The organism is Enterobacter sp. 296B2 (assembly GCF_034106185.1).
Lineage (GTDB): Bacteria > Pseudomonadota > Gammaproteobacteria > Enterobacterales > Enterobacteriaceae > Enterobacter > Enterobacter cloacae_N.
On sequence record NZ_JAWNCA010000029.1, the window covers coordinates 1 to 57671 of the forward strand.

Genomic DNA, 57671 nt, shown 5'->3' on the forward strand with positions numbered 1-57671 from the left:
CTAATACAATCTCAGAAAATATCATCAGTCAATATAATAATAAAAATTAAAATACATTTAAGGAAACCTAATCATTTAGATAATGTTTCGCTATTTTTATCATGCTTTTCCCATTTGCTTGATTTTAAAATTATAATCCTCTCCAGTTTGCTGAAGATGTATAAAAACCAATCAATTCATTTGCTAAATTCATTCGTTATGTGAATGTGTATTTTGATTTTTTTAAACCCCGCTAGACACGCATGTCATCTGTTGTATTTTGTAATAACTTTACATCTTATTTTACAGGATGTATTTTTGCCTTAGCTCATCAATTAAAAAAACATATCCCTTATATTTCTGTAAGCGGGTATCTCATGGAGAAACAATGATGAAAACTAAATTAATTGCGGCTTTTATTTTAACCGTCGGTATGAGTGGCGTTGCGTCTGCTGATAATACCGTTCGTTTTATTGGTGAAGTGAGCGATCAGACGTGTACGATCAAAATTAATGGCGCAGATTCCTATCCTGTGGTGCTGTTGCCAACCGTCAATAAAGGTTCGCTGTCCGCCGCTGGCTCCAGCGCCGGAGATACACCCTTTACTGTGACCCTCAGCGGTTGTGATGTCAGCGCAACGTCAGTGCAGAAAGACGCGGCGGCTCGCTTCGTCAGTGGCAATATTGACGGGACTAACCTGTCGAATATCGCGGCCTCCAGTCCGGCGACGAATGTTGCGATTCAGCTTCTGGAAGGCACCACCGCGCTGGACTTCACCAGCGGCGAAGCGAAAACCTCGAAGCAGTCTGTCGGGGGAGATGCGGGTTCGGATACGGTCACTTTCGATATGATTGCGCGTTATTATTCCGCAGCCGGTAATGCGACATCAGGGGCAGTAGAATCCAGCGCACAGTTTGCGGTGACCTATTTGTAAATAGCATTAAAGCGCCGTCCCGTGCGGCGCTTATTTTCATTTAATTCATGGTTAATAATATGACGTACATCAGCAGGACGCTTGTGTGGGTTGTCATTTACTTATTTTTCGCGGTTACTCCTTCAACAGCCAGTGTCATATTAAAGGGAAACAGAATTATTTATTCCGCTGCTGCGAAAGAAAAGGTTGTGGAATTTATGAATAATGGCGATACGCCCATGCTGGTCCAGGTCTGGATGGATACTAATAATCCCCAATCAACGCCAGAGACCGCCGATGCGCCGTTTATTGCCACGCCGCAAATTTTCCGCATGAATACCAATGCGGGACAGGCGCTGCGCCTTAAGTATACAGGCCAGCCGCTTCCTGACGATCGCGAGTCTCTGTTCTGGTTTAACTACCTGCAATTTCCCGCCGTCAAAGCGGTGGATACAGAACGTAACCGCCTGTCGCTGGTGGTGAAAAGCCGACTGAAAATTTTTTATCGCCCGGCAGGATTGAAAGGGGAGGCCAACCAGGCGCCTTCAGCGTTAAAGCTGATCCGACAAGGCCGTTCCCTGAGCCTGACAAACCCGACGCCCTGGCACATTAACGTACGTAACGCTGTGCTGAAGCAGGGAGAAAAAACGATCGGCATCGGGAAGCCGGTCACGCTTCCGCCCTTTGGTTCGACCCAATGGCCGCTGCCTGAGACGCAGGCGACATCCATGACGCTTTATGCCATTAACGACTACGGTACGGCCGTGGGTCATACCTTTACGCTGCCCCGTTGACGTGATGAGGTTTCTAACCGGGAGAGTGTTATGTTTCGATGTTCCCACCTCGCACCGTTGGTGGCGGTGGCGTTTCTCCGCACTGCCGACGCCTTCGCCAGTGAGGATTACTATTTTGACGCTGCGCTACTGCGCGATACTGGATTAAGTAATAGCGACATACGTCAGCTTAATCAGGACACGCTGGTTAAACCCGGCGCTTATTTGCTGGATCTCTATGTTAACGGTGTGGCTGTTGCGCGGGATGAAATCCTCTTTAGTGACGACGGGAACCGCGTCTCGCCCTGTTTTACCTGGCAGACGCTGAAGAAAACGGGGCTAAAAGCGCTGCCAAAAACAGCGGGAGCATCGTCTTGCTATCGCCCGGACGACGCTGTATTTGATGGGGTAGCGGTGAACCTCGCGATGCCGCAAATGCGCATTGATTTATCTGTGCCGCGGGCGTTGTTGAATATGCCTCCGCGCGGTAGCGTACCGGAGGAGAGTCTGGAGGCAGGTGAATCCATGCTGTTTCTGAACTATATGGCTAACCAATACCATGTAAGTCAGAAGCAGGCGGGCAACGGCGACTCGGACTCCTCTTTTCTTAACCTTAACGGCGGCATTAACCTTGGGCTGTGGCGCTACCGCGAACAGTCCTCCCTGAACTATGACACCGATGCAGGCAGCCGCTGGACAACCTCCCGTCGTTATCTTCAGCGTGCGCTTCTCCCTTTGAAGAGCGAAATCATGCTGGGTGAAGGTTATACCGATGGCCGCTTTTTCTCAGGCATGGGCTTCAGCGGCGTCCAGCTCACCTCTGATAACCGCATGCGCCCTGACTCGCAGCGCGGCTATGCGCCGGTGGTGCGCGGTATTGCCCGCACTAACGCTAAGGTAACCATCCAGCAGGGCAATACCACGCTTTATGAAACGACCGTTGCGCCAGGGGCGTTTGTTATTGATGACCTTTATCCAACCCACTATGCAGGCGATCTCAACGTTACCGTGCGCGAAGCGGACGGCAGCGAGAGTACATTTACGGTTCCGTTCTCGGCGCTGGCAGAATCATTGCGCGCCGGGCTTTTTGACTATGCCGCCACGGTGGGCCGTGCGCGGGATGTGGGAGATGATGATCTGTTCAGCGAGCTGGTCTGGCGGCAAGGCATCAGCAATGCGCTGACCTTAAACCTGGGCAATCAGCTGGCGGACGGGTATCAATCATTTATGCTGGGTGGCGTCTACAGTTCGTCGCTGGGTGCCTGGGGTATGGACGGAACGTTCTCCCGCGCTCGCCTGCTTGACGACGATTACCAGACCGGATGGATGTTCCGCCTGAACTACAGCAAATATTTCTCGCAGACTTCCACGTCGGTTGCGCTGGCGGGCTACCGCTACTCCACCCGCGGATTTGCCGAGATGTACGATGTGTTCGGTGCACGGGCGGCACGCCAGAGCAGCGAGGAGTGGCAGTCGTCCACATATCAGCAGCGTACGCGGCTGGAATTGTCGGCTAACCAATCCCTCAACGCGCTGGGGAATCTGGCCATATCGCTTTCGTCACAGGATTATCGTGATGGCAAAAGCCGCGACAAGCAGATGCAGGCGAGCTGGAACAAGACCTTCGACGGGGGAATTTCGGTGAACTTTACCGCCGCCCGCACGCGACGTGTCTCTCCTGCCAGCGGCAGCCTTTTTGCCGACACCAGCTGGCAGGCTGACACTCAAACCCTCTGGTCACTCTCCTTTTCCATACCTCTGGGCCATAACCGCTATTCTCCAACGCTGTCGCTGAGCGCCAACCGCGCTGATGATGAAAGCGGCGGTTACCAGTCGACCCTGAGTGGAATGTACGGTGAGCGTGATCCGCTGAGCTACAGCCTGAACTATGCCGCTGATGAGCACGGCGATCGCGCCGTCTGGGGGGCAAACGTACGCAAAAACTTCCCGTGGGCCAACGGCGGTGCCTCGTGGTCAACCTCCAGCACGTACTGGCAGGCATCGGCCTCAGTTCAGGGGGCGCTGGTGGCGCACCGCGGCGGTATCACGCCCGGTCCTTACCTCGGGGATACGTTTGCGTTGGTTGAGGCGCCAGGTGCCACGGGTGCACAGGTTATGGGCGGTCAGGGAGCAAGGGTGAATGCGTTTGGCTATGCGCTGGCACCGGCGCTGGTACCTTACCAGTTCAATACGGTTGGGTTAGACCCCCAGGAGATGAGTGACGATGCTGAACTGCAAACGTCCACGCAGCGTGTTGCGCCCTATGCCGGGGCGATGGTACGGCTACGCTTCGCGACGTTGCAGGGGCAGGCGATGCTGATTGCCGCTCAACGTCCGAACGGTAGCGCAATTCCAATGGGCGCGGCGGTATATGACGAATATGACAACAGCGTGGGGATGGTCGGACAGGCTAACCAAATCTATTTTCGTGCGGCCGATGAAAAAGGGCGACTGCAGGTCAGATGGGGCGACAGCGTACAGGATCGCTGTCAGATCCAGTGGCAACGTCCCACCAATTCGGAGCCGTTATCTGTCTTAAGTCTGCCCTGCCGTTAACGTCTGGAGGAATTGATGGAAAAGATTCGTATTTTACTGGCCGCGGGGTTGTGTTTGCTGAGCGCCGGGGCCAGTGCGGTCTGTCAAAAAGGCCCCGACTTCGTGAAAACAACAAACGACTCCCTGGGCGTTGGGATTGGTCTTGGCAATATCAACCTCACGTCTGTTGATATTCAGCCGGTGGGCACGGTGCTGGCGAGCACGGTGTTTAATTTCTCAGATAACGCGCTCTATAAAGGCCCCGACAGCGTCTTGTATGTGTGTGATATCTCCGATGCAAACAACATCTATGAAGTTATCGCAACCAATGGTGACGATCGCAGCGGGGGATACTGGGATATGGGCATGGCTGACGGTAATCCCAATGTGTACGGCACATGGTTTAACTACGTTGGCCTGCGTTTAACTCACGTCAATTCCGGGACGGTGTTTACCCGCAACTATCAGCGGATCCCAATGACCCGTTATGCCGTATCGGCAGACGGTAAAAAGATAAATATTCGGGTTAAAGATTTTAGCCCGATCCGTGCTGATGCCATTCGCGTCAGCGCCATTACCCCTGCTTCAGGCGCACCGAGCAGCTACTGCGGGACGCCGAAAAGCAGCGGCAGCTATTCCGCCTGTAATCAGCCCAATGGTTATGTCGCATTTTGTTCGCCTGGCAGTGGGAACATTGCTTATTGCGATACCGGCGACTCGGCGTTTATCTATACCGGCTGGTGGTACGATAACTGGATGGCGATGAACATGGGCACGGCGCCTGCTTCCACGCTTACCACCACTGCGACCTGCGTGGCGAAAAACGTTACGCCGGTGGTGGTTTTCCCGACGATCTCACGGGCGGAACTGGAAAACGGTCAGCAGGCCCGCTCGCCGTTTACCGTGAGCGTGCGGTGTGAAAACACGGCGGTGAGCGGTGTCGCCACCTCGCAAACGGCGCTTGGGCTACAAGTTTCTTATGCCAGCTATCAGGCCGCGCAAACGCTCGGGCTGGTGAACAGCAGCGGCGGAGTGAGCCATCTGCTGTCCGAGAATTACGGGCAGAGCGATATCGCCAGCGGGGTCGGCATTCAGATTGCCAATGCAAGCGACGGCGTACTCCGCCAGTTTCTCGGCTGGGATCGCTGTTCAACGGCCGGCGGATGCGCCACGGGTAACAGCGGCGGCTGGTATCCGGTACGCGCCGGCGCCACTCTGGTATCGAACCGTAATGGCGTGAGTGAATATCTGATTAACTTCAATGCTTTTCTGACGCGCTTACCGGGAAGGCAGGTTACACCTGGCCGGGTGGATGCGCGTGCCTACGTCTGGGTAAAAGTGCAATGATGCGGATTCTCCTCCTGATGTTTTGCCTTTGCCTGTCCGCCTCTTCTTCTGCGGGGCTGGTGGCCGCTGCTACGCGGGTCATTTTCCATGAAGGGGAAACGCAAAAGAGCCTGATGCTGGTGAACGCCAATGCCTGGCCTGTGGTGGTGCAAAGCTGGGTAGATCACGGCGATGTAAACGCCGCGCCGGGCAGCGTAAAAACCCCCTTTGTTGCTATTCCGGCGGTATTTCGCCTGTCTCCACAAGGTGGGCAGGGGCTGCGGCTGGTCTACAATAACATGCCGTTACCTGCTGACAGGGAGTCCGTCTTTTGGCTCAATCTGTATGAAATCCCTCCGGTTACGCAGCAGGAGCAAAGCATGGTGCTAACCATGAACACACAAATGAAAATTTTCTGGCGCCCGCGCGGGTTAGGGAAGCCGGACACGGCGCTAAAACAGCTAACGTTTCGTCTGGAGGGTGGCGCTCTTCTCTGTCATAACGCCTCGCCCTATTTTGTCTCGTTTGCTGAACTCGCGCTGGAATCATCAGGCTCGCTGCTTCGCGCGCGGCAACAGCCCGATATGATGGTTGCCCCGTTTAGCGAGAAACGTTATCCGCTGGAGCCGGGGGCGCACCATCGGGCTGAAACGGTGCAGGCGGACATCATCGACGACAGCGGGAATCGCGAAATACATCGCTATCCCGTGCAGTAAACATTGGTGAAACTATCACGCCAGATAAAACACCTCTTCCAGACTGGCACTCACCGGGCTGTTGTCCGGGTTCGACGGCATTACATCATGCATGTGTTTCCACCAGCGCTGGCAGACGTCGGTATTCGCGACCGCGTTCCAGCGCTCCTCTGATTCAATCTCTACGGTGGCAAACAGCAGGCTACGTTCTCTGTCGAGATAAATGGCATAGTGGTGCGCGCCGTGGTCCTTCAGTGCCGCTTCCAGCTCGGGCCAGATGGGGTTGTGGCGACGCGCGTACTCCTCGTGCGCGTCCGGGTTTACCTGCATGACAAAGGCTTTACGGATCATAATGCCTCCAGATATAGCTCGCGAACCTCGTCGCGGCTGGCTGTGCGCGGGTTGCATGGCGCGCACGGGTCGGCGAGGGCTTTATCCAGCCAGCCTTCGATATCGGCTTCTGTGACGCCAAGCTGGCTGAAGCCGGACGGAATACCGACGCGGGCGCTCAGGTCGCGAATCGCCTGAATCGCTGACAGGCTGGCCGCTTCGTCGCTCATGCCGCGCGTGTCGACGCCCATCGCCTGCGCCACGCGAGCAAACCGTGCCACGGCGTTCGGGCGATTAAAGCTTTCGACGATCGGCAGCAGGATGGCGTTGCACACGCCGTGCGGCAGATTGTGCGTCGCGCCCGGCTGATGCGCCAGGGCATGCACGAGGCCGAGACCAGCGCTGTTAAACGCCATGCCCGCCAGATACTGACCAAATGCCATCTGCTCGCGCGCGTCCAGGTTATGACCGTCGTCGACCGCTTTGGGCAGCCAGAGGCTTATCAGGCGAATCGCTTCCAGCGCGTTGGCATCGGTTAGCGGGTGCGCGCCAACGGACACATAGGCTTCAATGGCGTGCGTTAACGCATCCATCCCCGTTGCGGCGGTGACAGATGCAGGAATATCCAGCATGACGCTGGCATCATTCACGGCGATATCCGGGATGATGTTCGGGTCGATGATCACTTCTTTCACCTGACGTGCGGAGTCAATAATCACCGCGTTGCTGGTCATCTCCGCCGCCGTGCCTGCGGTGGTGTTGATCGCCACCAGCGGCACGCCCGGGTTTTTCACCTTGCCGACGCCGGAATAATCGGTGGACGAACCCGGATTGGCGGTGAGGATTTTAATGGCCTTGGCGGTATCAATCGGGCTGCCGCCACCGAAGGCGATGAGATAATCACACGCGGCTTCCCGGTAGGCCGCGAATCCCTTCTGTACCAGCGCTTCCGTTGGGTTGGGGAAGACCGCGTCAAACAGCTGATATGACATCTGGTGCGCATCCAGCGCGGTAAACAGACTGTCCAGCAGACCCAGCTTCACCAGCTGGCCATCGGTGACAATCAGCGCTTTGCCCCACTCTTTGTTCGCCATCAGCTTGACCATGTCGCCAATAGCGCCCGCGCCGTGCAGGCTGATTTTTGGAAGTGCCAACATAAAGCTCATGATAATTCTCCTTAACTATCGCCCGTACCGTCCGGCCAGCGAGGGTTTATGCGTATATTTCCAGCGCTGACCGAAGCGGGGTCACGCCGAAGCGCTTGCCTAGCGCAATAAGCTCTTCGCGGGTAATGGTTTGCTTCATACCGCCCATGGAATAAACCTTCACCAGCACTTCCGCTGATTTCTCGGCGGTGTCGATCAGACCGAAGGTTTCATCCAGCGTTGGACCGCTGCCAAAGACACCGTGGAACGGCCACAGCACCAGCGAATGTTTTTGCATATCTCTGGCGGTCGCCTGGCCGATCTCGTCGGTACCCGGCACCATCCACGGCAGAATGCCGACCCCGTCCGGGAAGACCACCAGACACTCGGTACTGCCTTCCCATAGCTTGCGGGTGATGAAATCAGCGCTGTTTTCCAGCACGTAGGTCAGAGCGATCAGGTTGGTGGCGTGGCAGTGCATGATCACGCGGTCTTTGCCGTTAGTCGCCTTGATGCGCTCGCAGTGGGAGAGGAAGTGCGCCGGCAGTTCGGAGGTGGGCACCGCCTCGTCGGTCAGGCCCCACAGAATGTGGTAGCCCGCGCCGTCGCTGTCCACTTTCACCACGCCGAGGTTTGCCTGCGGGTCAAGCTGAACGTTGCGGAAGAACTTGCCGGAGCCGGTGACGATAAACGGTGTATTCGCGAGCAGCGGCATCGGCTGACTCAGCGCAATATAGCGCGGCTTCTGGTGGAAATCGGCGGCGAACGGTTCGATATCCGCGTCGTCCAGGCGCAGCGTCAGGTTGCCACCGTTGCGCTCGTCCCAGCCCTTCAGCCAGGCGTCGGAGGTGGCTTTGATCATGCCCTGGACGAACCAGGAGTGGGTGATAGTCTGCATAGTCTTTATTTTCCAGTTATCGCGGTGAGAGTTTCCCCTCACCCTAACCCTCTCCCGAAAGGGGCGAGGGGATGGTTTGCTCCCTCTCCCCTTTGGGGAGAGGGCAGGGGTGAGGGGCCAGCTACCCGCGCTGACTCAACACGTCTTTCTCATACGCCCGCACGTTTTCCAGCCACTGGCTGCCTGCCGGCACGTCGTTACGCTGGCAGTACATCTCCCAAACGGCCTGCCACGGCAGGGATTTTTGCTCTTCCAGCAGCGCCAGGCGCGCGGTGTAGTCGCCGTTTGCTTCCAGCTGTTTCAGCGCCGCGGTTGGCTCCAGCAGCGCGCGCAAAAGGGCTTTTTTCATATTCCGGGTGCCGATCACCCATGCCGCGATGCGGTTGATGGAGGCATCAAAGAAGTCGAGGCCAATGTGCACGCGGTCGAAGAGGTCATGACGGATGATTTCGCTGGCAATCGCCTGGGTTTCGTCATCCAGCAGCACCACGTGGTCGCTGTCCCAGCGCACCGGACGGCTGACGTGCAGCAGCAGGCGCGGCACGAAGAGCATGGCGGCGGAGATTTTGTCGGAGATCACCTCGGTCGGGTGGAAGTGACCGGCATCCAGGCACAGCGCGGTCTGGCGGCTGGTGGCGTAACCCATGTAGAACTCATTCGAGCCGACGGTATAGCTCTCCGCGCCAATGCCGAACAGCTTGCTCTCCACCGCATCGATGTGGTGTGCCGGATCCAGTTTTTCGCTGATGGCCTCATCCAGCGCGGCCAGCAGACGCTGACGCGGGGCCAGGCGGTCGACGGTGATGTCTTTCATGCCGTCCGGGATCCAGATGTTCATCACTGACGGCGTGCCAAGCTGTTCACCAAAATAAGCCGAGACGCGGCGGCTGGCCTTCACGTGGTCGATCCAGAACTGACGGATTTCATCGTTGGCATGGGATAGGGTAAAGCCGTCCGCGCTGAGCGGGTGCGAGAAGCAGGAGGGGTTGAAGTCCAGGCCCAGCCGGTTGGCTTTTGCCCATTCCACCCAGTTTTTAAAGTGTTCCGGTTTAATCGCGTTACGCGCCACTGGCGCGTCGGACTCCAGATAGATCGCGTGCAGGTTCAGGCGTTTTGGCCCCGGGATCAGGCTCAGTGCCAGCTCCAGGTCTGCACGCAGTTCGGTGGCGTTGCGCGCTTTACCCGGGTAGTTACCCGTCGCCTGGATGCCACCCGTCAGGGAACCGCCCGGGTTCTCGAAGCCAGCGACGTCATCGCCCTGCCAGCAGTGCATGGAGACAGGCAGGCGGTCGAGCTGGTGCAGCGCTGCTTCGACATCCACGCCAACGGCGGCGAAACGCTGTTTAGCCAGATCCCAGGCTTGTTCAAGTTGAGTGGTCATGCGCAAAGCTCCTTAGTCAGTCGTTTTTGCTGAAACTGCGCCCGGTAGCGGGCAATTTCATGGCAGGGGTTAGGGATGAAAGTAGTCAGGCGGGTATTCGCGGTGACCACCGAACGGAATTCATCGACGTCTGAAAGTTCGTCCAGGGCCATCAGCTGAATACCGATGTTGCCGAGCGTCGAGGCCTCCACCGGACCCGCCACCACGGTGATGCCGCAGGCATCGGCGCAGAGCTGGTTCAGCAACTGGTTCTGGCTGCCGCCGCCCACGATATGCAACTGGCTGAACGGTTTGCCGCGCAGGCTTGCCAGCTCGTTCAGAACATCCGCGTAGAGCAGGGCGAGGCTGTCAAAAATACAGCGCGCCAGCTCGGCAGGACGGGACGGGACCGGCTGTCCGGTCTCGAAACAGGCGGCCTGGATTTCGGCGCTCATATGCACCGGGTTAATAAAGCGGTCGTCATTCGGGTTGATCAGGAACGTACAGGCCTGCAGCTTTTCGGTTTCGGCGATAAGCGCCGGCAGGTCGGAAATATGCTGTTCTTTCAGCATTCGCTGGAGCAGCCAGAGTCCCATGATGTTCTTCAGCACGCGGTAGCGCCCTTCGGCACCGCCTTCATTAGTGATGTTCGCCGTCATTGCGGCGTCGCTGGTGTATGGCGTTTTGCTCTCAAAGCCCATCAGCGACCAGGTGCCGGAAGAGAGGTAGGCCGCGTCTTTGCTGGCCAGCGGGGATGCAATCACCGCGCTGGCGGTATCGTGACTGGCGACGGCGACAACAGGGATGGCGTTCCCCTGCGGGCAGAGCCACTGCCCGATCGCATTACCCGGATGGGTCGGCGTGCCGAACCAGGAAGGTGAGGCACCCGTCCAGGCCAGCAGGTGTTCATCCCAGCTATCGGTGTTGATGTTGACCAGCTGCGTGGTGGTGGCGTTGGTGTATTCCCAGTTCATGTTGCCGGTCAGCCGGTAGCTTAAGTAGTCCGGGACGAGCAGTGCATGCGCCACCTTTTTGACCAGCTCCGGCTGCTGCTCAACCAGCGCGCGCAGCTGATACAGCGTGTTAAACGGCAGAAACTGAATGCCGCTGCGGCCATAGATGTTGTGTTTGCCAAGCTGGGCTATGGCCTGTGCCATCAGCCCATCGGTGCGGCTGTCTCGATACGAGACGGGCAGGCCGATGCGTTCGCCTTGGCTGTCGAGCAGAACGTAGTCCACGCCCCAGGTATCAATGCCGATGCTGTCGATGCGTATGCCGTCATTGCAGACGTTGTTCAGCCCGGTGCGGATCTCCGCTTCCAGGGCATCAATATCCCAGGTATCAAAACCGTCCTGTTTTTGCAGGCAGTTGGCGAAACGGTGCATTTCGCGAAGCGTGAGTGTGCGCTTGCCGCAGTCCCAGGTGGCGAGCATTACGCGGCCGCTGGATGCGCCTAAATCGACAGCTACACAATGGCGAAAAGTCATGATCAGGTCCCTCTTTAAGTCATTGGTGCTGAGTGTAAAAAAGGGAAGAAAAGGCCACCTTCTCGTCACTGACAGCACGAATCTCGCGCTGGCAAGGAAGCAAAGATGAACGTGAGGGAGTTCACAATTTCCAGGGAGGGCGGGGTTTTAGGGCAATGTGACGCTGACCGCATTTCCCGATTTTTCCGTCTGTTTCTTGAAAAACGGACAGTCTTTGCGACGTTTGCTGTCAAAAATTTAAGGTGAGTGTGGAAGGCCTTAATTACTATTTTGAGAACTTTTCTCATTGGTGGGGGCCGCTATGACCGTACTGCACAGCGTCGATTTTTTCCCGTCGGGAACATCTCCGATCGCGATTGAGCCACGGCTCCCGCAGGCCGCGTTTCCTGAACATCATCATGATTTTCATGAAATTGTGATTGTCGAGCATGGGACAGGCATTCATGTCTTCAACGGCCAGCCATACACCATCAGCGGCGGTATGGTGTGCTTCGTGCGCGATCGCGACAGGCATTTGTATGAACATACCGACAACCTGTGTCTGACCAACGTGCTCTATCGTTCGCCGGACGCGTTCCAGTTTCTGTCGGGATTGAACAAGCTACTGCCCCAGGAGCAGGATGGACACTACCCGTCTCACTGGCGAGTGAATCAGTCCACGTTGCAGCAGGTGCGCCAGCTGGTGAATCAAATGGAGCAGAGCGAGGACGGGCAGGAGACCCATGCCATTGCCACCCGCGAGCTGCTGTTTATGCAGCTGCTGGTGCTGTTGCGTCGCAGCAGCCTGGTGGAAGGGCTGGCAAATAACGACGCGCGGCTGAACCAACTGATGGCCTGGCTGGAGGACCATTTCGCCGAGGACGTGTGCTGGGAAACGCTGGCGGATAATTTTTCGCTGTCGTTGCGTACGCTCCATCGTCAGCTCAAGCAGCACACCGGGCTCACGCCGCAGCGCTACCTCAACCGCCTGCGCCTGATTAAAGCGCGTCACCTTTTACGTCACACCGACGAAAGCGTCACGGATATCGCGTATCGCTGCGGTTTCGGCGACAGTAATCACTTTTCGACCCTTTTTCGTCGCGAGTTTAGCTGGTCGCCGCGCGATATCCGTCAGGGGAAGGATGCTTCAATCCAGTAACGCGAAGGCAATCACCGTTTTATTGCCGCAAAATGGCTAATAATGTCCGGTTATTCACCGTAGAGGTTGTGGTGTGGCCGCTCAGTTAATTCTTCGCAAAGATGATTTTTTTGCCTCCGCGAGTCAGGCCGTCGCGGTGGCCGACCGCTACCCGCAAAATGTCTTTGCCGAGCATACCCACGAGTTTTGCGAACTGGTGCTCGTTTGGCGCGGCAACGGCTTACACATCCTCAACGACCGGCCCTACCGCATCACGCGTGGCGATCTGTTTTACATCCGCGGCGAAGACAAACACGCTTACGCCTCGGTTAACGATCTGGTTTTGCAGAACGTTATCTACTGCCCGGACAGGCTCAAACTGAATGTTGACTGGGCGGCTCATATCCCCGGTTTTCTCAATGCCAGAGGCGAACCCCACTGGCGCTTAAGCAGCAACGGCATGGCTCAGGTGCGCCAGACGATCTCCCAGCTGGAGCAGGAGAGCCAAAAGCACGATTCTGTGGCAAACCCGATGGCGGAGCTGCTTTTCGCCCAGTTGGTCATGACCCTTAAACGCCATCGTTATGCCACCGACAACCCCTCCGCGACCGCCCAGGAAGCGCTGCTGGACAAGCTGATCGCCCGGCTTGCGGGTAGCCTGAACAAAAGTTTCATGCTGGAAAAGTTCTGCGAGCAGGAGCAGTGCAGCGAGCGCGCACTGCGCCAGCAGTTCCGCACCCAGACGGGGATGACGGTGAACCACTACCTGCGCCAGCTGCGCATCTGCCACGCCCAGTATTTGTTGCAGCATACGGAGCTGATGGTCAGTGAAGTGGCGATGCGCTGCGGATTTGAGGACAGTAATTACTTTTCGGTGGTGTTTAATCGCGAGGTGGGGATGACGCCGGTTCAGTGGCGTCATCGCAGTCGAAAGGCAGCGTAATCAGTTCGCCATGCCGAGGCCGACAATGTTAGCGGCGATGATGATCACCACGCAGCCCAGGCTCAGAACGCCCACCGGACGACGCCCGGCGTTATTCCACTCTTTCAGCACCAGCCCAACCAGCCCGCCGCACAGCACGTAGAAGCTCATGTGCAGCATCCAGCTTATGTAGTCGTACTGTGGCGGAATGCTGGCGTGACCCCAGGCGTAGAAAAAGAACTGCAGATACCACATGAGGCCGCCCAGCATCGAAAGCAGCACGTTGGTGATAATTAAGGATTTTGCCAGCGAGAAATCCGCTTTTACTGACAGATCCTTCACTTTTGCCAGACGAATGAAGCAGAAGCCAAGGTTTACCAACGCGCCGCCGCCCATGATGACCACGTAGCTTGGCAGCGCCACGTACAGCGGGTCGACGCCCAGCGCGGCGGCCGCTTCGTGCATGGGTTTTGCGGCGTTCATGGCGAACGACATGCCCGCCGAGAAGATGCCGCACATCACTGCCAGCAGCAGCCCTTTCTTCAGGTTAAAGTCTTCGGCTTTGATGCCCATCTTGCGCTCTTTCAGCTGACCCGCTCGGGTGACGATACCCACGCCGATTACCGCGACAAGCACGCCCAGCAACGTCATCTGCCCACCTTTGGTGTTGATCAACACGTCGACATTACCGTTAAGAATGGGCGTCATCAGCGTGCCGACGATCAGCGTAATGCCAATCGCGATGCCGATACCCATCGACATTCCGAGGTAGCGCATGGTCAGGCCGTAGTTAATGTTGCCGATGCCCCACATCGCGCCGAACAGAAACACCGGCAGCAGGGTGGAAGCACTGAAGGAGGTGAAGTAGCCCCAGAAATCCGGGAGCAGCATGGCGCTAATGGTCCATGGCAAAATCAGCCAGGACACGGTACCGCCAACCGACCACATGGTTTCCCACGACCACCCTTTCACCTTTTTGAACGGGGCATAGAAACAGGCTGCACTGGCTGCGCCTATCAAATGCCAGAAGATACCCATCGTAATCGCATGATTCATTTTACGTCCTCATCGTTTTTATAGCCGGTGGCCTCCCCCCGACTTGATGAGTGTAAAAATTAGGCGGTTCAGGAACCTTCAGAAGGTTGCCGCACTTTGGTTTTGGATGGCAATCAGCGCGTTAACCTGGTGAGCAGACTCACAATTTTGCGTTTAGGCAAAACCTAAATAACCTTATAAAAACTACGGCATTGATAATCATTTTCAATATCATTTAATTAACTATAATGAACCAACTGCTTACGCGGCATTAACAGCTGTGCCGCCCGACAATAATGGAGAGGATTATGAGTTATACACTGCCATCCCTGCCGTATGCCTACGACGCACTGGAACCGCATTTCGACAAGCAGACGATGGAAATCCATCACACTAAACACCACCAGACCTATGTGAACAACGCGAACGCCGCGCTGGAAAGCCTGCCAGAGTTCGCTAACCTGCCTGTTGAAGAGCTGATTACCAAACTGGACCAGCTGCCAGCAGACAAGAAAACCGTGCTGCGTAACAACGCTGGCGGTCACGCTAACCACAGCCTGTTCTGGAAAGGCCTGAAAACCGGCACCACCCTGCAGGGCGACCTGAAAGCGGCTATCGAGCGCGACTTCGGTTCCGTTGACAACTTCAAAGCGGAATTCGAAAAAGCCGCTGCGACCCGTTTCGGCTCTGGCTGGGCGTGGCTGGTTCTGAAAGGCGACAAGCTGGCGGTAGTGTCTACTGCTAACCAGGACTCCCCGCTGATGGGTGAAGCGATCTCTGGCGCATCCGGCTTCCCAATCCTGGGTCTGGACGTATGGGAACACGCTTACTACCTGAAGTTCCAGAACCGTCGCCCTGACTACATCAAAGCGTTCTGGGATGTGGTGAACTGGGACGAAGCAGCAGCGCGTTTCGCCGCTAAAAAATAAGGTTGCATTGACGCCTGTGAGAAGCGAGTCTTATGACTCGCTTTTTTTGTATCTGCGTAATGGAGGCAGCAATGCATTACCCGGTGAACGTGTTTACAGGCAAGGTCAGGGAGTACGACGGCAGCCGCCCGAGCGCCATCGCCAAAGTGCAGGTCGACGGTGAACTGACGTTAACCGATCTCGGTCTGGCGGGTGACGAACAGGCCGAAAAGAAAATCCATGGCGGGCCCGAGCGCGCGCTGTGCCACTATCCGCGCGAGCACTATCAGCACTGGAAAACCGAGTTCCCCGAGCAGGCGGACCTCTTCGTTGCGCCCGCGTTTGGCGAAAATCTCTCGACCGAAGGGCTGACGGAGAAGAACGTCTTTATCGGCGATATCTACCGCTGGGGCGATGCCTTGATTCAGGTGACGCAGCCACGCTCGCCGTGCTTCAAGCTCAACTACCATTTCAGGATTCAGGATATGTCGGCCCAGCTGCAAAACGCGGGTAAAACCGGCTGGCTGTACCGCGTGGTGCTGGCTGGGCAGGTTTCTGCGGACGCGCCGCTTGAGCTGGCGTCGCGCCTGAGCGATGTGTCTGTTTATGACGCCTGCGCTATTGCCTGGCATATGCCGTTTGACGACGAGCAGTATCACCGCCTGCTGTCGGCTGCGGGGTTATCAACCAGCTGGACCAGAACGATGCAGAAGCGGCGCTTAAGCGGCAAGATCGAGGATAATTCGCGGAGATTGTGGGGAAAGTAGGCCGGGTAAGGCGAAGCCGCCACCCGGCACTAACAGCTACGAACGCTTATACAATGGTAGCCACAGCGTTAACCGTAGCCCACCCAGGGGGCTGTCGTCGGCTTTCACCCAGCCACGGTGCTGCTGCATGGCGGTTTCAACAATCGCCAGACCCAGCCCCGTGCCGCCAGACTCGCGGTCACGCGCTTCGTCGGTGCGGTAGAATGGACGGAAAATCTGCTCGCGATCTTCCGGGCTGACGCCAGGGCCGTCGTCATCGACAATGACGGTAATCCCGTCTTTATCCACCGAAAACGCCACTTCAATCTTCGTATGCGAGTAGCGCAGGGCGTTACGCACGATATTCTCCAGCGCGCTTTCCAGCGTGTTGGGGTTACCGTACAGCGGCCACGGGCCCGGCGGGAAGTTGACGGTGAACGATTTACCCATCTGTTCAGCTTCGAACGCCGCGTTGTCCAGCACCTCATGCCACAGGTGATTGGCTTTCACCGTTTCGCTCACCAGTGCGTTTTTCTGCTGGTTGCGCGACATCACTAGCAGATCGTTGATCATGCTGTCCAGACGATGGGCTTCCGTCTCAATACGCTCCAGCTCTTTGCTTTCCCCGCTGCGGCGGCGCAGCAGCGCGGTGCCCAGCTGCAAGCGCGTAAGCGGGGTGCGCAGCTCGTGCGAGATATCCGACAGCAGCCGCTGCTGGGCGGTCATCATGCGATCCAGCGCGCTCACCATCTGGTTGAAACTGGTTCCTGCGGCCAGGAACTCCTGCGGCCCGGATTCCAGCTCAGGATGCTGCCGCAGGTTACCCTGCGCCACTTCATCGGCGGCGTTTTTCAGCTTACGCGCCGGTTTTGCCAGGCTCCACGCCAGCCATAGCAGCAGCGGGGAACTGACCAGCATCGTGACAATCAGCAGCAGAAGCGGACGGTCAAACAGCAGGTTGATGAAGTCGGACTGGGAACTGCTCGCGGGGCGAATCAGATAGAGCTGGTAGTTGTCTTCCCCATCCCGTACCGAGAAAGGACCGACCATCTCTACCCGACCATATTTCTTCTTCTGTGGGTGATCGGCGTTATCCGCCTGGCCAATAAAGTTGCGGATGATCTGCATTTCATTGCGATCGGCTCCAATCACGCGGCCTTCGCTGGTGACCAGCAAAAGACGTTGTCCGGGAGGCGCCCACTTATCGATAGCGCGAAAAAGCCTGCGCCACCACATCAAATCGTTCGGCGGATCGTTTGCCAGCTCCGCTTCCACGTGCTGTTCGATCATCACGCCCTGACGTTGCTCGCTGTCGAGAAGCTCCGTCATCTGGCGTGAGTCGAGTTTTGGCAACATCAAAACGAGCATTAAAACCAGTGCCAGCGTCAGCCAGAAGATGGCGAAGATGCGGGCGGTTAAGCTGCCTATCATGAAGCGGAAACCATCAGATAACCGCGACCACGCAGGGTTTTAAACCATGGGTGACCGTCTTTACGCTCCGGCAGCTTGCGGCGCAGGTTAGAGATGTGCATGTCGATGGCGCGGTCAAACGGGGTAAGGCGTTTGCCCAGCACTTCCTGACTTAAATGTTCACGCGATACCACCTGGCCGAGATGCTGTGCCAGCAGATACAGCAGGGTGAACTCGGTGCCGGTCAGCTCCAGCGTCTGGCCGTCGAAGCTCGCTTCCTGGCGGCCCGGGTTCAGGCTCAGGGAGTCCACTTCCAGCGTTGGCGAGCTGTTGTCGGTATTTTGCTGCTGCTCGCTCCAGTGGGAACGGCGCAGGATAGCGCGAATACGGGCCACCAGTTCACGGTCGTTGAACGGCTTCGGTAAATAGTCATCCGCACCCAGCTCAAGGCCGAGAACGCGGTCAAGTTCGCTGCCGCGCGCGGTCAGCATGATTACAGGCGTCTGGTGTGTCTGGCGAAGCTCTTTCAGCGTATCAATACCGTTTTTCTTCGGCATCATTACGTCGAGCAAAAGTAGATCGATGCTGTCGTCAAGGAGACTCAGCGCCTGCTCGCCATCATGGGCAACCAGGACGTTGAAACCTTCCATGTCGAGCAACTCCTTTAAAAGGGATGTGAGCTCTCGGTCATCATCAACTAACAGGATTTTATTCATTGTTTAAATACCTCCGAGGCAGAAATTACGACATCAAGGCTATCTAATCCATGACTTTACGTTGTTTTACACCCCCTGACGCATGTTTGCAGCCTGAATCGTAGACTGTCTCTCGTTGAATCGCGACACGAAAGATTTTGGGAGCAAGTGATGCGCAAAGTTACCGCTGCCGTCATGGCCTCAACGCTGGCGTTCAGTGCGTTTAGCCAGGCTGCTGTAGCTATCATCGGCGATAACGGTTCCTCGCAAGAGGGCGCAACGCACAGCAGCCAAAGCCATATGTTTGACGGCATAAGTTTAACCGAACATCAGCGTCAACAGATGCGAGATCTGATGCAGAGGGCACGACACGATCAGCCCCCTGTTAATGTTAGCGAAATGGAGACAATGCATCGCCTTGTCACCGCAGAAAATTTTGACGAAAGCGCTGTCCGTGCTCAGGCCGAAAAAATGGCACAGGAACAGGTTGCCCGCCAGGTAGAGATGGCGAAGGTCCGCAACCAGATGTTCCACCTGCTAACGCCCGAGCAGCAAGCGGTTTTGAATACCAAACATCAGCAGCGAATGGACCAGCTGCGTGAGGTTGCACGGATGCAGCGAAGCTCAGAAACAACGTTTTTCAGTAGCAATAGCAGTACCCGTAGTAACCAGTAAACCCTGTTTTCCTTGCCATAGACACCATCCCTGTCTTCCCCCACATGATGTGGGGGTTTTTTTTGTCATTATTTTATACTTTATATAATAATAACAATAAGCTATGGTGCTTACTTACGTTGCGGGATTTTTGGGATTTTAGTGAGAAAAGATAGAATTGCCTGATTAGATGCAATGTATGGTTTCATATTAACTGTAAGATCCCGCGAATTTCCTCAACATAACGCCTGCGTTCGGCACGCTAAAAAATCTACCCCTATCATCAATCATAATGTTTTCACGTTGTGCTTAATTTTCGAGGTAAGACGCCTAAGCGTAGGGTTTCAAACTGCTAAGATTTTTTGTCCTTTTATGCCACGATACTCAACGTGCTTGTACCCGGTATGACATGACAGCATATCTCAAGGCACGTTATCATTAATGCCAGAATCTAAACCGTATCGAGACTTCTGTGATTCTGGAGCTCGTACAGGGCATATCAATAAGCCAGGAGAACTTAAACTACTCCAATTACATTCTGGGTTGCAAGAACAGCATATTTTGTGGAATAAAAACGCAATTTTGAAGATTGTTTATGTTACGAGACGCATTTTTGTATAAAAATTAATTAAAGGGGTTGGCAGGAATGAGGTTTAAGTTTAAATGTTTTTATGCGGGAAAAATAAATATTAATATGTTGCGGAATGTGTTTATTGAATTATTGTGTGTTTTAATTATTGTTGTTTTTTTGAAAGTAAGTTTGGGTATTATTGGTGATACTCCTGACTATATTAATGTTCATGAATTCATTAGAATTTACTGGAAGTCAGCGCCAGTTATTCTTTTGTATCTGATTTTGCGCCTTTTTAATGTAAGAGTTCTTTTTTCATTGTATCTCGTTATATTGATTGCTACGGTCCTTACATTTATAAATTCAACAAAGTTGTCGCTAACTGGCCAGCCACTATCCTACAATGATATTGTTGCTGGTTCAAATATCTCCTTGGCTTCTAAATATCTTTCTTATAATAATTTTTTTCTTTTTTTAGGGGTTGTTTTTATTGGAGGGTTAGTATTAATTTTAGATAATAAGTTGAAAATTCATAAGACAAGTAAGTCCGTCTTGGTGGTATTTTTGATACCTACAATGTTTATGGCATTTTCATCTTATTCTAATACCATTCGAGTGTTACCTGGTTGGATTGTTGAAAGAGTCAATCTTCTAAATAACAAATACGATGTTAATTATTTTTCATGGGATTGGCCGGGCAATGTAAGTCAACACGGTTTGCCTCTTCATCTGATTCAGACTAGTATTCGTACCTCAATACCTGAGTTAGCTAAAAACGATGTGGGTAAGTATGTTGCGTTGCGTGCTCAATATATTTCTAGTGAGCCTAAAAATAAGACGGTAATATTTATTTTATGTGAGTCGTGTTGGTATGATAATAACAACTTTAAAGATCTATACCAACCATTAATGGATACTGGTTTTGTTGCTTTAAGGGCTACATCTCCACATTATGGGGCTGGTACAGCTAACATAGAGTTTGAAATGTTGACCGGCTTACCAAGTACGAGTAAGTACCTTTCAGGTATCATCTATCAGGAATATGTTGATGCATTTAAGGTTAATGCTGAATCTTTTCCTCAAGCTTTAAAAAATAAAGGATACGCTACATTTGCTGCTCATAACAATAATAGAACATTTTGGCGCAGAGGTGATGTTTACCGTAAGTTTGGTTTTGATCAGTTTGTCGATATAACCCAAATGGGGGATGTGCCAGTTGATATATTAAAAAATAAGAAGCCTTGGCAGTGGCAAACAGATGATATCGTTCTTTATCGCTCAGCATTAAAGGAGCTACGTGAGAAAAAGGGACAGCCAATTTTTATGAACCTTATAACCATGGGTACTCACGGGCCTTACCCACATCTGAATGATTCTGGCGAAACAGCCTATAAATATGAAGTTGCGGAGTCAATTTCTCGTTTAGTGAGTTTTGCTCAAGAGGTTCAAAAGCTCGACAAAGATGCGGTTATTATTGTATATGGTGATCATAAGCCTGCACTAAATAAATATTTTTATGAAAACAATGTTATCTCGCGAAATTTGTTCTCAACTGTTGGTGATAAAGATGAGGATTTTAACTTTAAAGTTATTGCTACGCCTTTAGATTTGGGGGATGTCCCTGTTTTTATAAAGTCTAACGATATGGCTGCTGTTACGGGTTTTGTAAAAGATGCGAACAAGAAACCCTATTTTTGTTTAGCTTCGTTTGCGGATAAATATTTTATAAATTCTGATGTCTTTGCTGTAAAATACACTCAGAATAACGGTTGTCAAAACCCAATGTATACTGATTATGACGGTTACAAATCTTTAATAAACAGTATTCCATCATGGGTTTACGCAATATCATTGTTCGAAAATATACCGTAATAAATTTAGGGGGATATGATACGTTTGGCCATCACCATTTCCCCAAATTTATGCTGCTTTCGCCTTAACTTGTCAACATCATCACTTCGTTACGATGATGAGAAGGAGCTTCACAATTGGAGGTCATGTTAAAGACCGATGTGGTACAAAATGTGAACATTACAAGAAATTAAAACTTTGGTTTCAAAGACATAAATTAATAGTAAGACACCATCCCTGTCTTCCCCCACATGATGTGGGGGTTTTTTTTGCCCCGCATTCTGATTTGTTAACCGTTTATTCATCCTTTGCCTCCCCATGCTTCCGTTATACTAGCGGCATGACATGACAGGAGCGTTTATGAATCAATCCTATGGAAGGCTGGTAAGCCGGGCCGCCATTGCGGCCACCGTCATGGCCTCTGGCCTGCTGCTGATTAAAATCTTTGCCTGGTGGTACACCGGCTCGGTCAGTATTCTTGCGGCGCTGGTGGATTCACTGGTGGATATTGCTGCCTCGCTGACCAACCTGCTGGTGGTGCGATACTCGCTGCAGCCGGCGGATGAAGAGCACACGTTTGGACACGGCAAAGCGGAGTCGCTGGCCGCGCTGGCGCAAAGTATGTTCATTTCTGGCTCGGCACTGTTCCTGTTTTTGACCGGTATTCAACATCTGGTTTCGCCTTCACCGATGAATAATCCCGGTGTCGGCGTGGTCGTCACGGTAATTGCACTTATAAGCACACTTGTTCTGGTAACGTTCCAGCGCTGGGTCGTTCGCAAAACGCAAAGTCAGGCTGTACGGGCGGATATGCTTCATTATCAATCTGATGTTATGATGAATGGGGCTATTCTTATTGCGCTCGGTCTGGCCTGGTATGGCTGGCATCGGGCCGATGCGTTGTTTGCGTTAGGGATTGGTATCTATATTTTATATAGCGCCCTGCGGATGGGGTATGACGCGGTGCAATCACTGCTCGATCGCGCTCTTCCGGACTCGGAACGTAATGAAATTTTTTCCATCGTGACCTCCTGGCCCGGCGTCAGCGGTGCACACGATCTTCGAACGCGGCAGTCAGGGCCGACCCGCTTTATTCAGATTCATATTGAAATGGAAGACAACCTGCCGCTGGTTCAGGCTCACATGATTGCTGAACAGGTCGAGCAGGCGATTTTGCAGCGTTTTCCTGGTTCAGACGTCATCATTCACCAGGATCCCTGCTCGGTTGTACCCGGACATGTTGGGCTTTCGTAATTCGTTGTAAAAAAGTGAGCCAGGCCAGCATTTTGTGTATAAATTACCGCCATTTGGTCTGACCTGAATCAATTCAGCCAGAAGGGATTGATATACTATTTGCAGTATTCGTTGGTCGATAAGTTTCTTCCGGCAACAGATTTCAATTTTGCATTCCTAAGTTCAGAGGTAGTCATGATTAAGAAAATCGGTGTGTTGACAAGCGGCGGTGATGCGCCGGGCATGAACGCGGCAATTCGTGGGGTTGTCCGTGCAGCGCTGACGGAAGGTCTGGAAGTTTTTGGTATCTATGATGGTTACCTGGGTCTGTATGAAGACCGTATGGTTCAGCTCGACCGCTACAGCGTGTCTGACATGATCAACCGTGGCGGTACCTTCCTTGGGTCTGCGCGCTTCCCGGAATTCCGTGACGAACACATCCGTGAAGTGGCTATAGAGAACATGAAAAAGCGTGGCCTGGACGCGCTGGTGGTCATCGGCGGTGACGGCTCGTACATGGGTGCAAAACGTCTGACCGAAATGGGCTTCCCGTGCATCGGCCTGCCGGGCACCATCGACAACGACATCAAAGGCACTGACTACACCATCGGTTACTTCACCGCGCTGGGCACCGTTGTGGAAGCCATTGACCGTCTGCGTGACACCTCCTCTTCTCACCAGCGTATCTCTATCGTTGAAGTGATGGGCCGTTACTGCGGCGACCTGACCCTGGCGGCGGCTATCGCCGGTGGCTGTGAGTTCGTCGTGGTTCCTGAAGTGGAGTTCAGCCGCGAAGATCTGGTCGCTGAAATCAAAGCGGGCATCGCGAAGGGTAAGAAACACGCGATTGTGGCTATCACCGAGCACATCTGTGACGTTGACGAGCTGGCGAAGTACATCGAAACCGAAACCAAACGCGAAACCCGCGCAACCGTTCTGGGTCACATCCAGCGCGGCGGTTCCCCGGGCCCGTACGACCGTATCCTGGCATCCCGTATGGGTGCGTACGCTATCGAGCTGCTGCTGCAAGGCCACGGCGGCCGCTGCGTCGGTATTCAGAACGAACAGCTGGTTCACCATGACATCATCGACGCGATTGAAAACATGAAGCGTCCGTTCAAAGGTGACTGGCTGGACTGCGCCAAAAAACTGTACTGATCCTTCAAGCCCTCTTCTTTCAGAAGAGGGCTTTTATTCCTCTTCGTTATAGCCAATCTTTTTTTATTCTTTAATCCTCGATTCGCTTTCTGGCACGCTGCATTCATCAAAACACTACACAAGAGAGCTGGGCGATGAATAAATGGGGCGTGGGTTTAACGTTATTGCTGGCATCGACCAGCGTTCTGGCAAAGGACATCCAGTTACTGAATGTGTCGTATGACCCGACGCGTGAGCTGTACGATCAATACAACAAAGCCTTTGCGGCGCACTACAAACAGGAAACCGGCGATAACGTGGTAATTCGTCAGTCTCACGGTGGCTCCGGTAAGCAGGCGACGTCTGTGATTAACGGTATTGAAGCCGACGTGGTGACCCTGGCGCTGGCCTATGATGTCGACGCCATCGCCGAGCGTGGTCGTATCGACAAAAACTGGATCAAACGTTTGCCGGATAACTCCGCGCCATACACCTCGACCATCGTCTTCCTGGTGCGTAAAGGAAACCCGAAACAGATTAAGGACTGGAACGACCTGATCAAACCGGGCGTTTCTGTGATTACCCCGAACCCGAAAAGCTCCGGCGGTGCACGCTGGAACTACCTCGCGGCCTGGGGCTACGCGCTGCACCACAACAACGGTGACCAGGCTAAAGCGCAGGAATTCGTCAAATCCCTGTACAAAAACGTCGAAGTGCTGGACTCCGGCGCACGCGGTGCCACTAACACCTTCGTCGAACGCGGCATTGGCGACGTGCTGATTGCGTGGGAAAACGAAGCCCTGCTGGCGACCCACGAGCTGGGTAAAGACAAGTTTGAGATCGTGACCCCGAGCGAATCCATCCTCGCTGAGCCGACCGTTTCCGTGGTCGATAAGGTCGTTGATAAGAAAGGCACCAAAGCGGTGGCGGAAGCCTACCTGAAGTATCTTTACTCGCCGGAAGGCCAGGAAATCGCGGCGAAGAACTTCTATCGTCCACGCGATGCGGCTGTCGCGAAGAAATACGATAGCGAATTCCCGAAACTGAAGCTCTTCACCATTGATGATGTGTTCGGCGGCTGGACGAAAGCGCAGAAAGAGCATTTCTCTAATGGCGGCACCTTCGACCAGATTAGCCAGCGCTAAACCACAACAAACGACACGGCGACCCGGTGTGAGAAATCCACCGGGTTTTTTATTTGGTCATCATTTTGCGTTACTCTTTTGCCTCTATTGAAAACAGGGAACGCGTTGTGAAAAAAATTATCTTACTGATCCTGATTGTCATCGCTCTTGCCGCAGGCGGCGTGTACTGGATAAAAGCGGGTAATCCGAATGCGTTGCGCCATATCGTTCTCGACCAGTGCCTGCCTAATCAACTGCAACACCGTAACCCGGCGCCCTGCGCGCAGGTGAAGCCTGACGCGGGCTATGTGGTATTTAAAGACCGCAACGGGCCGCTGCAGTATCTGCTGATGCCAACGTACCGCATCAATGGCACCGAAAGCCCGCTCCTGACCGAGCCTCACACGCCGAACTTCTTCTGGCTGGCGTGGCAGTCGCGCAGCTTTATGACCATGAAGCGTGGCTCCGAGGTGCCGGACAGCGCCATTTCGCTGACGATTAACTCTCCGACAGGCCGTACGCAGAACCATTTCCATATCCATATCTCCTGCCTGCGCCCGGACGTGCGCGAGAAGCTTAACGCGGCGCAGGGAGAAATCAGCACCCAGTGGCTACCATTCCCGGGCGGGCTGGAAGGGCATGAGTATCTTGCTCGCCGGGTGACGGAGAATGAACTGGTCCAGCGCAGCCCGTTTATGATGCTGGCGGAAGAGCTGCCGGAAGCGCGCGACCATATGGGGCGTTTCGCGCTGGCAATGGCGCAGCAGTCGGATGGATCTTTTATTCTGCTGGCTACGGAGCGTAACCTGCTCACGCTCAACCGCGCCTCGGCAGAGGAATTGCAGGATCATCAATGCGCTATCCTGAAGTAACCCCACCATAAATCGCGTTTACTCGGGCTGCCTGTCACCGTAGACTTGCTGAAAAAATCTACAGGAGACAGGTATGTCGCTCTGGTTAACGCATCCTCTGCTGCTGCCCTCGCTGATCGTCGGCGTCACCATCGTGCTGTGGGCGACGTCGCTATTGCCAGAATTTATCACCGCGCTGCTGTTCTTTACGGCGGCGATGGCCGCCAGAATCGCCCCGCCGGAAGCGATCTTCGGCGGTTTTGCCTCGTCGGCTTTTTGGCTGGTATTCAGCGGGTTTGTACTGGGCGTGGCGATCCGTAAAACCGGGCTGGCGGACAGGGCCGCCCGGGCGCTGTCGGCAAAGCTCACTGACTCCTGGGTGCTGATGGTGGCGAGCGTGGTATTGCTCAGCTACGCGCTGGCGTTTGTGATGCCGTCAAACATGGGGCGTATTGCGCTGCTGATGCCCATTGTCGCGGCGATGGCGAAACGCGCCGGTATCGCCGACGGCTCCCGCGCCTGGTTTGGTCTGGCGCTGGCCGTCGGGTTCGGCACCTTCCAGCTTTCGGCAACTATCCTGCCTGCAAACGTCCCTAACCTGGTGATGAGCGGTGCCGCGGAAGGCTCGTACGGCATTCACCTGAACTATGTTCCGTATCTGCTGCTGCATACGCCGGTGCTGGGTATTCTCAAAGGCCTGATTCTGATTGGCCTCATCTGCTGGCTGTTCCCCGGCAGCCCAAAACCCCCGAAGGATCTGGCGCTGTCTGAACCCATGGGGCGGGACGAAAAGCGTCTCGCCTGGCTGCTGGCGCTGGTGCTGGGAATGTGGGTCACGGAGAGCTGGCACGGCGTAGGGCCCGCGTGGACGGGGCTGGCGGCGTCGATCATCGTCATGCTGCCGCGCGTTGGCTTTATCACCGGGGAGGAGTTTTCTGCGGGCGTGAACATGCGTACCTGCATTTACGTCGCGGGTATTCTTGGGCTGGCGATCGTCGTGACGCAAACCGGTATCGGAACGGCCGTGGGCGAAGCGCTGCTGCGCATTATGCCGCTGGATGCGGACAAACCGTTCACCAGCTTTCTGGCGCTGACCGGTATTACCACAGCGCTCAACTTCATTATGACTGCTAACGGCGTTCCGGCGTTGTACACTACCCTGGCTCAGAGCTTCTCGGACGCGACCGGTTTCCCGCTGCTGTCGGTGATCATGATTCAGGTGCTGGGCTATTCCACGCCGCTGCTGCCGTATCAGGCGTCGCCGATTGTGGTGGCAATGGGGCTCGGGAAGGTGCCTGCAAGGGCGGGGATGGTGCTTTGTCTGGCGCTGGCTATCGCAACGTATCTGGTGCTGCTGCCGCTGGATTATTTGTGGTTTAGCGTATTAGATAAAGTGTAGTTCGGTGCGAGGGGTTTCCCCTCACCCCAACCCTCTCCCAAAGGAGAGGGAGGAGAAGAGCGGTGGGTAAGCGCAAGCGCCACCCGCCACAAAGGCCATTACGCCTGTTTAGCCGCTTCTGCCGCTTTAACGATCACCGCGAAAGCGTCAGCTTTCAGGGATGCACCGCCAACCAGCGCGCCATCGATGTCTGGCTGGGTGAACAGCTCAGCAGCGTTGGAGGCGTTTACGGAGCCGCCGTACTGGATGATCACTTGCTCAGCGACTTTCGCGTCGGCTTTAGCAATGTGGTCACGAATGAATTTGTGCACTGCCTGAGCCTGCGCAGGGGTTGCAGATTTGCCGGTACCGATCGCCCAGACTGGCTCGTAAGCGATAACCGCGCCTTCGAACGCTGCCGCGCCCTGAGTTTTCAGCACGGCGTCGATCTGACGCGCGCACACTTCTTCGGTTTTGCCCGCTTCGTTTTCCGCTTCGGTTTCACCGATGCACAGAACTGGGATCAGACCCTGCTCTTTCAGCACGGCGAATTTCTTCGCGATGAACTCGTCAGATTCTTTGTGGTAAGTGCGACGCTCGGAGTGGCCGATGATGATGTATTTCGCGCCGATATCTTTCAGCATTTCAGCGGAAGTTTCACCGGTGAACGCGCCAGACAGGTTAACGTCAACGTTCTGCGCGCCCAGCACGATGTGGCTGCCGTCAGCGGCACGTTTAGCCAGATCCAGGTACATATCCGGCGGAGCGATAGCAACCGCGCAGCCGGTCACGCCAGCCAGCTCTTTACGCAGGTTCGCAACCAGTTCGTTTACCATGTGGCGGCTGCCGTTCAGTTTCCAGTTACCCATCACTAAAGGATGTCGCATTTCAATTCTCCACGCTAAATAAGCGAATTAAGGAATATGGCCGCCCTCTCGGGCAGCATGGTCTGTGAATCAGTATAGAGATTTTCCCTCGAAAGGCTTTGCTTTTTGTCATTAATTCGCCCCGCCAAGGGTGTCAGATAGCGCCAGCTTAATCGGTTCAACGGCGAAGGTCAGTCCTTTTTCGCCGTTATCTGCCACCACATAGCGGATCGCGCCTTCGGTTGTGGCGTAGTACCGCTTGTTTTTACCGGCGGCCAGCAGTTTTTGCAGCTTTTGCTGGCTTTGCTTTTTCGTCAGCGCAGGCGTAAACGCCTGCAGCACCGCGCTCATGTAATCAAGCGCCTTCGATTTAGCGGCTTTCTGCTCTGGCCCCTGAATCGGCAGCCAGGTGATTTGCATGCTTTTGATTTTTAACGTACCGCGCTCCAGCGCCGTGGAAGCATACAAATTCTCGTTAATCTTGCTCGCTGCACGGGTCAGGGTTGGGGTATCGCGGGAGCTATCAATGGCGCGAAATTCATCCAGCGGCAGCGCTGGGTTGGCCTGATTGAAGGCTTCGCGAAACTGGCTGATGGATTGATCGAAAGACGGCGCGCCTGCCAGCAAATACGGCGCAGTGGTGGGGGCCGCGGTGTCGGCGGCGTGCAGCGGAAAACCCGCGCTGAGCATCGCGAAACACAGGAAAAGAGAATGTGCCGAATTTTTCATCAACATTGCACCTGGCCGTAAGTGCTCATGATTAAAACGATATCTGGTCGGCTTGTCAAAAGGTCACAACTCCAGGGTAAAATGCGGGCTAAACGATAATAAGGAACCTTACATGACCATACAGCAGTGGCTGTTTTCATTCAAAGGGCGTATTGGACGCCGTGATTTCTGGGTCTGGATGGTGACGTGGGTTGTCGCCATGCTGCTTCTGTTTTTCGTCGCTTACAACGCCTGGCTGAGCACGCAAACGGCGGCATTTGCGCTGGTCTGCCTGCTATGGCCAACGGCGGCCGTCGTGGTGAAACGCCTGCACGATCGCGGCCGCTCCGGCGCATGGGCGTTTCTGATTATTCTGGCGTGGATGCTGGTGGCAGGAAACTGGGCGATGCTCCCATCCATCCTTCCGTGGGTCGTGGGCAGGCTGCTGCCGTCGGTCATCTTCGTGATGATGATTGTCGATCTGGGCGCGTTTATCGGCACCCAGAGCGAAAACAAATACGGTAAAGACACCGTCGAGGTGAAATACCGCTGATCACCAGTAGTGTTCAGCGGTCATATGGCCCGGTCGGCGGCGAAGATGTTTCGTCATCTGCCGGGTATCCTTCAGAAGCTGCTGCGTGTCCCGCACCATCTGCGGGTTACCGCACAGCATGACGTGGCTGGTTTCGGCCGTCATTGGTAAACCCACTGCGTCTTCCAGGGCTCCACTCTCAATTAGGGCCGGCACGCGACCGGTAAGCGTTCCTGCTACGGTTTCACGGCTGACCACGGTCTGAATCTTTAACTTCCCACCGTACTGCTGTTCCAGCGCCTGCATTTGCGGCAGATAGCTCAGGTCTGCAGCGTAGCGCGCAGCGTGCACCAGCACGATGTTTTTGAAGCGCTCCAGATCTTTGCCGTATTGCAGAATGGAAAGATAGGGACCGATAGCCGTGCCGGTTGCCAGCATCCAGAGCGTGTCACAGTCAGGGATCTCTTCGAGCACAAAGAAGCCCGCCGCTTCGCTCACGATTTGCACATCGTCGCCGGGCTTAAGGGCGGCGAGGCGGGGGCTGAGCTTGCCGTCCGGAACGGTGACCAGATAGAACTCGAGATCCGGGTTATCCGGCGCGTTAACGTAAGAGTAGGCGCGCTGCACGCGCTCGCCGTCGACATCCAGCCCCAGCTTCGCAAATTGCCCGGCCTTAAACGGGTGAACGGGAGCATGCAGGGTGAGACTAAATAGCGCATCGGTCCAGAATTCTATCTTTGTGACTTTACCTGTTACCCAGTCCGCCATGATCTTCTCCTGTGCTGTTTCTCTGTTCCATCTTCCGTACTTGTGGGAAACATTTCCAGCCCCTTCGGGCCGGAAAGCTCTATCGATCAAACGGTTTCACAGAATGTGCGTCTGCACGTCCGGGTCTTTGCGGTCGAGATAGTGAATTGACTGAATGCGTCGGATGGTGCGTGATTTACCGCGGATCAGCAGCGTTTCAGTGGTCGCCATGTTGCCCTTGCGGGTAATGCCATCCAGCAGGTCGCCTTTGGTGATGCCGGTTGCTGAGAAGACCACGTTATCGCTGCGGGCCATGTCGTTCAGCGCCAGCACTTTATTGGCTTCGATACCCATCGCTGCGCAGCGCGCAAGCTCGTTCTCACCGATACGACGGTTCTCGTCGCTGTCGCCTTTCACCTCATGACGCGGCAGCAGGCGTGCCTGCATATCGCCGTCCAGCGCACGGATCACCGCTGCAGAGACCACGCCTTCCGGCGCGCCGCCGATGCCATAAAGCACGTCGACTTCGCTGTCCGGCATGCAGGTCAGGATCGAGGCGGCAACGTCACCGTCAGGAATGGCAAACACGCGCACGCCGAGTGCTTGCAGATAAGAGATGGTGGCGTCGTGACGCGGTTTCGCCAGAATTGTGACGGTGAGTTCGTTGAGCGGTTTACCCAGCGCCGCTGCGATATTGCGCAGGTTAGCATCCAGCGGCAGGCTCAGGTCGATTGCGCCTTTCGCGCCAGGACCGACAATCAGCTTTTCCATGTACATATCCGGCGCGTTGAGGAAGCAGCCTTTATCGCCCACGGCCAGCACAGCGAGCGCATTGGCCTGACCCATCGCCGTCATGCGGGTGCCTTCGATCGGGTCAACCGCGATATCCACCGCATCTCCTTTGCCGGTACCGACTTTTTCACCGATGTAGAGCATTGGCGCTTCGTCGATCTCGCCTTCACCAATCACGATGGTGCCGTCGATGTTGACCTGGTTAAGCACAATGCGCATGGCGTGGACGGCTGCGCCGTCTGCGGTATTTTTATCGCCACGGCCAAGCCATTTATAGCCTGCAAGGGCGGCCGCTTCGGTGACGCGGGAAAACTCGATAGCAAGTTCACGTTTCATTAGGGACTCGTACAATCAAAAGGAATTGCACGAAGTTTATCACAGAGTGAGGAGGGGGGAGGGACCGGTGCGGTTGGAACCCCCCTCACCCTAACCCTCTCCCCAAAGGGGCGAGGGGACTTAATCCCCTTTGGGGAGAGGGTTAGGGGTGAGGGGGGATAAGTTGGTCTTACTCTTCGTGCTCTTCCCACGCCAGGGCGCGTTTCACCGCTTTCTTCCAGCCGCTGTAGCGGAAGTTACGCTCGGTGGTTTCGATGCCAGGGCGGAATTCGCGTTCGATGACCGCTTTCTCCTGCAGCTCGTCCAGGTTCTGCCAGAAGCCTACCGCCAGACCGGCAAGGTACGCCGCACCCAGCGCCGTCACCTCACGCACTTCAGGGCGCTCAACGCGGGTGCCCAGAATGTCGGACTGGAACTGCATCAGGAAGTTATTCGCGACCGCACCACCGTCCACGCGCAGGGCGTGCAGACGAATGCCGGAGTCTGCCTGCATCGCTTCCAGCACGTCGCGCGTCTGGTAGGCGATGGATTCCAGGGTGGCACGGATGATGTGGTTAGAGTTCACACCGCGCGTCAGGCCGAAAATTGCGCCGCGGGCATACGGGTCCCAGTACGGTGCGCCCAGACCGGTGAACGCTGGTACCACGTACACGCCGTTGGTGTCTTTCACTTTGGTCGCGAAGTACTCGGAGTCAAACGCGTCGCTGATCAGCTTCATCTCGTCGCGCAGCCACTGAATGGATGCGCCCGCCATAAACACCGCACCTTCCAGCGCATAGTTCACTTCGCCGCGCGGGCCGCAGGCAATGGTGGTCAGCAGACCGTTTTCTGATTTCACCGCTTTTTCGCCGGTGTTCATCAGCATAAAGCAGCCGGTGCCGTAGGTGTTCTTCGCCATCCCTTCCTTGACGCACAGCTGGCCGAACAGCGCCGCCTGCTGGTCACCGGCGATCCCGGCGATAGGAATACGGGTGCCGCCTTTACCGCCGATATTGGTCTGGCCGTACACTTCAGACGACTTACGCACTTCAGGCAGCATCGCGCGCGGGATGTCCAGCGCGTCCAGCATCTTGTCATCCCACTCCAGGGTGTTGATGTTGAACAGCATGGTACGCGAGGCGTTGGTGTAGTCGGTGACGTGGACGCGTCCCTGGGTCATCTTCCAGATAAGCCAGGTATCGACGGTCCCGAACAGCAGCTCGCCGCGTTTTGCACGCTCGCGTGAACCTTCCACGTGATCGAGGATCCACTTCACTTTGGTACCGGAGAAATACGGGTCAACCACCAGACCGGTGGCGCTGCGCACGTACTCTTCCATCCCGTCGCGCTTCAGCTGTTCGCAGATCTCTGACGTACGGCGGCACTGCCAGACGATGGCGTTGTAAATAGGCTTACCGGTTTCACGTTCCCAGACCACGGTGGTTTCACGCTGGTTGGTAATGCCGATAGCGGCAATCTCGTCGGAACTGATATCGGCTTTCGCCAGCACTTCCACCAGCGTGGAGCTTTGTGATGCCCAGATCTCCATCGGGTCGTGCTCTACCCAGCCTGGACGAGGATAAATTTGCTCAAATTCACGTTGAGACACGCTGACAATGTTCGCGTCATGATCCATTACGACAGCGCGGGAGCTGGTAGTGCCCTGGTCGAGCGCAACGATATATTTTTTTTCGGTCATGGTATGTGTCCCGTAGTCAGATTACAGCGAAGCTTTTTGTTGTGCGGTAGAAGTCGTTTCCTTCTCCTCGTCCACACAGGTGTCGCACGGTAAATGGCGACCAATTAATTTGCGGTAGCTAAATGCGCCCAGCGCAGCCCCAACAACCGGCGCAAACAGCGGCACCAGGAAGTAAGGGATATCTTTACCACCCGTGAATGCCACGTCACCCCAGCCTGCGATAAAGGCGAACGCTTTTGGTCCGATATCACGCGCCGGATTCATCGCGAAGCCGGTCAGCGGGCCCATGGATGCGCCAATCACCGCAATCAGAAGACCAATCAGCAGGGGGGCCAGCGGGCCGCGCGGAATGCCGTTTCCATCGTCGGTCAGCGCCAGGATAACGCCCATCAGAATAGCGGTAATCACCATTTCTACTGCGAACGCCTGCACAAAATTGATGTGCGGGTTAGGGTAGGTTGAGAAGATGCCTGCCAGATCCAGACTTTCGACGCTGCCGCGTACCATATGATGCGTCTGTTCGAAGTCGATGAAAAGATTGTAATAAAGCCCGTAAACTAACGCCGCTGCGCAAAACGCGCCGGCAAATTGAGAAATAATGAAAGGAACAACTTTGCGTCCGTCGAAGCACGCGAAAAGCCACAGTGCGATAGTCACCGCCGGGTTAAGATGTGCACCAGAAACCCCTGCAGTCAGGTAGATGGCCATCGCCACGCCCAGACCCCAGATGATACTGATTTCCCACTGACCAAAACTGGCACCCGCCACTTTCAGTGCAGCGACACAGCCCACTCCGAAGAATATCAACAACCCGGTACCAAGGAACTCGGCAATGCACTGGCCTTTTAAGGTTGATGTCTGACTCATAATCGGAATCCTGAAGAAATTGATGTTTATTGTTAGCGTGGCCGCCCGTGACAGCCACGATGCCCTGTAGACATAGTGTTAATTTATCGTTAACGAGCAAAAACGAGAAATATCGAAATTAAAATGTGTGGTCTGCGTCAATAAAATGAGCGTTTTCGCGCCATAAAGCGCGTTTTTGCATCAGTCGCGCACGGTGGGCTGAATCATTTCTTTAACGAATGGGTTAACAACTTAGAGGTATATGCCGCGAACGCACCAGGACGAGGCCGAAAAGTGTTGCAAACCGCGATCTGCGTGGTATGCCGCTGGACAGGGGCGACTGCGCTCCATACAATCGGAACATATGTTGTGCGCGTTTACGTTAAAGCGTCGCCTTGCAATTCAGGAGAGGTAGGATCATGTCTTTAGAAGTGTTTGAGAAACTGGAATCGAAAGTACAGCAGGCGATTGACACCATCACGCTGCTGCAGATGGAAATTGAAGAGCTGAAAGAGAAGAACAACAGCCTGGCGCAGGAAGTTCAGAACGCTCAGCACGGCCGCGAAGAACTGGAGCGCGAAAACAACCAGCTGCGCGAACAGCAGAACGGCTGGCAGGATCGCCTGCAGGCGCTGCTGGGACGTATGGAAGAGGTTTAATACTCGTTTCTTCATGAGTTCAAGTTAACAAGCCATCATGCTCTATGATGGCTTTTTTTTGTTAAGCGTCAGGGATTATTCCTTTTTTAGAGACGCGATCATATTGGATGCTGCATCAGGGTATAATTTTAGATATTGTGGCGTCATTCTTAATTGTAATAAATAGGTTTTCTCTTTGTCTTTCAGAAAGACAAAATAAATCTTGTCTGGACTGTCTTTGATCCGGTTTGAAATGTAGTAGATACACTCCAGATGTTCAATATAGCAGCCTTGACTTTCATGATGAGGAATATCTTCTTCCGTCGTCGTGAGGCCCAATGCAAGCGAAATAAATTCTTCATGGGAAAAGTTATCAAGAATATCGACAGGCAGTGTCATCATTTTGCTCAAGGCTAACGCATCACCATTTCTTGAAATAAGCATTTTATCCTCGACCTTCCACGTTTTGTCCGGCAAGTTTATAGAAACGTGTTGCTCGGGAAAGACGTAGGTCCACGGGGTCGCTATTTTATAAACGCCACGAATAGTAGAAAGGATTAAAAAGGCGACTACGCCGCAGATAAGATAACGCAACCTGATGCTGGTTGTATTATGGGCGAAGTAAATAATCCCTGCGATAATTATCAGAAAAACAAATAAAATAATGCTGGCTAATATAATTGCATAAGTCGAGAGGGATATAAACCACAATCCGACACCGAGGAAAGCGAACAGCAGTGTGGTCCCATAAATAATGAGGGTTGCCGATGAGTCACGCATAAACATCCTTGTTGAAATAAAGGGGAAAATCCCCCCTTTATCTTACAGGGATTATTTATTCGATATCCAGTGCATCTTCGGAAAGAATAATCCCGGTGTTATCGGCATAAAGATGGTCCCCGGAGAAGAAGGTCACGCCGCCAAAGTTAACGCGCACGTCGCTTTCGCCGATGCCGTCACCCGCAGCGCCTACCGGAATGGCCGCGATGGCCTGAACTCCAATATCCAGGTCTTCGAGATCGTCCACCTGACGCACGGAGCCGTACACCACAATGCCTTCCCACTCGTTCTGGACGGCAATTCCGGCCAGTTCGGCATCAATCAGTGCGCGACGCACGGATCCGCCGCCGTCGACCACCAGAACGCGACCACGGCCGTTCTGTTCGAGCAGATCGTACAGCAACCCGTTGTCCTCGAAACATTTCACCGTGACGATTTGACCGCCAAACGACGACCGCCCACCAAAGTTGGAGAACAGCGGTTCAACGACGTTGACATCTTCCTGGTAGATGTCACAAAGCTCGGAGGTATCGTATTTCATAGGTTTAACGCTCAGTTGCTGCGAATGTGTTCAGTATATCGTGCGAAATGCGTTGTTGGCAAAATCATCAATTGTTAATTGATATTTGTCAGCTAACTGAGCGTCTGGCTTAACACAATCCCAATGACGAACAACAGGTTAGTCAGCAGCGCGCCTTTTACCGTACGTTCCAGCATCGGCGGCATAGCGGACGGGCTGAGTTCACGCATCACAAAGCGGGCCTGCTTAACCAGCAGCGGCGCGGCAAGCACAAACAGCCAGCCCCACAGACTGTGCAGGGAAATCAGGTTAAACAGCGCCAGGCAAACCAAAGCGCCGATGAGCAGGCAGGCATGATAGCGGCGCGCATTCATCGGCCCCAGACGCACCGCCAGCGTGTTCTTGCCGTTCTCACGGTCGCTGTCGATATCGCGCAGGTTATTGATGTTCAGCACCGCCGTCGCCAGCAGGCCGCAGGCGGTCGCGGGAAGGAACAGGGCAGGGATCACCGTATGCGCCTGTAAGTACCAGCTCCCCATCACGCTCAGCCAGCCGAAGAACACCAGCACGGAGATATCCCCGAGGCCAATATAGCCGTAAGGGCGCGTGCCGACGGTGTAGGTGATGGCCGCGATAATGGCGAGCAGACCCAGCACCAGGAAGCCAATGAAATCGCTGGTGGTTTTCGAGGCGACCGTCACCAGCGCCAGGCCGGATAGGCAAATCAGTACCACGGTGATAATCAGCGCGCGCTTCATCTGTGCCTGGGTAATGACCCCTTTCTGCATCCCGCGCAGCGGCCCGATACGGTCCGGCTTATCGCTGCCCTTCACCGCATCACCATAGTCGTTAGCGAGGTTGGAGAGGATTTGCAGCAGGCCGGCGGTAATCAATGCCAGCGCGGCGACCAGCGGATCAAAATAACCTTGCCACCAGGCAAGCGCCGTACCGACGATAATCGCGGCAAAGGCCAGAGGAAGCGTTTTAGGGCGCAGGCTTTCGAGCCACGCCTGAGTACGGCTGATATCAGTCATAGTAATTTAGCCAATAAAAATGGGGGCCTTAGCCCCCATTAACAGTGATGAGAATGCAGTAACCGCGATTATAGGATAAAACGGCTCAGATCTTCATCTGCCACTAACGCATCCAGATGTTTGCTCACATATTCTGCGTCAATGGTAATGGTTTGACCGTTGAGGTCGCTCGCATCATACGAGATATCTTCCACCAGGCGTTCCAGCACGGTGTGCAGACGACGCGCACCGATGTTCTCGGTGGTTTCGTTGACCTGCCATGCGGCCTGGGCGATACGCTTGATACCGTCCTCGGTGAACTCAAGGTTCACGCCTTCCGTCGCCATCAGCGCTTTGTACTGTACGGTAGCAGAGGCGTTTGGCTCGGTCAGGATGCGCTCGAAATCTTCAGTGGTCAGCGCCTGCAGCTCAACGCGGATAGGCAGACGACCCTGCAGTTCCGGGATCAGATCCGACGGGCTGGCCACCTGGAACGCACCGGAAGCGATAAACAGGATGTGGTCCGTTTTCACCATGCCGTGCTTGGTGGAGACGGTGCAGCCTTCAACCAGCGGCAGCAGGTCGCGCTGTACGCCTTCGCGGGACACGTCCGGGCCGGAACTGTTGCCGCCGCGCTTACAAATTTTGTCGATTTCGTCGATGAACACGATGCCGTGCTGCTCAACCGCGTCGATAGCGTCCTGCTTCAGCTCTTCCGGGTTCACCAGCTTCGCCGCTTCTTCTTCAATCAGCAGCTTCATCGCATCTTTGATTTTCAGCTTACGCGCTTTCTGCTTCTGGCCGCCCAGGTTCTGGAACATGGACTGCAGCTGGCTGGTCATCTCTTCCATGCCCGGAGGCGCCATGATTTCCACGCCCATCGGCGCGGCCGCGAGGTCGATCTCAATCTCTTTGTCGTCCAGCTGGCCTTCACGCAGTTTTTTGCGGAACGCCTGACGCGCGGCTGAAGGCTCAGACTGCTGTTCAGCCTGGCCCCAGTTGTTTTTCGCCGGTGGGATCAGCACGTCGAGAATGCGCTCTTCGGCCATCTCTTCCGCGCGGTAGCGGTTTTTCTCGATCGCCTGGACGCGCACCATTTTGATCGCCGAGTCGGTCAGATCGCGGATGATGGAGTCCACTTCTTTACCCACATAGCCCACTTCGGTGAACTTGGTGGCTTCAACTTTGATGAACGGCGCGTTCGCCAGCTTCGCCAGACGACGGGCGATTTCGGTTTTCCCGACGCCGGTCGGGCCGATCATCAGAATGTTTTTCGGCGTGACTTCGTGACGCAGCTCTTCATCAAGCTGCATACGACGCCAGCGGTTACGCAGCGCGATGGCCACGGAGCGCTTGGCGTTATCCTGGCCGATAATGTGTTTGTTCAGTTCGCTGACAATTTCGCGTGGGGTCATTTCAGACATGGGAGGTCCTTACGCTTTGGAGGTCAATTCTTCGATGGTGTGGTTGTGGTTGGTATAGATGCAGATATCACCTGCAATATCCAACGCCTTCACCGCGATATCACGCGCGTTCATGTCGGTATTTTCCAACAGCGCGCGGGCTGCAGCCTGGGCATAAGGGCCGCCAGAGCCGATGGCAATCAGGTCGTTTTCCGGCTGAATCACGTCACCGTTACCGGTGATGATAAGCGAAGCGGTTTCATCCGCGACCGCCAGCAGCGCTTCGAGCTTGCGCAGCATACGGTCGGTACGCCAGTCTTTCGCCAGCTCAACGGCGGCTTTCACCAGATGACCCTGGTGCATTTCCAGTTTGCGTTCAAACAGTTCAAACAGCGTGAAGGCATCCGCCGTGCCGCCTGCAAAACCGGCGATCACTTTGTCGTTGTAGAGACGACGCACTTTCTTCACGTTGCCTTTCATGACGGTATTACCCAGCGTGGCCTGGCCATCACCGGCGATTACCACATGGCCGTTACGGCGTACACTTACTATTGTTGTCACGAGCAGACCCCCTGGTTACAAATTCGGGAAACAGAAGCCCTGAGCCTGTGCTCAGGGCTGAATTAAATGATAGATGGGGGAGATTTTGGGGGTTTCAACCCCCGGAGGCGAGTCGAATGCAGTTTGTATGACCGGCCACTTTCAGGCGCGAAATGGTGCCATCGGCATTTTCTTTGCCTTTGACCGGGCCAATCACCACGCGATTCCAGCCGTTGTTGGTGGTAATGCGTGAATCAAATCCTTCAAACGCCAACTGAGCACGCACCGTTTCCGCCTGCTCGGCGCCTTTAAACGAACCGCACTGCACCATCCAGCGGCGCTCGTCTTTTTTCTCTGCCGTCTGCTTCGGCGCTTCGGTCTCTTTGGTCACCGGCGCGGCCTGCTGCGTTTTCGGCTGCTGCGCGGTGGTATGCGCTGGCGTCTGGAGCAGATCCTGATACGGCTGAGCCGCTTGTTTTTGTGGCTGCGCTTTTGGCTGTTGAACAGGCTGTGATTGCACCGTACGCGTCTGCTGCTGCGGTTGCTGGTAAGGCTGCGCTTTCGGCTGCTGCACCGGCTGGGTTTGCGTCCACTGCTGCTGTTGCTGCTGCTGAATTTGTGCCTGGCGCTGACGCTGCAGCTGCAGCGTTTGCTGACGCTGTGCTGGCGTCTGTTCATTCCACGGCACTTCGTTCAGCTGCGTTGGCTGCTGACGCATATCGGCCTGCATTTGTGCCAGCAGCTGGCGCTGCTCGTCCGTCAGCTGGTCGGCATTTTTCACTTCGCCACCGGCTGAAGGCTCGGTAGGCGCACGCACGCCAGGCTGACGGCTTTCCAGCTCTTTAATATAGCGCCAGCGCTCTTCAGGTTTCGGCGGCAGACCATTTCCCGCCACTTTGTTGCCCTGAAGCGCCTCGGACTCTTCTTTTTTATGGTGCGTGATGAAGTACAGGCCGCCAATAAAAGCCACCAGTACCGCCGCAGCAATAGCGACCATTGCTGGCGAGACCGCAGGCAGATTACGCTGCTTGCTTTTTGAACTACTCTTTTTGCGTCGCGAAGGTGCCGGCTGGCCGCGACGTACATAATCTCGTTGTGCCACTATCGTTTCGCTGTATTTATTCGTTCGTCAGCCCGCCATGTTACTTAAGCGGCGGGGCTTTGACCAGATAAGGGTGTCCGAAAGGCGTTTACTTTAAGTCAATGCCTGGGTAGAGCCGCGAACAATCAGCTCGCAGTCCAGTAACCGTGAGCCGCTGCTAACTGTTTGACCCTGCAGCTGATCCAGCAGAAGCAGCATCGCTTCACGGCCAATCTGATAGCGCGGTTGTGACACGGTGGAGAGCGGCGGATCGCAAAACTCTGAAAGCGAAATGTTATCGAAACCGATAATCGACAGATCTTTCGGCACGCGTAAGCCACGGCGTTTGGCGTGGGACAGCGCCCCCAGCGCCATCACGTCGCTGTGGCAGAACACCGCTGTTGGCGGTTCCGGCAGCGCCAGCAGTTTCTCCAGCGCCTGTCCGCCCGCTTCGAAAGTAAAATCACCGCGCGCAATGTAGTGCGGATCGACAATCGCACCGGTACGGCGCAGCGCCTGAACATAGCCCTGCAGGCGATAGTGGCAGAGCGGCATCTCTTCCGGCCCGGCAATGCAGCCAATCCGCTTATGCCCCAGCTCCTGAAGATAGTTCACCGCGTTGAACGCGGCCGTCAGGTTATCGATATGAACCGTCGGCAGCTCCAGCTCGGGGGCAAACTCGTTGGCCATCACCATCGGTGGTAAATTGCGCTGTTCTTCGATGCTGGCATCAAACGGCAGGCGTGAGCCAAGCAGCAGCATGCCGTCAATCTGCTTGGTAATAATGAGGTCGATAAAGGTTTTTTCCTGCTGGTTCTGATGGGCGCAGTCGCCAATCAGCACCAGATAGCCCTGCTCCGCAGCCGTCACTTCGATGCCGCGAATGATCTCGCTAAAGAAGGGATCGCAGATGTCCGGCACTATCACCAGGATGGTCCGCGATTCATTGCGCTTGACGTTCCGCCCCATGGCCTGAGGGAAGTAACCCACTTCCAGCGCCGCCTGTTCAACCTTGTTACGGGTCGCCTGGGAGACTTTATCCGGGTTCATTAATGCGCGGGACACGGTTGCTGTTGAGACTTGTGCTTTCTCGGCAACGTCTTTCATGGTCGCCGTGGCAACCTCTTTCCTGGACTTCAACGTCTTCTCCTCGCCTGAACACCGAACTGCGGACACCACCATTTTTACAGATAGTTAATGGAATCGGTTACAGAATTTTCATAAAAAGTGTGAGGCGCGTTAAATTTTTCGATCCGTCTTCAGCCTTCGATGGGATCGACGTCCAGTACCCACTTCACTTTTCGCGCTTCCGGCAGGGTGTTGATGAGCGCCAGCGTGCCGCTGACGATGTGCTGCAGGCGAATACGCGAGGGGTGCTGGAGTAAAATTTGCCAGCGAAAACGTCCGCCGCGCTTCGGCGCCAGCGCCGGCACCGGGCCCAGGATCCACAGCTGGTTATCCACCAGCGGGCTGGCCTGCAGGAGATTCCTCAGCTGTTGCAGGAAAAGCGGGGCCTGCTGGTTGTTATGATCTTCCGCGCGGATGATGACGTGGCTGGTCCACGGCGGCAGCTGCATGGTCTGGCGCTCGGCCAACGCCTGCTCGGCGAAGGCGTCATAGCCTTTATGCAGCAGGGTTTGCAGCAGCGGGTGCTCAGGGTGGTGCGTTTGCAGTACCACCTCGCCCTGCTTGCCAGCACGTCCCGCACGCCCTGCCACCTGGGTATAAAGCTGGGCGAAGCGCTCGGCGGAGCGGAAATCGGCCGAGAACAGCGCGCCGTCCACGTCCAGCAGGGCGACCAGCGTCACGTCCGGGAAGTGGTGCCCTTTGGCCAGCATCTGAGTACCAATCAGGATGCGCGCGCCGCCGCGATGCACTTCTGCCAGCTGCTGTTCCAGCGCGCCTTTGCGGCTGGTGGTGTCCCGGTCGATTCGGGAAATAGGCACGTCCGGGAAGAAGGGGCCAAGCGCCTGTTCAAGTTGTTCCGTGCCCAGACCGACCGGCACGATATGCGTTGATCCGCACGACGGGCACTGGCGCGGCACCGGGCGCTGGCTGTCGCAGTGGTGGCAGCGCAGGTGACGCTGGGCCTGATGGAAGGTGTAGTAGTGGTCACAGCGCGGGCATTCTGCAATCCAGCCGCAGTCGTGGCACAGCAGGGCGGGGGCGAATCCGCGACGGTTCAGGAACAGGATCACCTGGTTCCCCGCCTGCAAATGCTGGCGCATGCGGGAAATCAATGCGGGCGCTAACCCTGCCTGCACCTGCTGGCCTTTGAGATCCAGCACGTGCTGAATGGCCGGACGGGCGTTCCCCGCGCGACGCGTCAGGCGCAGCATGTGATATTTACGCTGGCGCACGTTGTGCAGCGTTTCGAGCGCCGGCGTGGCGGAGCCGAGAATAATGGGAATTTGCTCGCTGTGCGCGCGGTAGACCGCCAGATCGCGGGCATGGTAGCGCCAGCCTTCCTGCTGTTTATAGGAGCTGTCGTGCTCTTCATCGATCACGATAACGCCAAGGTTTTTAAACGGCGTAAACAGCGACGAGCGGGTGCCGATCACTATCGCCGCTTCGCCGTTTTTCGCTTTCAGCCAGGCGCTAAGGCGCTCGCTATCGTTAAGCCCCGAGTGCAGCACCTCAACCGGCGCGTTAAAGCGCTCGCGGAATCGGGCGATTGTCTGCGGCGTCAGGCCGATTTCCGGCACCATCACCAGCGCCTGTTTACCCTGCGCGAGCACGTTTTCCAGTACGCTCAGGTAGACTTCCGTTTTGCCGGAGCCCGTCACGCCCGCCAGCAGCCAGGCGGAAAAATGGTCCGAGGCGCTGTGAATGGCGCCTACCGCGGTGGCCTGCTCGGTATTCAGACGCAGGCGATCGCCTGAGACGGAGAAGCCGTCGCGCCAGTCGTGAAGGGCAGGCGCTTCGCTGGCCAGCTCGCTCAGCCCTTTCTTTCTTAATGCCTGTAGCGCGGTTTCGCTGACCTCAAGCTCGTTAACCTGATGCCGCCAGATTTTCCCCTGACGCAGCGCCGCTAGCGCCTGCTGCTGTTTCTGCGAGCGCTTGAGGCTGTTAATGTCCACGGCCTGCCCCTGTTCGGTGGCAAACCAGTACCACATCGGGGCGTGGCTGGCACTCTTGCCCTGGCGCAGCAGAATAGGCAGGGCGTGGAAGAGGACGTCGCCAATCGGATGGTGATAATAATCCGCCGCCCACAGCAGCAGTCGCCAGGTGCTGGTGGAGAAAACCGGCTCGAGGTCCAGCACCTCAACGACCGACTTCAGTTCATTGAGGGGCAATTCGCTTTTATCGCTGACGGAGACGACGATCCCCACGCGCTGCTGTTTGCCAAACGGCACGGTCACGCGACAGCCCGCTTTGGCACTCATGCTGTCGGGCAGCAGGTAGTCAAAGGTGCGGGGAAGCGGAACGGGCAGGGCAACGTGAGCGACGGGCATCGAATCTTCCTGACTTGAAAAGTGGCGCGTTAGTATACACATTAGTAAAAGCGGCGTGCGGATCAGTTTGCATACGTTGGTTAAATTCTGTATGATTCGCCGCCTTTGGTGTACTTTACGCCAAAGAACTTACATTCAACATCGCGTGGTGTCTGGCGTTAGGGCTGGAAGAGCGACGCGGCCTTAACTGAGGTTCTCCCATGAAAAAAGATATTCACCCGAAATACGAAATGATTACTGCAAACTGCTCTTGCGGTAACTCTATCCAGATCCGCTCTACCGTGGGTCACGATCTGAACCTGGACGTGTGCGGCAAATGCCACCCGTTCTACACTGGTAAGCAGCGTGATGTTGCAACCGGTGGCCGTGTTGACCGCTTCAACAAGCGTTTCAGCATCCCGGGCGCTAAATAAGTTTCCCGAAAAAAAGGCACCGCAAGGTGCCTTTTTTGTATCCGCTTCTCAGTATTCCCACGTCTCCGGGTCAATACCCAGTTCACGCATGATCACCTTCGCCTCTTCCGGGATTTCGTCGCTACGCTCTTTGCGCAGATCGTCATCGTTCGGCAACGGTTGGCCGGTAAACGCATGCAGGAACGCTTCGCACAGCAGTTCGCTGTTAGTCGCGTGGCGCAGGTTATTCACCTGACGACGCGTACGTTCATCGGTGAGGATCTTCAACACCTTCAGAGGAATGGAAACCGTAATTTTCTTTACTTGCTCACTCTTCTTACCGTGCTCAGCGTATGGGCTGATATATTCGCCGCTCCATTCAGCCATGAGATACCTTTAATCCTCTCAGTCATTAATCTAAAGGTGCAAACCGGTCACTGCCCGTTTTGAACCGTAATCTTGCGTAGTTTACCGTAGAGACGATACCGTGGCACGGATATTGCCGCTGCAGCGTGCACTAAAGCATATAATTTTAACGGCTATTTGCGCATTGCTCAATCTATACGCAAAGAAGTTTAGATGTCCAGATGTATTGACGTCCATACTTTCAATGTTTACTCTGGTGCCTGACTTTTCACCTCATTCGCCAGGAAGCCCTCACCATGACGCGTAAACAGGCCACTATCGCAGTGCGTAGCGGATTAAATGATGACGAGCAGTACGGCTGCGTTGTCCCGCCCATTCATCTTTCCAGCACCTACAATTTCACCGGATTTAATGAACCCCGCGCGCATGACTATTCGCGTCGTGGCAATCCTACGCGTGATGTGACCCAGCGTGCGCTGGCCGAGCTGGAAGGGGGCGCAGGGGCAGTATTAACCAATACCGGGATGTCCGCCATTCACCTGGTGACGACAGTTTTCCTGAAACCGGGCGATCTGCTGGTTGCGCCGCACGACTGCTACGGCGGGAGCTATCGCCTGTTTGATAGCCTGGCAAAGCGCGGCTGCTACCGCGTGCTGTTTGTCGATCAAAACGACGAACAGGCGCTGAAACAGGCGCTGGCAGAGAAACCAAAGCTGGTTCTGGTGGAAAGTCCAAGCAACCCATTGTTGCGCGTTGTCGACATTGCGAAAATTTGTCAGCTCGCAAGGGATGCGGGAGCGATAAGTGTAGTGGATAATACCTTCCTCAGTCCGGCGCTTCAGAACCCGTTAGCACTGGGTGCGGATCTGGTATTGCATTCATGTACTAAATATCTGAACGGCCATTCTGACGTGGTGGCGGGCGTGGTGATTGCCAAAGATCCCGACGTTGTCACGGAACTGGCATGGTGGGCCAATAACATTGGCGTCACCGCGGGCGCGTTCGACAGCTACCTGCTGTTGCGCGGCATCCGCACGCTGTCGCCGCGCATGGACGTGGCGCAGCGTAATGCCCAGGCGATTGTCGATTTCCTGAAAACCCAGCCGCTGGTGAAGAAGCTTTATCACCCGTCGCTGCCGGAAAACCAGGGGCACGAGATTGCCGCGCGCCAGCAAAAGGGATTTGGCGCGATGTTAAGTTTTGAACTGGACGGTGACGAGCAAACGCTGCGTCGCTTCCTGAGCGGGCTGTCATTGTTTACGCTGGCGGAATCCTTAGGTGGGGTTGAAAGCTTGATCTCCCACGCCGCGACCATGACGCACGCAGGTATGGCACCCGAAGCACGTGCCGCCGCCGGGATTTCCGAGACGCTGCTGCGTATCTCAACCGGCATTGAAGATTCTGAAGATTTAATTGCCGATCTGGAAAATGGCTTCCGGATCGCAGCCAAGGGGTAATCATGAGTGTGATAGCGCAGGCAGGGGCGAAGGGTCGTCAGCTGCACAAGTTTGGTGGTAGTAGTCTTGCTGATGTGAAATGTTACCTGCGCGTCGCAGGGATCATGACCGAATATTCACAGCCGGGTGACATGATGGTTGTCTCAGCGGCGGGCAGCACCACCAACCAGTTGATTAGCTGGCTGAAACTGAGCCAGACCGATCGCCTTTCTGCGCATCAGGTGCAACAGTCCTTACGTCGTTACCAGAGCGAGCTGATTGCCGGCCTGCTGCCTGCGGACGTGGCGGACGGGCTGATCAGCGCTTTCACGCACGATCTTGAGCGTCTTGCTGCCCTGCTGGACAGCGGGATTACCGACGCGGTGTATGCCGAAGTGGTGGGCCACGGTGAAGTGTGGTCCGCGCGTCTGATGGCCGCCGTGCTGCAACATCTGGGCGTGGAAGCGGCCTGGCTCGACGCGCGCGATTTCCTGCGCGCGGAACGCGCCGCGCAGCCGCAGGTGGATGAAGGGTTGTCCTACCCGTTGCTACAGCAGCTGCTGGTGCAGCATCCGGGCAAACGTATTGTCGTCACCGGCTTTATCAGCCGCAGCAACGCGGGCGAAACCGTGCTGCTGGGCCGTAACGGCTCGGACTACTCGGCAACGCAGATTGGTGCCCTGGCGGGCGTGTCCCGCGTCACCATCTGGAGCGACGTGGCCGGTGTTTACAGCGCGGACCCGCGTAAGGTGAAAGATGCCTGTCTGCTGCCGCTGCTGCGTCTCGACGAAGCCAGCGAGCTGGCACGGCTGGCTGCGCCGGTACTGCACGCGCGCACGCTGCAGCCGGTTTCCGGCAGCGATATCGACCTGCAGCTGCGCTGTAGCTATACGCCGGACCAGGGTTCCACGCGCATTGAGCGCGTGCTGGCGTCCGGCACGGGCGCGCGTATTGTCACCAGCCACGACGACATCTGCCTGATTGAGTTCCAGGTCCCTGCCGGTCAGGATTTCAAACTGGCACATAAAGATATCGACACGATCCTGAAACGCGCCCAGGTGCGTCCGCTGGCCGTTGGCGTTCACAATGACCGTCAGCTGCTGCAGTTCTGTTATACCGCCGAAGTGGCGGACAGCGCGCTGAAAATTCTGGATGAAGCGGGCCTGCCGGGCGAGCTTCGCCTGCGTCAGGGGTTGGCGCTGGTGGCGATGGTGGGCGCGGGCGTCACCCGTAACCCGCTGCACTGCCACCGCTTCTGGCAGCAGCTGAAAGGCCAGCCGGTGGAGTTCACCTGGCAGTCGGAAGAGGGCATCAGCCTGGTCGCGGTCCTGCGGAAAGGGCCAACCGAGAGCCTGATTCAGGGCCTGCACACCTCCCTGTTCCGCGCGGAAAAACGCATCGGGCTGGTACTGTTTGGGAAAGGCAACATCGGCTCCCGCTGGCTGGAGTTGTTTGCCCGCGAGCAGGTCACGCTCTCGGCGCGTACCGGATTTGAATTTATTCTTGCGGGCGTGGTGGACAGCCGCCGCAGCCTGCTGAACTACGAAGGGCTGGACGCCAGCCGCGCGCTTGCCTTCTTTAACGATGAAGCCGTAGAGCAGGATGAAGAAGCGCTGTTCCTGTGGATGCGCGCGCACCCGTATGACGATCTGGTGGTGCTGGACGTTACCGCCAGCGAACAGCTTGCCGATCAGTATCTGGATTTCGCCAGCCACGGTTTCCACGTCATCAGCGCCAATAAGCTGGCGGGGGCAAGCAGCACCGATAAATACCGCCAGATCCACGACGCGTTCGAAAAAACGGGCCGCCACTGGCTCTATAACGCCACCGTTGGCGCGGGCCTGCCGGTTAACCACACCGTGCGCGACCTGATTGAAAGCGGCGACAGCATTCTGGCGCTGAGCGGGATCTTCTCCGGCACGCTCTCCTGGCTATTCCTGCAGTTTGACGGCACCGTACCATTCACCGACCTGGTGGATCAGGCGTGGCAGCAGGGCTTAACCGAGCCCGATCCGCGCGTTGATCTCTCCGGTAAAGACGTGATGCGCAAGCTGGTGATCCTGGCGCGCGAAGCCGGTTATGACATCGAGCCGGATTCTGTACGCGTCGAGTCGCTGGTCCCTGCGGGCTGCGAGGAAGGGTCCGTTGACCATTTCTTCGAGAACGGTGACGAGCTGAATGACCAGATGGTGCAGCGTCTGGAAGCGGCAAATGAGATGGGGCTGGTGTTGCGCTACGTGGCGCGTTTCGAGGCGAACGGTAAGGCGCGCGTGGGTGTCGAAGCGGTGCGTCCTGACCATCCGCTGGCGGCGCTGCTGCCGTGCGATAACGTCTTCGCCATTGAAAGCCGCTGGTACCGCGATAACCCGCTGGTGATCCGCGGTCCGGGCGCGGGGCGCGACGTCACCGCCGGGGCGATCCAGTCCGACATCAACCGTCTGGCTAAGCTGCTGTAACCCCTCACCCTAACCCTCTCCCCAAAGGGGAGAGGGGACTGCTCGGTGCGGTCTTTTCCCCCTCATCATGAATTTCTCTCATCTTCCCTGAGCAAACCTCACCGTTATTGTTGATTATTTATGTTGACGTCCCTTCGCTTTTCCGTCATTTTTACATCTGGACGTCTAAACGTATAGAAGTTCACAACACAACAGACAACGACACGCGAAAGATAGAGGTAAGGTATGAGCTTTTTTCACGCCAACCAGCGGGAAGCACTGAATCAGAGCCTGGCCGAAGTAAACGGCCAGATTAACGTCTCTTTTGAATTTTTCCCGCCGCGCACCAGTGAAATGGAGCAAACCCTGTGGAGCTCTATCGATCGCCTGAGCAGCCTGAAGCCAAAGTTTGTCTCCGTGACATACGGTGCGAACTCCGGCGAGCGTGACCGTACGCACAGCATCATTAAAGGCATTAAGGACAGAACCGGTCTGGAAGCGGCACCGCACCTGACCTGTATCGACGCCACTCGCGATGAACTGCGCGCCATTGCCCAGGACTACTGGAACAACGGTATTCGCCATATCGTTGCCCTGCGCGGCGATCTCCCTCCCGGCAGCGGCAAGCCAGAGATGTATGCGGCCGACCTGGTCGGGCTGCTGAAAGAGGTGGCCGACTTCGATATCTCCGTGGCCGCCTACCCTGAAGTTCATCCGGAAGCGAAAAGCGCCCAGGCGGATCTGCTTAACCTGAAGCGTAAGGTGGAGGCTGGTGCCAACCGCGCCATCACCCAGTTCTTCTTTGACGTGGAAAGCTATCTGCGCTTCCGCGACCGCTGCGTCTCGGCTGGTATCGACGTCGAAATCATCCCTGGCATTTTGCCTGTCTCGAACTTCAAACAGGCGAAGAAATTCGCCGATATGACCAACGTGCGCATTCCGCTGTGGATGTCCAAAATGTACGAAGGGCTGGACGATGACCCGGAAACCCGCAAGCTGGTGGGGGCCAACATCGCGATGGACATGGTGAAGATTTTAAGCCGCGAAGGGGTGAAAGATTTCCACTTCTACACGCTGAACCGTGCGGAGATGAGCTACGCCATTTGTCACACGCTCGGCGTTCGCCCGGCGTAATCAGCAAAAAGCCCTCATAAAATTGAGGGCTTTTTAGTCAGGTAGAAAGTTAAAAGGTATTAACTATCGAATCTGTGGATTAATTCAACTATATCTTATTGCTAGTGGTGTATATCGTAACGGTAACACTGTAAAGGGAGCATAGCGATGAGCACGTCAGACGAGACCAATAACGCGGCATCCGCCGGCAAATGTCCGTTCCATCAGGGCGGCGTCGATCACAGCGCGGGCGCAGGTACCGGCAGTAAAGAGTGGTGGCCTAAACAACTCCGCATCGATCTTCTAAATCAACATTCCAACCGTTCTAACCCTCTGGGTGAAGACTTTGACTACCGCAAAGAATTCAGCAAGCTCGACTATTCCGCCCTCAAGGGCGATCTCAAAGCCCTGTTAACCGACTCTCAACCCTGGTGGCCTGCCGACTGGGGCAGCTATGCTGGCCTGTTTATTCGCATGGCCTGGCACGGTGCCGGTACCTATCGCTCCGTTGACGGACGCGGCGGTGCCGGACGCGGTCAGCAGCGCTTTGCGCCACTGAACTCCTGGCCTGATAACGTCAGCCTGGATAAAGCGCGCCGCCTGCTGTGGCCAATCAAGCAAAAATACGGACAAAAAATCTCCTGGGCCGACCTGTTTATCCTCGCGGGTAACGTGGCGCTGGAGAACTCCGGCTTCCGCACCTTTGGTTTTGGCGCCGGTCGTGAAGACGTCTGGGAACCGGATCTGGACGTGAACTGGGGCGATGAAAAAGCCTGGCTGACCCACCGTGACCCGGAAGCGCTGGCGAAGCGTCCTCTGGGTGCCACTGAAATGGGCCTGATTTACGTGAACCCGGAAGGGCCAAACGCCAGCGGTGAACCGCTGTCGGCGGCTGCGGCAATTCGCGCAACCTTCGGCAACATGGGGATGAACGACGAAGAGACCGTCGCGCTGATTGCAGGCGGCCATACGCTCGGTAAAACCCACGGCGCGGGTGAAGCCACGCACGTTGGTACCGACCCGGAAGCCTCGCCGATTGAAGCGCAGGGCTTAGGCTGGGCAAGCACGCACGGCACCGGTATTGGCGCTGATGCTATCACCTCCGGGCTGGAAGTCATCTGGTCACAAACTCCGACCCAGTGGAGCAACTACTTCTTCGAGAACCTGTTCAAATACGAATGGGTGCAGACCCGTAGCCCGGCAGGCGCGATTCAGTTTGAAGCCGTGGATGCGCCGGAAATCATGCCCGATCCGTTCGACCCGTCGAAGAAACGCAAACCTACCATGCTGGTCACCGACCTGACGCTGCGTTTTGACCCGGAATTCGAGAAAATTTCCCGTCGCTTCCTGAACGATCCGCAGGCCTTTAACGAAGCCTTCGCGCGTGCGTGGTTCAAACTGACCCACCGCGATATGGGGCCAAAAGCGCGGTACATCGGTCCGGAAGTGCCGAAAGAAGATCTGATTTGGCAGGATCCGCTGCCGCAGGCGGTGTTCAATCCGTCGAAAGAGGACATTGAAAGCCTGAAGGCGGAAATCGCGGCCTCCGGCCTCTCCGTGAGCGAACTGGTTTCCGTTGCCTGGGCGTCTGCATCGACCTTCCGCGGCGGCGACAAGCGCGGCGGTGCCAACGGCGCGCGTCTGGCGCTGGCTCCTCAGCGCGACTGGGATGTGAACGCCGCGGCGGTTCGCGCGTTGCCGGCTCTGGAAGCTATCCAGCGCACCACCAATAAAGCCTCGCTGGCCGATATTATCGTGCTGGCGGGCGTCGTGGGCGTTGAGCAGGCGGCGAAAGCGGCGGGCGTTTATGTCAACGTACCGTTCACCCCGGGCCGCGTGGATGCGCGTCAGGACCAGACGGATATCGAGATGTTCAACCTGCTCGAGCCGGTTGCCGACGGTTTCCGCAACTACCGTGCGCAGGTGGATGTGTCCACGACGGAGTCACTGCTAATTGATAAGGCCCAGCAGCTGACCCTGACCGCGCCTGAACTGACGGTGCTGATCGGCGGCCTGCGCGTGCTGGGTACAAACTTCGATGGCAGCAAGAATGGCGTATTCACCAACCGCGAAGGCGTGCTGAGCAACGATTTCTTCGTGAACCTGCTGGACATGAACACTCAGTGGAAGGCGACCGACGAATCTAATGAACTGTTTGCCGGAAGCGATCGCGCCAGCGGTGAAGTGAAATATACCGCGACCCGCGCCGACCTGGTCTTTGGCTCGAACGCTGTCCTGCGCGCGCTGGCAGAGGTTTACGCCAGCAGCGATGCGCACGAGAAGTTCGTCCGTGACTTCGTTGCCGCTTGGGCGAAGGTAATGGATTTGGATCGCTTTGATCTGCGATAAATAAATATCCCCGCCACGGCGGGGATATTTTTGCCAATAATACAGGCCGGGTAAGGCGCAGCCGCCGCCCGGCTTTTTATTACTCCCACTCCCGCAGGAACCGCTGTCCATACTGGTCAGCCACCAGCAGCGCCGCGTAGACCTGATCCGGGGTCACGCCGCCCGGCATGTTGTGAATGGTCTCCCCTTCGGCACAGGACGCTTCCGCGATCAGACGCATTTTGGCCGGAATATCCTCTTTGATATTCAGCTGTGCCAGCGTGATCGGCAACCCCACGCTGTGGCAAAGCGCGGCGACGGTCTCTATTTCTTCAACCGGGGCGTTCTCCAGCACCAGCTGCGTCAGCGTGCCAAACGCCACTTTTTCACCGTGATAGAAGTGATGCGCATCCGGCACTGCCGTCATGCCGTTGTGAATGGCGTGTGCTGCCGCCAGCCCGCCGCTTTCAAAGCCCACGCCGCTGAGATAGGTGTTGGCTTCGATAATGCGTTCCAGCGCTGGCGTTACCACGTGCTGTTCCGCAGCCAGCATTGCTTTCTCACCCTCTTCAACCAGCGTGTTGTAGCACAGCTCAGCCAGCGCTAACGCCGCCTGGGTGCACTTGCCGCCCGCCATGGTGGTTGCGCCGCTGCGCGAGCAGGCGCGCGCTTCAAACCAGGTCGCAAGCGCATCGCCTATCCCGGCGGCCAGCAGGCGCGCAGGCGCACCCGCCACCACTTTGGTGTCGACAATGACCATATTCGGGTTGTGCGGCAGCATCAGGTAGCGATCGAACTCGCCGCTGTCGGTGTAAATGACGGAAAGGGCGCTGCACGGCGCATCGGTAGAGGCAATGGTCGGCGCAATGGCCACCGGCACGTCCATGAAATGCGCCAGCGCTTTGGCGGTATCCAGCGTTTTACCGCCGCCGATGCCCAGCACCGCGAGACAGTCGGCGCTGTCTGCCAGCTTTTTCAGGCGATCGATTTCATTTTGCGAACATTCGCCGCCAAACGGCGCGATTTCAGCGTGCAGTTCGGCTTTTTTGAAACTCTGACGCAGGGTCTCTTCAGCAAAACCCAGCACAAATTTATCGCCGACCACCAGCCAGCGATTGGCCAGGGGTTTCAGATAGTCACCGAGGCGAGTAAGCACGTCAGCGCCCTGAATATATTTCCCCGGCGATTGAATAATACGGTCCATAACGTTTCTCCCTTAGAGGTTGAGGTTATCAAACGCGTTTTTCCAGTCCTGCTCGAACTTCTCTATGGCTGACTCTACCGCCGGGGTGCCGAGCATTTGTTGCGCTACATCTAAGGGAAGCGTGATTGCCTCGCACCCGGCAAGCAGGCAGTCCAGCGCCTGACGCGGCGTTTTAAAGCTGGCAGCCAGCACCCTGCTTTCCGGCGCGTGCATTTCCATCAGGGATTGCAGCTCCTGGACCATGCGAATACCGTCGCCGCCCTGTGCGTCGACGCGGTTTACATAGGGGGCCACATATTTCGCCCCAGCCAGCGCAGCGAGCAAACCCTGTGCGGCGCTATAAACGGCAGTGCCCAGCGTGGTAATACCCTCTTTTTGCAGCGCCTTAATCGCGGTAAGGCCCTCAGCCGTGACAGGGATTTTCACCACGATGTCCGGGATGGCGTTACTCAGGCGTTTGGCCTCCGCCACCATGCCTTCGGCGTCGCGGCTCATGGTTTGAGCAAACAGCGTGCCTTCCGGTCCAATGGCTTTTTGCAGACGCGGCAGCACGTCCCAGATGGATTCGCAGCTGGCGGCAATGATGCTCGGATTTGTGGTGACGCCCGCTATGGGAAAAATGCGCGCCAGGCGTTCTACTTCCGCCACGTTGGCGGTATCCAGGTACAGTTCCATTACTCTTCCTCGTTTCAGAGTTCTAATTCGTGTTGCAGCAGGGAGGCGATAGCCTCTTCTGAGCTGGCGTTGACCAGCGTGCTGCGGAAATCGTCATGCATGATGCGGCGGGCCAGGCGGGAGAAAATACGCATATGCTGATCGCCCGCGGCGTGCTTGTTCAGCGTCAGCATGATGATGAATTGTGCTTCTTCATCTCCCCACATGACGGGGGATTTCAGGCGCGCAACGCTGATGGTGGATTGCTCAATGTGCTCCGATTTGCTGTGTGGAATGGCGAAACCAAAACCCAGCCCGGTGGAGAAGACCGCCTCGCGTGCCCACAGATCGGCTTCCAACTTGCGCGGATAGCGGCAACGCCCGGCGAGCAGCAAGTTATCGGTCATCCCTTTCATGACCTCTTCTTTGCTATTCCAGTCGTTATCCAGAGAGATGCAGCGTGGCGTCACCAGCGGCGTATCCTGCTGATTCATGCGGAACTGGGCGAGCAGATGCTCCACTTCGAGCGATGTGCGACACGCCATTGCCTGGTTCAGTAGCTGGCGACAGGCGCGGCTATCAAGCTGAGCCAGGCGTGCTTTGGTAGCGGGAATAGCAGGTGAGCCCATGCTGAGCTCGTCCAGACCAAGACCTACCAGTAGCGGCAGCACTGACCCTTTCGCACCCAGTTCACCGCAGAGGCCAATCCATTTCCCCTGGCGATGCACTGCCTGCACCGCGTAATCCAGCGCGCGCAGGAAGGCCGGATTCAGGCTGTTGTAGTGGCGCGTGACTTTGGCGTTGTCGCGGTCGACGGCCAGCAGATACTGCGTCAGGTCATTGCTGCCAATGCTAAAGAAATCAATCTCTTCGCAGCACTGATCGATGATGAACATCACCGAAGGCACTTCCAGCATAATGCCGAACGGGATTTTCTCATCAAACGGAATATGTTCATTGCGAAGCTGTTGTTTCGCTTCGGCAAGTTTCTCTTTGACCCACAGGATCTCTTCCATCGAGGAGATCATCGGGATCATGATCTTCAGATTGCCGTGAGCAGAGGCGCGCAGGATCGCCCGAAGCTGGGTGGTGAAAAGGGTTGCATACTCTTCATATATGCGCACGGCGCGGTAACCGAGGAACGGATTGTTCTCTGCCGGAATATTCAGATACTCCACCGGCTTATCACCGCCAATGTCCATGGTGCGTACAATAATGCTCCGCCCGTTTGCGCTCTCCAGCGCCTGACAGAAGATGTTGTATAGCTCGTTTTCGCCGGGCGCGCTGGTGCGATCCATATAAAGCATTTCAGTGCGGAACAGGCCCACGCCCTCGGCGCCGTTGCCAAATGCCCCCTGGGCTTCCACCGCGTGGGCGATGTTCGCGGCAATCTCTATGCGCAGACCGTCGGCCGTTCTGGCTTCACGATCGAGCCAGATGCGCTGCTGCTCGCGTATCGCCTGTTGTACCCGCGCTTCTTGTTGGTAGTAGCGCGCTACCGCATCGCTGGCATTGACTACGACCGCACCGGCATTGCCATCCACAAAGACAGACTGATTGCGCCAGTGCAGCAGGCTTTCACCGTCGACGCCCACCAGCGTCGGGATATTAAAGGAGCGCGCGAGGATCACGGTGTGCGAGGTGGTTCCGCCGCTTTTTAACAGCAACCCTTTGAGCATGGTTTTATCCAGTTCCAGGAACTGGCCGGGAGTGAGGCCGTCAGCAAGGCAGACGGTCGGTTGCGTCAGCTGCCCCGGAGACGGGAAACAAGCTTCACCGTAGATATGCTGTAAAAGCTGATAGCAGACGTCGCGCACGTCCAGTACGCGTTCCTGCAGATAGCTGCTGCTGGAACGAGAGAACGTCTCGCAGAAATGGTTGGCCGTGGCGATGATGGCCTGAGCGCAGCTTAAGCCCCGGTTGACCCCTGACAGGAGATGCTGGCGCAGCGAGGTATCCGTAGCCAGCGAGCGGTGGGCTTCAAGAATGGCGCTGGCGGTGCTGTCGCCTTCCAGCGCGTGCAGCTCAATGTGTTTGACCAGCAGCGTCATACCGGTATCCAGCGCCGCTTGCTCAGCTTCCACGTTTTGTGCTTCGGGTAAATCGGTCAGGGCGTTGAGATCCAGCGAGGTCAGTACCGTCAGGATGCCCTGCCCACTGCCGCTGCATACCGGAGTGGCGCGAAAAAGCGTCGGGTTCAGGCGTGTCAGTGATTCTGGTAAGGGCTCCAGTTCCGTGCTGATAACTCCTTCAAGCGGTGCGTCACAGTGCGGAAACTCCTCTCTCAGCCACTGCTCCAGCCGCTGATGGGCATGTTGCTCATCTTCACCGCAGATTGCCAGACGGCAGGGATCGCCTGCCAGCGTATCGGTACCAATCAATGCCAGCGCGCTTTTGGCATCGCCTTTACGGTCCGTACGCAGGTTATGCCACTCGATTTGCGAGACAAACGTATTGCACAGCGTTTCCACATGACTTGCCGGACGCGCGTGAACACCGTTGGGCAATTCACAGGTAAATTCCACTACCAGAGCCATACACACTCCTGAAACCAATCATCAATGATGCGAAAGAGCATACGAGCGTGAGGATGAGGCACGCCATGTGACAAAACTGCCAAAAGCTGGACAAATGTAATGTGACGCTAAAAATGAGATTTCACTCACAGGTTCTGACGTTTTGCGTAATGCATCGCCGGTGTGAAATGTCGAGGCGGATCGCATTTTTATTTCGATATTACAAAAATCCAGTAAATGGCCTTTTTGTCTCCTGTCCGCCGTCTTTCTGATTGCCTATTGTTTGCCACAACATCTTTATGGTTTTAGGCCTGGAGCGACATATGAAAGCGTTGGTGCACATTCTCAAGAACACGCGGCAGCATCTGATGACCGGGGTGTCGCATATGATCCCGTTCGTGGTCTCGGGCGGCATTCTGCTGGCGGTTTCAGTAATGCTATACGGCAAGGGCGCGGTACCGGATGCCGCAACCGATCCCAATCTGAAAAAGCTCTTTGATATTGGTGTGGCGGGTTTAACGCTGATGGTGCCTTTCCTGGCCGCTTACATTGGCTACTCGATTGCAGAACGCGCCGCGCTGGCTCCCTGTGCCATTGCCGCCTGGGTGGGCAACAGCTTTGGCGCGGGGTTCTTCGGCGCGATTATCGCTGGGATTTTCGGTGGAATTATCGTCTGGTACCTGAAAAAACTGCCGGTCCCGAAAGTGCTGCGTTCCGTCATGCCCATCTTCATCATCCCGATTATCGGCACCTTTATTACCGCGGGCATCATGATGTGGGGTCTTGGCGAGCCTGTAGGCGCGCTGACCACCAGCCTCACTCAGTGGCTGCAAGGCATGCAGCAGGGCAGCATCGTGGTACTTGCCATCATTCTCGGCCTTATGCTGGCGTTCGATATGGGCGGCCCGGTTAACAAAGTGGCGTATGCCTTCATGCTGATTTGCGTTGCGCAGGGCATCTATACCGTCGTTGCGATTGCCGCCGTGGCTATTTGCATACCGCCGCTGGGGTTAGGCCTGGCAACGTTAGTCGGCCGCAAGAATTTTTCCGATGAAGAACGTGAAGCGGGGAAAGCGGCGCTGGTGATGGGCTGTGTTGGCGTCACCGAAGGGGCAATTCCGTTTGCCGCTGCTGACCCTCTGCGCGTGATTCCTTCCATCATGCTGGGTTCCGCGTGTGGTGCGGTCACGGCTGCCGTGATGGGCGCGCAATGCTATGCCGGTTGGGGTGGGTTGATTGTGCTTCCCGTGGTGGACGGCAAGCTCGGCTATATCGCGGCAGTTGCTGTGGGTGCAGTGGTAACGGCAATCAGCGTCAACGTGCTGAAGCGTATTGCCCGTAAGAATACAAAACAGGTCGAGGAAAAAGAGGATGACCTGGATCTGGATTTCGAAATTAACTGAGTGAGGAAGAGAACATGGCCCGAATTATCGCAGTAACAGCATGTCCGTCTGGCGTTGCCCATACCTATATGGCTGCTGAAGCGCTGGAAAGCGCCGCAAAAGCGAAAGGCTGGGAAGTGAAAGTAGAAACACAGGGATCGATCGGTCTTGAGAATGAGCTGACGGCAGAAGACGTTGCCGCCGCGGATGTGGTGATCCTGACCAAGGATATTGGCATTAAATTCGAAGAGCGTTTTGCCGGAAAAACCACCGTACGCGTCAATATCGGCGATGCGGTAAAACGTGCCGACGCCATCATGAACAAAATTGATGCCCACCTGGCACAAACCGCCTGATGCTCTCCCGCCCTTCGGGGCGGGCTCGTTTTACCGTTACAGGAGTTCCCTCATGACGAATCGTACCCAGCGTTTGAAAGACGCTCTTTTTGCCAGCCCGCGTGAAATCTCGCTTGAGCGTGCTTTGCTCTATACCGCCAGCCACCAGCAGACGGAAGGTGAGCCGGTGATTATCCGGCGCGCGAAAGCGACGGCGTACATACTCGACCATGTAAAAATCGCGATTCGTGATGAGGAGCTGATTGCCGGGAACCGCACCGTTAAACCGCGTGCAGGCATTATGTCTCCGGAGATGGATCCGTACTGGCTGCTTAAGGAGCTGGATCAGTTTGCCACACGTCCGCAGGACCGCTTTGAAATCAGCGATGAGGATAAGCAGACCTACCGTGACGTGCTGTACCCCTACTGGGAAAACCGGTCAATGAAGGATTTCATCAACAGCCAGATGACAGATGAGGTGAAAACCGCGGTAGGGACGCAG

The 57671-nt window shown here is 55.8% G+C and carries 52 protein-coding genes (1 of these 52 running past the window's edge); 26 read left to right on the forward strand and 26 right to left on the reverse strand.

Going from position 1 to position 57671, the window contains the following annotated elements; genetic code table 11:
• The first annotated feature begins 367 nt into the window (after positions 1 to 367).
• Genes URZ40_RS18515 through URZ40_RS18535 form a run of 5 tightly spaced genes read left to right on the forward strand, consistent with a single transcriptional unit; the run spans position 368 to position 6242 of the window.
• Entirely contained in the window at positions 368 to 913 is a 546-nt protein-coding gene (locus URZ40_RS18515; protein WP_316380700.1) for a fimbrial protein, read from the forward strand.
• Between the two features lie 59 nt (positions 914 to 972).
• A complete protein-coding gene (locus tag URZ40_RS18520; RefSeq protein WP_316380701.1) occupies positions 973 to 1686 on the forward strand; it encodes a molecular chaperone in 714 nt (237 codons plus the stop codon).
• 30 nt (positions 1687 to 1716) lie between these two features.
• Entirely contained in the window at positions 1717 to 4221 is a 2505-nt protein-coding gene (locus tag URZ40_RS18525) for a fimbria/pilus outer membrane usher protein (protein ID WP_316380702.1), read from the forward strand.
• 15 nt (positions 4222 to 4236) lie between these two features.
• Complete coding sequence (locus URZ40_RS18530; RefSeq protein WP_316380703.1) at positions 4237 to 5547, forward strand: fimbrial protein; 1311 nt, start codon at positions 4237 to 4239, stop codon at positions 5545 to 5547.
• Positions 5544 to 6242 carry a molecular chaperone gene (locus URZ40_RS18535; RefSeq protein WP_320720969.1) on the forward strand — a complete coding sequence of 233 codons (699 nt, stop codon included), beginning with the start codon at positions 5544 to 5546 and terminating at the stop codon, positions 6240 to 6242. Before URZ40_RS18530 ends, URZ40_RS18535 begins: the two co-directional genes overlap by 4 nt.
• 15 nt (positions 6243 to 6257) lie before the next feature.
• On the opposite strand, the gene rhaM is transcribed toward URZ40_RS18535, so the two are convergent.
• The 5 genes from rhaM to rhaB form a co-directional block, all read right to left on the reverse strand.
• Complete coding sequence (gene rhaM, locus URZ40_RS18540; RefSeq protein ID WP_316380705.1) at positions 6258 to 6572, reverse strand: L-rhamnose mutarotase; 315 nt, start codon at positions 6570 to 6572, stop codon at positions 6258 to 6260.
• A complete protein-coding gene (fucO, locus tag URZ40_RS18545) occupies positions 6569 to 7717 on the reverse strand; it encodes a lactaldehyde reductase (protein WP_320720970.1) in 1149 nt (382 codons plus the stop codon). Before fucO ends, rhaM begins: the two co-directional genes overlap by 4 nt.
• 46 nt (positions 7718 to 7763) lie before the next feature.
• Positions 7764 to 8594, reverse strand: a complete 831-nt coding sequence (gene rhaD, locus URZ40_RS18550; protein ID WP_163331005.1) for a rhamnulose-1-phosphate aldolase — start codon at positions 8592 to 8594, stop codon at positions 7764 to 7766.
• Between the two features lie 121 nt (positions 8595 to 8715).
• Positions 8716 to 9975, reverse strand: a complete 1260-nt coding sequence (rhaA, locus tag URZ40_RS18555; RefSeq protein ID WP_320720971.1) for an L-rhamnose isomerase — start codon at positions 9973 to 9975, stop codon at positions 8716 to 8718.
• A complete protein-coding gene (gene rhaB, locus URZ40_RS18560) occupies positions 9972 to 11441 on the reverse strand; it encodes a rhamnulokinase (protein WP_320720972.1) in 1470 nt (489 codons plus the stop codon). The genes rhaA and rhaB overlap by 4 nt, the downstream gene beginning before the upstream one ends.
• Positions 11442 to 11742: 301 nt before the next feature.
• Here rhaB and rhaS point away from each other — a divergent pair, with 301 nt between their 5' ends.
• Together rhaS and rhaR are read left to right on the forward strand one after the other, a co-directional pair.
• Positions 11743 to 12579: an HTH-type transcriptional activator RhaS gene (gene rhaS / locus URZ40_RS18565; RefSeq protein WP_316380710.1), complete on the forward strand. Its 837-nt coding sequence runs from the start codon at positions 11743 to 11745 to the stop codon at positions 12577 to 12579.
• 73 nt (positions 12580 to 12652) lie between these two features.
• Positions 12653 to 13501, forward strand: coding sequence for an HTH-type transcriptional activator RhaR (rhaR, locus tag URZ40_RS18570; protein WP_116343763.1), 849 nt, complete (start codon positions 12653 to 12655; stop codon positions 13499 to 13501).
• Here the strand turns inward: rhaR and rhaT are convergent, their stop codons facing one another.
• Positions 13502 to 14536 (reverse strand): L-rhamnose/proton symporter RhaT, encoded by a 1035-nt coding sequence (rhaT, locus tag URZ40_RS18575; RefSeq protein ID WP_023309733.1) that lies wholly within the window; start codon positions 14534 to 14536, stop codon positions 13502 to 13504.
• Between the two features lie 287 nt (positions 14537 to 14823).
• Here rhaT and sodA point away from each other — a divergent pair, with 287 nt between their 5' ends.
• Both sodA and yiiM read left to right on the forward strand, forming a co-directional pair.
• Positions 14824 to 15444: a superoxide dismutase [Mn] gene (gene sodA, locus URZ40_RS18580; RefSeq protein ID WP_003861999.1), complete on the forward strand. Its 621-nt coding sequence runs from the start codon at positions 14824 to 14826 to the stop codon at positions 15442 to 15444.
• A gap of 71 nt (positions 15445 to 15515) precedes the next feature.
• Positions 15516 to 16190 carry a 6-hydroxyaminopurine reductase gene (yiiM, locus tag URZ40_RS18585; RefSeq protein WP_316380711.1) on the forward strand — a complete coding sequence of 225 codons (675 nt, stop codon included), beginning with the start codon at positions 15516 to 15518 and terminating at the stop codon, positions 16188 to 16190.
• 36 nt (positions 16191 to 16226) lie between these two features.
• Here yiiM and cpxA read toward each other — a convergent pair whose 3' ends face one another.
• Positions 16227 to 17600: an envelope stress sensor histidine kinase CpxA gene (cpxA, locus tag URZ40_RS18590; protein WP_015569937.1), complete on the reverse strand. Its 1374-nt coding sequence runs from the start codon at positions 17598 to 17600 to the stop codon at positions 16227 to 16229.
• On the reverse strand, positions 17597 to 18295 hold the full coding sequence (gene cpxR, locus URZ40_RS18595) for an envelope stress response regulator transcription factor CpxR (protein ID WP_006179159.1): 699 nt from the start codon (positions 18293 to 18295) through the stop codon (positions 17597 to 17599). Before cpxR ends, cpxA begins: the two co-directional genes overlap by 4 nt.
• Before the next feature lie 150 nt (positions 18296 to 18445).
• On the opposite strand from cpxR, the gene cpxP reads away from it, so the two are divergent.
• From cpxP to URZ40_RS18630, 7 genes are all read left to right on the forward strand, one after another.
• Positions 18446 to 18949 carry a cell-envelope stress modulator CpxP gene (gene cpxP / locus URZ40_RS18600; RefSeq protein WP_061096505.1) on the forward strand — a complete coding sequence of 168 codons (504 nt, stop codon included), beginning with the start codon at positions 18446 to 18448 and terminating at the stop codon, positions 18947 to 18949.
• A gap of 625 nt (positions 18950 to 19574) precedes the next feature.
• Positions 19575 to 21371 carry an LTA synthase family protein gene (locus URZ40_RS18605; RefSeq protein ID WP_316380712.1) on the forward strand — a complete coding sequence of 599 codons (1797 nt, stop codon included), beginning with the start codon at positions 19575 to 19577 and terminating at the stop codon, positions 21369 to 21371.
• Between the two features lie 339 nt (positions 21372 to 21710).
• Positions 21711 to 22604, forward strand: a complete 894-nt coding sequence (fieF, locus tag URZ40_RS18610) for a CDF family cation-efflux transporter FieF (RefSeq protein WP_316380713.1) — start codon at positions 21711 to 21713, stop codon at positions 22602 to 22604.
• 174 nt (positions 22605 to 22778) lie between these two features.
• Entirely contained in the window at positions 22779 to 23741 is a 963-nt protein-coding gene (pfkA, locus tag URZ40_RS18615; RefSeq protein ID WP_028014852.1) for a 6-phosphofructokinase, read from the forward strand.
• A 134-nt stretch (positions 23742 to 23875) separates the two neighbouring features.
• Positions 23876 to 24865 (forward strand): sulfate ABC transporter substrate-binding protein, encoded by a 990-nt coding sequence (locus URZ40_RS18620; protein ID WP_116343768.1) that lies wholly within the window; start codon positions 23876 to 23878, stop codon positions 24863 to 24865.
• Positions 24866 to 24972: 107 nt separating this feature from the next.
• A complete protein-coding gene (locus URZ40_RS18625; protein ID WP_116343769.1) occupies positions 24973 to 25716 on the forward strand; it encodes a CDP-diacylglycerol diphosphatase in 744 nt (247 codons plus the stop codon).
• A gap of 73 nt (positions 25717 to 25789) precedes the next feature.
• Positions 25790 to 27094 (forward strand): SLC13 family permease, encoded by a 1305-nt coding sequence (locus URZ40_RS18630; protein ID WP_316380714.1) that lies wholly within the window; start codon positions 25790 to 25792, stop codon positions 27092 to 27094.
• A 98-nt stretch (positions 27095 to 27192) separates the two neighbouring features.
• Here the strand turns inward: URZ40_RS18630 and tpiA are convergent, their stop codons facing one another.
• Complete coding sequence (tpiA, locus tag URZ40_RS18635; protein WP_006808674.1) at positions 27193 to 27960, reverse strand: triose-phosphate isomerase; 768 nt, start codon at positions 27958 to 27960, stop codon at positions 27193 to 27195.
• Positions 27961 to 28071: 111 nt separating this feature from the next.
• A complete protein-coding gene (locus URZ40_RS18640) occupies positions 28072 to 28668 on the reverse strand; it encodes a DUF1454 family protein (RefSeq protein ID WP_316380715.1) in 597 nt (198 codons plus the stop codon).
• 112 nt (positions 28669 to 28780) lie between these two features.
• Here URZ40_RS18640 and URZ40_RS18645 point away from each other — a divergent pair, with 112 nt between their 5' ends.
• A complete protein-coding gene (locus URZ40_RS18645; protein WP_028014847.1) occupies positions 28781 to 29200 on the forward strand; it encodes a DUF805 domain-containing protein in 420 nt (139 codons plus the stop codon).
• On the opposite strand, the gene fpr is transcribed toward URZ40_RS18645, so the two are convergent.
• The 4 genes from fpr to URZ40_RS18665 form a co-directional block, all read right to left on the reverse strand.
• Positions 29201 to 29947, reverse strand: coding sequence for a ferredoxin--NADP(+) reductase (gene fpr / locus URZ40_RS18650; protein ID WP_116343773.1), 747 nt, complete (start codon positions 29945 to 29947; stop codon positions 29201 to 29203).
• A 96-nt stretch (positions 29948 to 30043) separates the two neighbouring features.
• Positions 30044 to 31054 (reverse strand): class II fructose-bisphosphatase, encoded by a 1011-nt coding sequence (gene glpX, locus URZ40_RS18655; RefSeq protein WP_320720973.1) that lies wholly within the window; start codon positions 31052 to 31054, stop codon positions 30044 to 30046.
• Positions 31055 to 31223: 169 nt separating this feature from the next.
• Positions 31224 to 32732 carry a glycerol kinase GlpK gene (glpK, locus tag URZ40_RS18660; protein ID WP_062936027.1) on the reverse strand — a complete coding sequence of 503 codons (1509 nt, stop codon included), beginning with the start codon at positions 32730 to 32732 and terminating at the stop codon, positions 31224 to 31226.
• Positions 32733 to 32753: 21 nt separating this feature from the next.
• Positions 32754 to 33599, reverse strand: coding sequence for an MIP/aquaporin family protein (locus tag URZ40_RS18665; protein WP_013099317.1), 846 nt, complete (start codon positions 33597 to 33599; stop codon positions 32754 to 32756).
• A gap of 398 nt (positions 33600 to 33997) precedes the next feature.
• On the opposite strand from URZ40_RS18665, the gene zapB reads away from it, so the two are divergent.
• Positions 33998 to 34237, forward strand: coding sequence for a septal ring assembly protein ZapB (gene zapB, locus URZ40_RS18670; protein WP_010436935.1), 240 nt, complete (start codon positions 33998 to 34000; stop codon positions 34235 to 34237).
• 75 nt (positions 34238 to 34312) lie between these two features.
• Here zapB and URZ40_RS18675 read toward each other — a convergent pair whose 3' ends face one another.
• The 8 genes from URZ40_RS18675 to priA form a co-directional block, all read right to left on the reverse strand.
• Entirely contained in the window at positions 34313 to 34996 is a 684-nt protein-coding gene (locus tag URZ40_RS18675; RefSeq protein ID WP_316380716.1) for a hypothetical protein, read from the reverse strand.
• Positions 34997 to 35051: 55 nt separating this feature from the next.
• On the reverse strand, positions 35052 to 35537 hold the full coding sequence (gene rraA / locus URZ40_RS18680) for a ribonuclease E activity regulator RraA (RefSeq protein WP_316380717.1): 486 nt from the start codon (positions 35535 to 35537) through the stop codon (positions 35052 to 35054).
• A gap of 92 nt (positions 35538 to 35629) precedes the next feature.
• On the reverse strand, positions 35630 to 36550 hold the full coding sequence (gene menA, locus URZ40_RS18685) for a 1,4-dihydroxy-2-naphthoate polyprenyltransferase (RefSeq protein ID WP_316380718.1): 921 nt from the start codon (positions 36548 to 36550) through the stop codon (positions 35630 to 35632).
• A 68-nt stretch (positions 36551 to 36618) separates the two neighbouring features.
• On the reverse strand, positions 36619 to 37953 hold the full coding sequence (hslU, locus tag URZ40_RS18690; protein WP_116343777.1) for an HslU--HslV peptidase ATPase subunit: 1335 nt from the start codon (positions 37951 to 37953) through the stop codon (positions 36619 to 36621).
• A 9-nt stretch (positions 37954 to 37962) separates the two neighbouring features.
• A complete protein-coding gene (hslV, locus tag URZ40_RS18695; RefSeq protein WP_008501802.1) occupies positions 37963 to 38493 on the reverse strand; it encodes an ATP-dependent protease subunit HslV in 531 nt (176 codons plus the stop codon).
• 94 nt (positions 38494 to 38587) lie between these two features.
• On the reverse strand, positions 38588 to 39574 hold the full coding sequence (gene ftsN, locus URZ40_RS18700) for a cell division protein FtsN (protein ID WP_316380719.1): 987 nt from the start codon (positions 39572 to 39574) through the stop codon (positions 38588 to 38590).
• Between the two features lie 93 nt (positions 39575 to 39667).
• Entirely contained in the window at positions 39668 to 40693 is a 1026-nt protein-coding gene (gene cytR / locus URZ40_RS18705) for a DNA-binding transcriptional regulator CytR (protein ID WP_080330329.1), read from the reverse strand.
• A 119-nt stretch (positions 40694 to 40812) separates the two neighbouring features.
• Positions 40813 to 43008, reverse strand: a complete 2196-nt coding sequence (gene priA / locus URZ40_RS18710; RefSeq protein ID WP_192984575.1) for a primosomal protein N' — start codon at positions 43006 to 43008, stop codon at positions 40813 to 40815.
• A gap of 200 nt (positions 43009 to 43208) precedes the next feature.
• Here priA and rpmE point away from each other — a divergent pair, with 200 nt between their 5' ends.
• Complete coding sequence (gene rpmE, locus URZ40_RS18715) at positions 43209 to 43421, forward strand: 50S ribosomal protein L31 (RefSeq protein ID WP_003862040.1); 213 nt, start codon at positions 43209 to 43211, stop codon at positions 43419 to 43421.
• 48 nt (positions 43422 to 43469) lie between these two features.
• On the opposite strand, the gene metJ is transcribed toward rpmE, so the two are convergent.
• The gene (gene metJ / locus URZ40_RS18720; protein ID WP_003862042.1) at positions 43470 to 43787 is read right to left on the reverse strand and encodes a met regulon transcriptional regulator MetJ; all 318 of its coding nucleotides are present in this window, start codon (positions 43785 to 43787) and stop codon (positions 43470 to 43472) included.
• A 275-nt stretch (positions 43788 to 44062) separates the two neighbouring features.
• On the opposite strand from metJ, the gene metB reads away from it, so the two are divergent.
• The 4 genes from metB (at position 44063) to katG (ending at position 51099) form a co-directional block, all read left to right on the forward strand.
• Positions 44063 to 45223, forward strand: coding sequence for a cystathionine gamma-synthase (gene metB, locus URZ40_RS18725; protein ID WP_045909121.1), 1161 nt, complete (start codon positions 44063 to 44065; stop codon positions 45221 to 45223).
• 2 nt (positions 45224 to 45225) lie between these two features.
• On the forward strand, positions 45226 to 47658 hold the full coding sequence (locus URZ40_RS18730; protein ID WP_116343780.1) for a bifunctional aspartate kinase/homoserine dehydrogenase II: 2433 nt from the start codon (positions 45226 to 45228) through the stop codon (positions 47656 to 47658).
• A 225-nt stretch (positions 47659 to 47883) separates the two neighbouring features.
• Positions 47884 to 48771 carry a methylenetetrahydrofolate reductase gene (gene metF / locus URZ40_RS18735; protein ID WP_008501796.1) on the forward strand — a complete coding sequence of 296 codons (888 nt, stop codon included), beginning with the start codon at positions 47884 to 47886 and terminating at the stop codon, positions 48769 to 48771.
• A 147-nt stretch (positions 48772 to 48918) separates the two neighbouring features.
• Positions 48919 to 51099: a catalase/peroxidase HPI gene (gene katG, locus URZ40_RS18740; protein WP_116344049.1), complete on the forward strand. Its 2181-nt coding sequence runs from the start codon at positions 48919 to 48921 to the stop codon at positions 51097 to 51099.
• A 79-nt stretch (positions 51100 to 51178) separates the two neighbouring features.
• On the opposite strand, the gene URZ40_RS18745 is transcribed toward katG, so the two are convergent.
• From URZ40_RS18745 to ptsP, 3 genes are read right to left on the reverse strand one after another with little or no spacing between them, the layout of a single operon-like run.
• Complete coding sequence (locus URZ40_RS18745; protein WP_166712621.1) at positions 51179 to 52282, reverse strand: glycerol dehydrogenase; 1104 nt, start codon at positions 52280 to 52282, stop codon at positions 51179 to 51181.
• Between the two features lie 12 nt (positions 52283 to 52294).
• Positions 52295 to 52957, reverse strand: coding sequence for a fructose-6-phosphate aldolase (gene fsa, locus URZ40_RS18750; protein ID WP_316380721.1), 663 nt, complete (start codon positions 52955 to 52957; stop codon positions 52295 to 52297).
• Between the two features lie 14 nt (positions 52958 to 52971).
• Positions 52972 to 55473 carry a phosphoenolpyruvate--protein phosphotransferase gene (gene ptsP, locus URZ40_RS18755; protein WP_320720974.1) on the reverse strand — a complete coding sequence of 834 codons (2502 nt, stop codon included), beginning with the start codon at positions 55471 to 55473 and terminating at the stop codon, positions 52972 to 52974.
• A gap of 302 nt (positions 55474 to 55775) precedes the next feature.
• On the opposite strand from ptsP, the gene URZ40_RS18760 reads away from it, so the two are divergent.
• The 3 genes in view from URZ40_RS18760 to URZ40_RS18770 are tightly spaced (at most 52 nt apart) and all read left to right on the forward strand, a layout consistent with a single transcriptional unit that may run on beyond the window.
• Positions 55776 to 56855 (forward strand): PTS fructose transporter subunit EIIC, encoded by a 1080-nt coding sequence (locus URZ40_RS18760; protein WP_316380723.1) that lies wholly within the window; start codon positions 55776 to 55778, stop codon positions 56853 to 56855.
• Between the two features lie 14 nt (positions 56856 to 56869).
• Positions 56870 to 57190 (forward strand): PTS fructose-like transporter subunit IIB, encoded by a 321-nt coding sequence (locus tag URZ40_RS18765; protein ID WP_316380724.1) that lies wholly within the window; start codon positions 56870 to 56872, stop codon positions 57188 to 57190.
• Positions 57191 to 57242: 52 nt separating this feature from the next.
• A protein-coding gene (locus tag URZ40_RS18770; protein ID WP_316380725.1) for a formate C-acetyltransferase crosses the window boundary here: on the forward strand, positions 57243 to 57671 show its start. The gene runs 1866 nt beyond the window's last position; the window shows 429 of its 2295 coding nt (coding positions 1-429); its start codon is at positions 57243 to 57245; its stop codon lies off the right edge, out of view.

Bases quoted from the DNA above. Each gene is read 5' to 3' on its own strand.
- URZ40_RS18515 (WP_316380700.1), top strand. From the start codon at position 368: ATGATGAAAACTAAATTAATTGCGGCTTTTATTTTAACCGTCGGTATG.
- URZ40_RS18520 (WP_316380701.1), top strand. From the start codon at position 973: ATGACGTACATCAGCAGGACGCTTGTGTGGGTTGTCATTTACTTATTT.
- URZ40_RS18525 (WP_316380702.1), top strand. From the start codon at position 1,717: ATGTTTCGATGTTCCCACCTCGCACCGTTGGTGGCGGTGGCGTTTCTC.
- URZ40_RS18530 (WP_316380703.1), top strand. From the start codon at position 4,237: ATGGAAAAGATTCGTATTTTACTGGCCGCGGGGTTGTGTTTGCTGAGC.
- URZ40_RS18535 (WP_320720969.1), top strand. From the start codon at position 5,544: ATGATGCGGATTCTCCTCCTGATGTTTTGCCTTTGCCTGTCCGCCTCT.
- rhaM (WP_316380705.1), bottom strand. From the start codon at position 6,572: ATGATCCGTAAAGCCTTTGTCATGCAGGTAAACCCGGACGCGCACGAG.
- fucO (WP_320720970.1), bottom strand. From the start codon at position 7,717: ATGAGCTTTATGTTGGCACTTCCAAAAATCAGCCTGCACGGCGCGGGC.
- rhaD (WP_163331005.1), bottom strand. From the start codon at position 8,594: ATGCAGACTATCACCCACTCCTGGTTCGTCCAGGGCATGATCAAAGCC.
- rhaA (WP_320720971.1), bottom strand. From the start codon at position 9,975: ATGACCACTCAACTTGAACAAGCCTGGGATCTGGCTAAACAGCGTTTC.
- rhaB (WP_320720972.1), bottom strand. From the start codon at position 11,441: ATGACTTTTCGCCATTGTGTAGCTGTCGATTTAGGCGCATCCAGCGGC.
- rhaS (WP_316380710.1), top strand. From the start codon at position 11,743: ATGACCGTACTGCACAGCGTCGATTTTTTCCCGTCGGGAACATCTCCG.
- rhaT (WP_023309733.1), bottom strand. From the start codon at position 14,536: ATGAATCATGCGATTACGATGGGTATCTTCTGGCATTTGATAGGCGCA.
- sodA (WP_003861999.1), top strand. From the start codon at position 14,824: ATGAGTTATACACTGCCATCCCTGCCGTATGCCTACGACGCACTGGAA.
- yiiM (WP_316380711.1), top strand. From the start codon at position 15,516: ATGCATTACCCGGTGAACGTGTTTACAGGCAAGGTCAGGGAGTACGAC.
- cpxA (WP_015569937.1), bottom strand. From the start codon at position 17,600: ATGATAGGCAGCTTAACCGCCCGCATCTTCGCCATCTTCTGGCTGACG.
- cpxR (WP_006179159.1), bottom strand. From the start codon at position 18,295: ATGAATAAAATCCTGTTAGTTGATGATGACCGAGAGCTCACATCCCTT.
- cpxP (WP_061096505.1), top strand. From the start codon at position 18,446: ATGCGCAAAGTTACCGCTGCCGTCATGGCCTCAACGCTGGCGTTCAGT.
- URZ40_RS18605 (WP_316380712.1), top strand. From the start codon at position 19,575: ATGAGGTTTAAGTTTAAATGTTTTTATGCGGGAAAAATAAATATTAAT.
- fieF (WP_316380713.1), top strand. From the start codon at position 21,711: ATGAATCAATCCTATGGAAGGCTGGTAAGCCGGGCCGCCATTGCGGCC.
- pfkA (WP_028014852.1), top strand. From the start codon at position 22,779: ATGATTAAGAAAATCGGTGTGTTGACAAGCGGCGGTGATGCGCCGGGC.
- URZ40_RS18620 (WP_116343768.1), top strand. From the start codon at position 23,876: ATGAATAAATGGGGCGTGGGTTTAACGTTATTGCTGGCATCGACCAGC.
- URZ40_RS18630 (WP_316380714.1), top strand. From the start codon at position 25,790: ATGTCGCTCTGGTTAACGCATCCTCTGCTGCTGCCCTCGCTGATCGTC.
- tpiA (WP_006808674.1), bottom strand. From the start codon at position 27,960: ATGCGACATCCTTTAGTGATGGGTAACTGGAAACTGAACGGCAGCCGC.
- URZ40_RS18640 (WP_316380715.1), bottom strand. From the start codon at position 28,668: ATGAAAAATTCGGCACATTCTCTTTTCCTGTGTTTCGCGATGCTCAGC.
- URZ40_RS18645 (WP_028014847.1), top strand. From the start codon at position 28,781: ATGACCATACAGCAGTGGCTGTTTTCATTCAAAGGGCGTATTGGACGC.
- fpr (WP_116343773.1), bottom strand. From the start codon at position 29,947: ATGGCGGACTGGGTAACAGGTAAAGTCACAAAGATAGAATTCTGGACC.
- glpX (WP_320720973.1), bottom strand. From the start codon at position 31,054: ATGAAACGTGAACTTGCTATCGAGTTTTCCCGCGTCACCGAAGCGGCC.
- glpK (WP_062936027.1), bottom strand. From the start codon at position 32,732: ATGACCGAAAAAAAATATATCGTTGCGCTCGACCAGGGCACTACCAGC.
- URZ40_RS18665 (WP_013099317.1), bottom strand. From the start codon at position 33,599: ATGAGTCAGACATCAACCTTAAAAGGCCAGTGCATTGCCGAGTTCCTT.
- zapB (WP_010436935.1), top strand. From the start codon at position 33,998: ATGTCTTTAGAAGTGTTTGAGAAACTGGAATCGAAAGTACAGCAGGCG.
- URZ40_RS18675 (WP_316380716.1), bottom strand. From the start codon at position 34,996: ATGCGTGACTCATCGGCAACCCTCATTATTTATGGGACCACACTGCTG.
- rraA (WP_316380717.1), bottom strand. From the start codon at position 35,537: ATGAAATACGATACCTCCGAGCTTTGTGACATCTACCAGGAAGATGTC.
- menA (WP_316380718.1), bottom strand. From the start codon at position 36,550: ATGACTGATATCAGCCGTACTCAGGCGTGGCTCGAAAGCCTGCGCCCT.
- hslU (WP_116343777.1), bottom strand. From the start codon at position 37,953: ATGTCTGAAATGACCCCACGCGAAATTGTCAGCGAACTGAACAAACAC.
- priA (WP_192984575.1), bottom strand. From the start codon at position 43,008: ATGCCCGTCGCTCACGTTGCCCTGCCCGTTCCGCTTCCCCGCACCTTT.
- rpmE (WP_003862040.1), top strand. From the start codon at position 43,209: ATGAAAAAAGATATTCACCCGAAATACGAAATGATTACTGCAAACTGC.
- metJ (WP_003862042.1), bottom strand. From the start codon at position 43,787: ATGGCTGAATGGAGCGGCGAATATATCAGCCCATACGCTGAGCACGGT.
- metB (WP_045909121.1), top strand. From the start codon at position 44,063: ATGACGCGTAAACAGGCCACTATCGCAGTGCGTAGCGGATTAAATGAT.
- URZ40_RS18730 (WP_116343780.1), top strand. From the start codon at position 45,226: ATGAGTGTGATAGCGCAGGCAGGGGCGAAGGGTCGTCAGCTGCACAAG.
- metF (WP_008501796.1), top strand. From the start codon at position 47,884: ATGAGCTTTTTTCACGCCAACCAGCGGGAAGCACTGAATCAGAGCCTG.
- katG (WP_116344049.1), top strand. From the start codon at position 48,919: ATGAGCACGTCAGACGAGACCAATAACGCGGCATCCGCCGGCAAATGT.
- URZ40_RS18745 (WP_166712621.1), bottom strand. From the start codon at position 52,282: ATGGACCGTATTATTCAATCGCCGGGGAAATATATTCAGGGCGCTGAC.
- fsa (WP_316380721.1), bottom strand. From the start codon at position 52,957: ATGGAACTGTACCTGGATACCGCCAACGTGGCGGAAGTAGAACGCCTG.
- ptsP (WP_320720974.1), bottom strand. From the start codon at position 55,473: ATGGCTCTGGTAGTGGAATTTACCTGTGAATTGCCCAACGGTGTTCAC.
- URZ40_RS18760 (WP_316380723.1), top strand. From the start codon at position 55,776: ATGAAAGCGTTGGTGCACATTCTCAAGAACACGCGGCAGCATCTGATG.
- URZ40_RS18765 (WP_316380724.1), top strand. From the start codon at position 56,870: ATGGCCCGAATTATCGCAGTAACAGCATGTCCGTCTGGCGTTGCCCAT.